This is a genomic window from Sphingobacterium sp. SGL-16, from assembly GCF_011043515.1.
Taxonomy (GTDB): domain Bacteria; phylum Bacteroidota; class Bacteroidia; order Sphingobacteriales; family Sphingobacteriaceae; genus Sphingobacterium; species Sphingobacterium litopenaei.
In genome coordinates, this window is record NZ_JAAKGQ010000030.1 from 1 (window position 1) to 47,745 (window position 47,745).

47 protein-coding genes and 5 tRNA genes are annotated in these 47,745 nt (G+C 36.9%); 33 read left to right on the forward strand and 19 right to left on the reverse strand.

The annotated features are described in order from the left end of the window. Nucleotides 1-308 precede the first annotated feature (308 nt). The 6 genes from G5B32_RS10895 (at nucleotide 309) to purE (ending at nucleotide 5,356) form a co-directional block, all read left to right on the forward strand. Nucleotides 309-995, forward strand: coding sequence for a zinc metallopeptidase (locus G5B32_RS10895; protein ID WP_165291571.1), 687 nt, complete (start codon nucleotides 309-311; stop codon nucleotides 993-995). 134 nt (nucleotides 996-1,129) lie between these two features. Next, on the forward strand, nucleotides 1,130-2,473 hold the full coding sequence (gene ffh / locus G5B32_RS10900) for a signal recognition particle protein (protein ID WP_165291572.1): 1,344 nt from the start codon (nucleotides 1,130-1,132) through the stop codon (nucleotides 2,471-2,473). 121 nt (nucleotides 2,474-2,594) lie between these two features. After that, entirely contained in the window at nucleotides 2,595-3,182 is a 588-nt protein-coding gene (locus G5B32_RS10905) for an NADH-quinone oxidoreductase subunit A (protein ID WP_165291573.1), read from the forward strand. Next, the gene (locus G5B32_RS10910) at nucleotides 3,179-3,685 is read left to right on the forward strand and encodes an NADH-quinone oxidoreductase subunit B (RefSeq protein ID WP_159634244.1); all 507 of its coding nucleotides are present in this window, start codon (nucleotides 3,179-3,181) and stop codon (nucleotides 3,683-3,685) included. Before G5B32_RS10905 ends, G5B32_RS10910 begins: the two co-directional genes overlap by 4 nt. A gap of 15 nt (nucleotides 3,686-3,700) precedes the next feature. After that, complete coding sequence (locus G5B32_RS10915; protein ID WP_165291574.1) at nucleotides 3,701-4,843, forward strand: 5-(carboxyamino)imidazole ribonucleotide synthase; 1,143 nt, start codon at nucleotides 3,701-3,703, stop codon at nucleotides 4,841-4,843. A gap of 6 nt (nucleotides 4,844-4,849) precedes the next feature. Further along, nucleotides 4,850-5,356: a 5-(carboxyamino)imidazole ribonucleotide mutase gene (gene purE, locus G5B32_RS10920; protein WP_165291575.1), complete on the forward strand. Its 507-nt coding sequence runs from the start codon at nucleotides 4,850-4,852 to the stop codon at nucleotides 5,354-5,356. 29 nt (nucleotides 5,357-5,385) lie between these two features. Here purE and G5B32_RS10925 read toward each other — a convergent pair whose 3' ends face one another. From G5B32_RS10925 to bshA, 5 genes are all read right to left on the reverse strand, one after another. After that, nucleotides 5,386-6,372: a sugar phosphate isomerase/epimerase family protein gene (locus tag G5B32_RS10925; RefSeq protein WP_165291576.1), complete on the reverse strand. Its 987-nt coding sequence runs from the start codon at nucleotides 6,370-6,372 to the stop codon at nucleotides 5,386-5,388. 19 nt (nucleotides 6,373-6,391) lie between these two features. Further along, nucleotides 6,392-6,907 (reverse strand): hypothetical protein, encoded by a 516-nt coding sequence (locus G5B32_RS10930; RefSeq protein WP_165291577.1) that lies wholly within the window; start codon nucleotides 6,905-6,907, stop codon nucleotides 6,392-6,394. Between the two features lie 101 nt (nucleotides 6,908-7,008). Then, nucleotides 7,009-7,572: a ribosome recycling factor gene (gene frr / locus G5B32_RS10935; protein ID WP_165291578.1), complete on the reverse strand. Its 564-nt coding sequence runs from the start codon at nucleotides 7,570-7,572 to the stop codon at nucleotides 7,009-7,011. Between the two features lie 19 nt (nucleotides 7,573-7,591). Next, a complete protein-coding gene (gene pyrH / locus G5B32_RS10940) occupies nucleotides 7,592-8,296 on the reverse strand; it encodes a UMP kinase (RefSeq protein WP_165291579.1) in 705 nt (234 codons plus the stop codon). A gap of 81 nt (nucleotides 8,297-8,377) precedes the next feature. Further along, on the reverse strand, nucleotides 8,378-9,511 hold the full coding sequence (gene bshA / locus G5B32_RS10945; RefSeq protein WP_165291580.1) for an N-acetyl-alpha-D-glucosaminyl L-malate synthase BshA: 1,134 nt from the start codon (nucleotides 9,509-9,511) through the stop codon (nucleotides 8,378-8,380). A gap of 83 nt (nucleotides 9,512-9,594) precedes the next feature. Here bshA and arfB point away from each other — a divergent pair, with 83 nt between their 5' ends. The 8 genes from arfB (at nucleotide 9,595) to G5B32_RS10980 (ending at nucleotide 16,286) form a co-directional block, all read left to right on the forward strand. Further along, a complete protein-coding gene (gene arfB / locus G5B32_RS10950) occupies nucleotides 9,595-10,002 on the forward strand; it encodes an alternative ribosome rescue aminoacyl-tRNA hydrolase ArfB (RefSeq protein WP_165291581.1) in 408 nt (135 codons plus the stop codon). A 248-nt stretch (nucleotides 10,003-10,250) separates the two neighbouring features. Then, entirely contained in the window at nucleotides 10,251-11,042 is a 792-nt protein-coding gene (locus G5B32_RS10955) for a family 2A encapsulin nanocompartment shell protein (RefSeq protein WP_223815416.1), read from the forward strand. Between the two features lie 60 nt (nucleotides 11,043-11,102). Continuing rightward, entirely contained in the window at nucleotides 11,103-11,666 is a 564-nt protein-coding gene (locus G5B32_RS10960) for a hypothetical protein (RefSeq protein WP_165291582.1), read from the forward strand. Nucleotides 11,667-11,702: 36 nt separating this feature from the next. Beyond that, a complete protein-coding gene (locus G5B32_RS17565) occupies nucleotides 11,703-12,458 on the forward strand; it encodes a cysteine desulfurase (RefSeq protein WP_317166109.1) in 756 nt (251 codons plus the stop codon). Then, nucleotides 12,455-12,919, forward strand: a complete 465-nt coding sequence (locus tag G5B32_RS17570; protein WP_317166110.1) for an aminotransferase class V-fold PLP-dependent enzyme — start codon at nucleotides 12,455-12,457, stop codon at nucleotides 12,917-12,919. The genes G5B32_RS17565 and G5B32_RS17570 overlap by 4 nt, the downstream gene beginning before the upstream one ends. A gap of 168 nt (nucleotides 12,920-13,087) precedes the next feature. Further along, nucleotides 13,088-13,456, forward strand: coding sequence for a BlaI/MecI/CopY family transcriptional regulator (locus G5B32_RS10970; protein WP_160068846.1), 369 nt, complete (start codon nucleotides 13,088-13,090; stop codon nucleotides 13,454-13,456). Between the two features lie 27 nt (nucleotides 13,457-13,483). Then, on the forward strand, nucleotides 13,484-15,442 hold the full coding sequence (locus G5B32_RS10975; RefSeq protein ID WP_165291583.1) for an energy transducer TonB: 1,959 nt from the start codon (nucleotides 13,484-13,486) through the stop codon (nucleotides 15,440-15,442). Between the two features lies 1 nt (nucleotide 15,443). Further along, on the forward strand, nucleotides 15,444-16,286 hold the full coding sequence (locus tag G5B32_RS10980) for a hypothetical protein (RefSeq protein WP_165291584.1): 843 nt from the start codon (nucleotides 15,444-15,446) through the stop codon (nucleotides 16,284-16,286). A gap of 55 nt (nucleotides 16,287-16,341) precedes the next feature. On the opposite strand, the gene G5B32_RS10985 is transcribed toward G5B32_RS10980, so the two are convergent. The 10 genes from G5B32_RS10985 to G5B32_RS11030 form a co-directional block, all read right to left on the reverse strand. Then, complete coding sequence (locus G5B32_RS10985; RefSeq protein ID WP_165291585.1) at nucleotides 16,342-17,928, reverse strand: M28 family peptidase; 1,587 nt, start codon at nucleotides 17,926-17,928, stop codon at nucleotides 16,342-16,344. Between the two features lie 20 nt (nucleotides 17,929-17,948). Next, nucleotides 17,949-18,380 carry a ribose 5-phosphate isomerase B gene (gene rpiB, locus G5B32_RS10990; protein WP_165291586.1) on the reverse strand — a complete coding sequence of 144 codons (432 nt, stop codon included), beginning with the start codon at nucleotides 18,378-18,380 and terminating at the stop codon, nucleotides 17,949-17,951. Between the two features lie 12 nt (nucleotides 18,381-18,392). After that, nucleotides 18,393-19,259, reverse strand: a complete 867-nt coding sequence (gene tatC / locus G5B32_RS10995) for a twin-arginine translocase subunit TatC (RefSeq protein WP_165291587.1) — start codon at nucleotides 19,257-19,259, stop codon at nucleotides 18,393-18,395. An 80-nt stretch (nucleotides 19,260-19,339) separates the two neighbouring features. Continuing rightward, entirely contained in the window at nucleotides 19,340-20,701 is a 1,362-nt protein-coding gene (gene accC, locus G5B32_RS11000; RefSeq protein WP_165291588.1) for an acetyl-CoA carboxylase biotin carboxylase subunit, read from the reverse strand. Between the two features lie 82 nt (nucleotides 20,702-20,783). Further along, nucleotides 20,784-21,266 (reverse strand): acetyl-CoA carboxylase biotin carboxyl carrier protein, encoded by a 483-nt coding sequence (gene accB, locus G5B32_RS11005; protein ID WP_165291589.1) that lies wholly within the window; start codon nucleotides 21,264-21,266, stop codon nucleotides 20,784-20,786. Between the two features lie 73 nt (nucleotides 21,267-21,339). Continuing rightward, a complete protein-coding gene (locus G5B32_RS11010) occupies nucleotides 21,340-22,329 on the reverse strand; it encodes a beta-ketoacyl-ACP synthase III (protein ID WP_165291590.1) in 990 nt (329 codons plus the stop codon). Between the two features lie 6 nt (nucleotides 22,330-22,335). Further along, nucleotides 22,336-23,274 (reverse strand): phosphate acyltransferase PlsX, encoded by a 939-nt coding sequence (plsX, locus tag G5B32_RS11015; RefSeq protein ID WP_165291591.1) that lies wholly within the window; start codon nucleotides 23,272-23,274, stop codon nucleotides 22,336-22,338. Nucleotides 23,275-23,376: 102 nt separating this feature from the next. Beyond that, a complete protein-coding gene (gene rpmF / locus G5B32_RS11020) occupies nucleotides 23,377-23,568 on the reverse strand; it encodes a 50S ribosomal protein L32 (protein WP_165291592.1) in 192 nt (63 codons plus the stop codon). Between the two features lie 15 nt (nucleotides 23,569-23,583). Continuing rightward, nucleotides 23,584-24,117, reverse strand: coding sequence for a YceD family protein (locus G5B32_RS11025; protein ID WP_165291593.1), 534 nt, complete (start codon nucleotides 24,115-24,117; stop codon nucleotides 23,584-23,586). A 66-nt stretch (nucleotides 24,118-24,183) separates the two neighbouring features. After that, the gene (locus G5B32_RS11030; RefSeq protein WP_165291594.1) at nucleotides 24,184-24,846 is read right to left on the reverse strand and encodes an epoxyqueuosine reductase QueH; all 663 of its coding nucleotides are present in this window, start codon (nucleotides 24,844-24,846) and stop codon (nucleotides 24,184-24,186) included. A 150-nt stretch (nucleotides 24,847-24,996) separates the two neighbouring features. Here G5B32_RS11030 and G5B32_RS11035 point away from each other — a divergent pair, with 150 nt between their 5' ends. After that, nucleotides 24,997-26,109 carry a hypothetical protein gene (locus G5B32_RS11035; RefSeq protein ID WP_165291595.1) on the forward strand — a complete coding sequence of 371 codons (1,113 nt, stop codon included), beginning with the start codon at nucleotides 24,997-24,999 and terminating at the stop codon, nucleotides 26,107-26,109. Here G5B32_RS11035 and G5B32_RS11040 read toward each other — a convergent pair. Then, nucleotides 26,106-26,948, reverse strand: coding sequence for a transglutaminase-like domain-containing protein (locus G5B32_RS11040; protein ID WP_165291596.1), 843 nt, complete (start codon nucleotides 26,946-26,948; stop codon nucleotides 26,106-26,108). The two genes, G5B32_RS11035 and G5B32_RS11040, sit on opposite strands and share 4 nt — an antisense overlap. An 81-nt stretch (nucleotides 26,949-27,029) precedes the next feature. Here G5B32_RS11040 and G5B32_RS17105 point away from each other — a divergent pair, with 81 nt between their 5' ends. Further along, nucleotides 27,030-27,455 (forward strand): hypothetical protein, encoded by a 426-nt coding sequence (locus tag G5B32_RS17105; protein ID WP_206366878.1) that lies wholly within the window; start codon nucleotides 27,030-27,032, stop codon nucleotides 27,453-27,455. Here G5B32_RS17105 and G5B32_RS11050 read toward each other — a convergent pair. Continuing rightward, nucleotides 27,452-28,594: a BamA/TamA family outer membrane protein gene (locus tag G5B32_RS11050; protein ID WP_165291597.1), complete on the reverse strand. Its 1,143-nt coding sequence runs from the start codon at nucleotides 28,592-28,594 to the stop codon at nucleotides 27,452-27,454. The genes G5B32_RS17105 and G5B32_RS11050 overlap by 4 nt on opposite strands. 353 nt (nucleotides 28,595-28,947) lie before the next feature. Between G5B32_RS11050 and G5B32_RS11055 the strand changes: the two genes are divergently transcribed. The 14 genes from G5B32_RS11055 to rpoC all read left to right on the forward strand — a co-directional run bounded on the left by G5B32_RS11055 (nucleotide 28,948) and on the right by rpoC (nucleotide 42,396). Continuing rightward, nucleotides 28,948-29,020 (forward strand) — tRNA-Thr (locus tag G5B32_RS11055). Nucleotides 29,021-29,044: 24 nt separating this feature from the next. Then, nucleotides 29,045-29,125 (forward strand) — tRNA-Tyr (locus G5B32_RS11060). 53 nt (nucleotides 29,126-29,178) lie between these two features. Further along, nucleotides 29,179-29,254: transfer RNA gene (locus G5B32_RS11065), tRNA-Gly, on the forward strand. Between the two features lie 86 nt (nucleotides 29,255-29,340). Then, nucleotides 29,341-29,412: transfer RNA gene (locus G5B32_RS11070), tRNA-Thr, on the forward strand. A 73-nt stretch (nucleotides 29,413-29,485) separates the two neighbouring features. Further along, nucleotides 29,486-30,673: an elongation factor Tu gene (gene tuf, locus G5B32_RS11075; protein WP_093365846.1), complete on the forward strand. Its 1,188-nt coding sequence runs from the start codon at nucleotides 29,486-29,488 to the stop codon at nucleotides 30,671-30,673. A 162-nt stretch (nucleotides 30,674-30,835) separates the two neighbouring features. After that, nucleotides 30,836-30,906, forward strand: a tRNA-Trp gene (locus G5B32_RS11080). Nucleotides 30,907-30,934: 28 nt separating this feature from the next. Then, on the forward strand, nucleotides 30,935-31,126 hold the full coding sequence (secE, locus tag G5B32_RS11085; protein WP_165291598.1) for a preprotein translocase subunit SecE: 192 nt from the start codon (nucleotides 30,935-30,937) through the stop codon (nucleotides 31,124-31,126). A 21-nt stretch (nucleotides 31,127-31,147) separates the two neighbouring features. Then, the gene (nusG, locus tag G5B32_RS11090) at nucleotides 31,148-31,693 is read left to right on the forward strand and encodes a transcription termination/antitermination protein NusG (RefSeq protein ID WP_165291599.1); all 546 of its coding nucleotides are present in this window, start codon (nucleotides 31,148-31,150) and stop codon (nucleotides 31,691-31,693) included. A gap of 240 nt (nucleotides 31,694-31,933) precedes the next feature. After that, a complete protein-coding gene (gene rplK / locus G5B32_RS11095; protein ID WP_149913097.1) occupies nucleotides 31,934-32,377 on the forward strand; it encodes a 50S ribosomal protein L11 in 444 nt (147 codons plus the stop codon). A 22-nt stretch (nucleotides 32,378-32,399) separates the two neighbouring features. Then, nucleotides 32,400-33,098 carry a 50S ribosomal protein L1 gene (gene rplA / locus G5B32_RS11100; protein WP_165291600.1) on the forward strand — a complete coding sequence of 233 codons (699 nt, stop codon included), beginning with the start codon at nucleotides 32,400-32,402 and terminating at the stop codon, nucleotides 33,096-33,098. A 2-nt stretch (nucleotides 33,099-33,100) separates the two neighbouring features. Beyond that, nucleotides 33,101-33,619: a 50S ribosomal protein L10 gene (gene rplJ / locus G5B32_RS11105; protein ID WP_165291601.1), complete on the forward strand. Its 519-nt coding sequence runs from the start codon at nucleotides 33,101-33,103 to the stop codon at nucleotides 33,617-33,619. Between the two features lie 80 nt (nucleotides 33,620-33,699). Then, nucleotides 33,700-34,077 (forward strand): 50S ribosomal protein L7/L12, encoded by a 378-nt coding sequence (gene rplL, locus G5B32_RS11110; protein WP_002992785.1) that lies wholly within the window; start codon nucleotides 33,700-33,702, stop codon nucleotides 34,075-34,077. 162 nt (nucleotides 34,078-34,239) lie between these two features. Beyond that, on the forward strand, nucleotides 34,240-38,049 hold the full coding sequence (rpoB, locus tag G5B32_RS11115) for a DNA-directed RNA polymerase subunit beta (protein WP_165291602.1): 3,810 nt from the start codon (nucleotides 34,240-34,242) through the stop codon (nucleotides 38,047-38,049). A gap of 72 nt (nucleotides 38,050-38,121) precedes the next feature. Further along, on the forward strand, nucleotides 38,122-42,396 hold the full coding sequence (gene rpoC / locus G5B32_RS11120; RefSeq protein ID WP_165291603.1) for a DNA-directed RNA polymerase subunit beta': 4,275 nt from the start codon (nucleotides 38,122-38,124) through the stop codon (nucleotides 42,394-42,396). A gap of 73 nt (nucleotides 42,397-42,469) precedes the next feature. Here the strand turns inward: rpoC and G5B32_RS11125 are convergent, their stop codons facing one another. Continuing rightward, the gene (locus tag G5B32_RS11125; RefSeq protein WP_165291604.1) at nucleotides 42,470-43,105 is read right to left on the reverse strand and encodes a bifunctional 4-hydroxy-2-oxoglutarate aldolase/2-dehydro-3-deoxy-phosphogluconate aldolase; all 636 of its coding nucleotides are present in this window, start codon (nucleotides 43,103-43,105) and stop codon (nucleotides 42,470-42,472) included. A gap of 4 nt (nucleotides 43,106-43,109) precedes the next feature. Beyond that, a complete protein-coding gene (locus tag G5B32_RS11130) occupies nucleotides 43,110-44,111 on the reverse strand; it encodes a sugar kinase (RefSeq protein ID WP_165291605.1) in 1,002 nt (333 codons plus the stop codon). Nucleotides 44,112-44,284: 173 nt separating this feature from the next. Here G5B32_RS11130 and G5B32_RS11135 point away from each other — a divergent pair, with 173 nt between their 5' ends. Genes G5B32_RS11135 through G5B32_RS11145 form a run of 3 tightly spaced genes read left to right on the forward strand, consistent with a single transcriptional unit; the run spans nucleotide 44,285 to nucleotide 47,690 of the window. After that, nucleotides 44,285-45,106: an SDR family oxidoreductase gene (locus G5B32_RS11135; RefSeq protein WP_165291606.1), complete on the forward strand. Its 822-nt coding sequence runs from the start codon at nucleotides 44,285-44,287 to the stop codon at nucleotides 45,104-45,106. Nucleotides 45,107-45,119: 13 nt separating this feature from the next. Beyond that, nucleotides 45,120-46,286 (forward strand): mannonate dehydratase, encoded by a 1,167-nt coding sequence (gene uxuA / locus G5B32_RS11140; RefSeq protein WP_165291607.1) that lies wholly within the window; start codon nucleotides 45,120-45,122, stop codon nucleotides 46,284-46,286. Nucleotides 46,287-46,328: 42 nt separating this feature from the next. Then, complete coding sequence (locus tag G5B32_RS11145; protein ID WP_206366879.1) at nucleotides 46,329-47,690, forward strand: MFS transporter; 1,362 nt, start codon at nucleotides 46,329-46,331, stop codon at nucleotides 47,688-47,690. Nucleotides 47,691-47,745: the final 55 nt, after the last annotated feature.

Genomic DNA, 47,745 nt, shown 5'->3' on the forward strand with positions numbered 1-47,745 from the left:
TTTGAAAGAAAATAAAAAACACGGAAACATAGAAGGACTACTATATCTTACCGATATAATAGTCCCAAAGACTGTTAATGTTTAATGAACCGCCGTATGGCGAACGGCACGTACGGTGGTGTGAGGGGTCAGGTAATCAAATAATGATTACCTTCCTACTCTATCGGAATATTTGGCTGAATTTGTTATATTTGGGATTGTTAGTTGTCATCTTGACAGTATAAAAGATGAATTTAGAGTTTGGAATTCATTTTGATATTGAATAGAAAAGAGTTAAAAAGAATAGAAATTAAATAAAGAATAACGATATGACGATTTGGTTTTTGCTTATAGGAATTGGTATCATTAGTATGATTGTCCAATCAAGATTCAAGAATAAATTTAAGAAGTATTCGGAAATGCCTTTGACTTCTGGTTTATCAGGAGCCGAGGTTGCACAAAAAATGCTTCACGATAATAATATATATGATGTGAAAATTATTTCTGTAGAAGGACAATTAACGGATCATTATAATCCAGCAGATCGCACGGTGAATTTAAGTCCAGAAGTATATCACGGACGTAGTGTGGCAGCTGCTGCGGTAGCTTCTCACGAATGTGGACACGCTGTGCAACACGCTACAGCCTATTCCTGGTTGCAATTCCGTTCGGCAATGGTGCCAATTGTGAATGTTGCTTCGCGTATCGTTCAGTTCACGTTGATGATTGGTGTGATGTTGGCTATTTTCTCTAAGGTGTTAATATTACTTCAAATAGGTGTTGCTGCCTTAGCCGTAACTACAGTATTTAGTTTTATTACGTTGCCTGTAGAGTTTGATGCTTCCAGAAGAGCTTTAGCTTGGTTGAATACTGCAAATATTACACATTCTACAGTAGAGCACGATGGTGCACAAGATGCATTGAAATGGGCTGCGATGACTTATGTAGTAGCTGCATTATCTGCATTAGTAACATTATTATACTATGCACAAATGTTATTAGGTAGAAGAGATTAGTAAATCGAAATATACTTTTATACAGGGGGTAAATTATTTATCCCCTTTTTTGTGGAATTGCGATTTGAATGGGCGTCCTTTCACTTCAATTTTGTAACTTTGTAGCTTAGCATAAGAATTTCAAAAGATTAACTATGTTTTCAAATCTTCAGGATAAATTAGATAGAGCCTTTAAAGTATTAAAGGGACAAGGAAATATTACAGAAATCAACGTCGCGGAGACGATGAAAGAAATTCGCAAGGCCTTATTGGATGCCGATGTGAATTATAAAACAGCCAAAAGCTTTACCGATGAAGTAAAACAAAAAGCTTTAGGCGAAAATGTATTGACAAGTATTTCACCAGGTCAGTTGTTGACAAAAATCATGAATGATGAGTTGACAGCATTGATGGGTGGTACGGTTACTGATTTAGATTTATCAAAAAATCCTACTGTTATCTTAATCGCTGGTTTAAACGGTGCGGGTAAAACTACTTTCACGGGTAAATTAGCTAACTTCTTAAAAGACAAAAAAGGTAAAAAACCTTTATTGGTTGCAGGTGACGTTTACCGTCCTGCGGCGATTGATCAATTGGAAGTATTAGGTGGTCAAGTAGGTGTTCCTGTATATACAGACCGTAATTCTACAGATCCTATTGCTATTGCAAAAGCTGGGGTAGAAGAAGGTAAAAGAAATGGCAATAATGTAATCATCATCGATACAGCAGGTCGTCTAGCAATTGATGAAGCGTTGATGAATGAGATTACAGCTGTTAAAGAAGCTACTCAACCTCACGAAATTCTTTTCGTAGTGGATTCAATGACTGGTCAGGATGCGGTGAATACGGCTAAAGCATTCAACGATCGTTTGGACTTCACCGGTGTGGTATTGACGAAATTGGATGGTGATACACGTGGTGGTGCGGCTTTATCTATCAAATCTGTCGTAAATAAACCAATCAAGTTTATTGGTACAGGTGAGAAAATGGAAGCATTGGATGTGTTCTATCCAGATCGTATGGCATCTCGTATTTTGGGTATGGGTGATGTCGTTTCCTTAGTAGAGCGTGCTCAACAACAATTTGACGAGAAACAAGCAGCTGAACTTCAAAAGAAAATTCGTAAAAATAAATTTGACTTCAACGACTTCCGTTCTCAAATCCAACAAATCAAAAAAATGGGTAACATGAAAGATTTGATTGGTATGATTCCCGGAGCTGGTAAAGCATTGAAAGATATTGAAATCGAAGACGATGCTTTCAAGCCTATCGAAGCTATTATCGATTCTATGACTCCATTTGAGCGTGAGAATCCTGATGCTATCGACCAACGTAGAAGAAATCGTATTGCAAAAGGTTCGGGTACGAATATCGATGAGGTGAATAAATTAATCAAACAATTCATGGATATGCGTAAGGTAATGAAGCAAATGTCAAATCCAGCGATGGCTGCGAAGATGATGCGTAATATGCCTAAAATGCCAGGCAAACCTTTTTAATAGAGAAATGTTAATCCAATAATATTCAGAACCAAGTCAATTTCTTGACTTGGTTTTGTTTTTATAAATGATTTTTGTTCCTTAATTTTAGAGCTAAGGAATTAATTGTTAATTTTGTAATATGGACGATCACCCCACACAGTTATCAGCATATGGATCTATTCTCTTAATAGGAGTAGTAGGAATCCTATTGGTGTGTGTGACGATGTTCATGGCTAAATTATTAGCACCTAATAAACCTAATCCCATTAAATTAAGTACTTACGAATGTGGCGAAGAAACCACAGGAAGTTCATGGGTACAGTTCAATCCTAGATTTTATGTCATTGCTTTAGTATTCCTTTTGTTTGATGTGGAATTAATTTTTGTATTTCCATGGGCTACAGTTTTCGGTCAATCCGAATTAATTGCTGCAGATAAACGTTGGGGATGGTTTACGATGGTCGAGATGGCTATTTTCTTAGGTATATTGATTTTAGGACTGGTTTATGTATGGGTGCGTGGTGATTTGAATTGGGTCAAACCTAAACATACTATTCCTTCCGTGGATACAGGCGTACCGTTAAGTGCTTATGAAGCGTTGAATAGCAAACAATATTCTATCAAAGATCATAAAGCAGTAGAAGTGGTCGCTGAGCAAAAGGAAAAAGTAGTTCAACCTAAAGCATCTGTAGGATTCAAACCAAGATTTAAAAAACCAAACGCATGACAAATCTAGAGCAACAACTTAAATCAGATGGTGTCGTCGTCGCTAAGATAGATGACTTATTGAATTGGGCTCGTTTATCATCGATGTGGCCTATGAGTTTTGGTATAGCTTGTTGTGCTATTGAGATGATGGGCGCTATGGCATCGACTTACGATTTGGATCGTTTCGGTGTATTTCCTCGTCCTTCTCCTAGACAATCCGATGTGATGATTATTGCAGGTACGGTTACGTTCAAAATGGCAGATCGTATCAAAAGATTGTATGAACAAATGCCCGAACCACGTTATGTAATTTCAATGGGCTCTTGTTCGAACTGTGGCGGTCCATATTGGCAACATGGTTATCATGTAGTTAAAGGAGTGGACAAAATTATACCTGTGGATGTGTATGTACAAGGATGTCCTCCACGTCCTGAAGCCTTGATTGGCGCATTTTTAGAATTACAAAAGAAAATAGAAAGCGAGCAAATCTTTCAAGATAAGTATTTTGAAGAGACTGTTTAATAGTTAAAATATAATATGGCAAAAGATTTTTATGGTGAGTTGCAGTTAGGCATTCTTGGTGGCGGTCAATTAGGGCGCATGTTTATCCAAGAGGCTATCAATTACAACGTGAATGTACATGTGTTGGATCCGGATAAAAATGCTCCGTGTCGTAAACTATGTCAACATTTCGAATGTGGCTCATTGAGTGATTATGATACAGTTTACAATTTTGGTAAGGACTTGGACATGATCACTATTGAAATCGAGAAAGTAAATGTGGATGCGTTAGAAGCTTTGGAAGAAGAAGGTGTAATTGTATATCCGCAATCTCGTGTGATTCGTTTGATTCAAGATAAAGGATTGCAAAAGCAATTCTTCAAACAAAATGATATTCCAACTTCTGCTTTTCAATTTATCTCCAATGTTGATTCCTTGAAAACAGCTAATTTATCTATTCCTTACGTTCAAAAATTACGTAAAGATGGATACGATGGTAAAGGTGTAAAAATGATCCGCACAGAGGATGATTTAGCGAATGCTTTCACAGAACCTTCAATTATCGAAGAAATTGTAGATTTCGAAAAAGAAATTGCAGTTATCGTCGCACGTAACGATAAAGGAGAAGTGAAAACTTTCCCAATGGTGGAAATGGAATTTAATCCAGAGGCTAACTTGGTAGAATTCTTGATTTCCCCTTCCACTTATAGCTTCGAGATTCAACAACAAGCGGAAGAATTGGCTAAGAAAATTGCTAATGATTTACAGATTGTAGGTCTTTTGGCCGTGGAAATGTTCTTAACAAAAACAGGAGAAATCTTGGTTAATGAATTAGCACCGCGTCCGCATAATTCGGGTCACCAAACTATTGAAGGTAACTTCACTTCGCAATTTGCGCAACATATGCGTGCTATCTTTAATCTTCCTTTGGGAGATACATCTGCACGTTCAAATGCTGTAATGATCAATCTTTTGGGAGAAGAAGGTTATGAAGGTTTGGCAAAATACGAAGGAGTGGAAGAGGTGTTGGCAATGGATGGCGTATATGTACATTTATACGGTAAAAAATATACAAAACCATTCCGTAAAATGGGACACGTATGTATTGTAAATGCAGACAGAGAATTGGCAATCAGTAATGCGCGCAAAGTTCAAGAAATATTAAAAGTTATTGCATAAAAATTTATGAGTTCACAATCCGTGCAAGTAGGCATTATAATGGGAAGTAAATCAGATCTTCCAGTAATGCAAGATGCTGTAGATGTTTTAAAAGAATTAGGTGTTAGTTTTGAAGTAACTATTGTTTCGGCGCACCGTACACCTCATCGTATGTTTGAGTATGCAGAGAAAGCTGCTGAACGTGGATTGAAAGTGATTATCGCTGGAGCAGGTGGTGCTGCGCACTTGCCAGGAATGGTAGCTTCGATAACACACTTACCAGTTATTGGTGTTCCTGTTAAATCGTCTAATTCTATCGATGGATGGGATTCTGTGTTGTCAATTCTACAAATGCCAAATGGTATTCCGGTAGCAACAGTAGCGTTGAATGCTGCTAAAAATGCAGGTATCTTAGCCGCACAAATCATCGGAACTAATGATGCACAAGTCGCTTCGAATCTTTTGACCTTTAAAAAAGGATTAAAAGAGAAAGTAGAAGAAACAGCGACGGAAGTAGAAAATATGAAATTTTAAATATCAAAAGGGACTCGAAAGTCCCTTTTTTATTTCGCTAAAAACTTCTGAACATAATCATAGCTTTTCTTTACGCTCTCAAATTTATTTGGCAAATAAATATCATCCTGCTCTACAAAAGCATGGACTAATCCTGACTTTTGAGCAGCCTGTATAATATTCACAAAATCTATTGTTCCACTTCCAACTTCTGTATATTTCACATCTTTGAAAATAGAATCCAACGGTGATTGGTCATATTCTTCGCCCACGACGGTTTTTGTGAACTGTTTGTCCATATCTTTTACATGCCACATTTCGAATCTTCCAGGATATTTTTCAAAGTAGGAGATAGGATTTAAACCTGCTTTTTCTATCCAGAACAAATCCATTTCGAAAGCTACTAAATCTTTTTCGGTAAAAGCTAACATAATATCCAAACCTCTCGTATTATTCGCGAATTGTCTGAATTCCCAGAAGTGATTGTGATAGCCAATCTTTAATCCCGCTTTTTTTGCGATTTCTCCAGCTTTATTCAATTGTTCGGCTGCATATTGGTAATCTTCTACTTTAAGATTATTTAGGTCATGCATCGGATTTACCGGTGCAATTACATATTGTTGTCCAAGTTCAGCAGCTATTTCCACATATTTTTCAACACTTTCTTTATCGTTGTTATTACGATCCAAATATTTTCCTAAATCATAATGACCGCTGAAAGTTGATAATCCGTTATCCGATAGAATTTTCTTTAGCTCAGGAACTTTCAGTCCCCAGAATGAATTATTAGCGACATCTACACCAAAGGTTTCGATGTGAGTATAGCCTATCTTAGCAACAGTTTCTAAAGTAAGTTTGGGATCTTGTGATAATAGATCACGTAATGAATAAATCTGAAGACCTATATTGTGGATAGGACCCTTGCCTGTGACTGTTTTAGTGGATGAAGTACAAGCAGAAAGTAATGATGAACCGAGATAAGCACTTACAGCCCCTATACCTGCTTGTTTTAAAAAATTTCTTCTCGAATTTTGCATGTTTATAGTTTGATTAGTATTAATCAAGAACAATTTTTCCTTCAAATCGTTTTGATTGCGTATATATATTAATGCCTAGAAATGACCATTTATATTCTCCCGATACATAATATTGGAAAAGGTTATTTTTTATGGGCGTTATATCTATTATTCGTTGGTTCCATTTTACACCCGCTGCTAAACCAGTAAAACTAGTTCCAATACTTAGTGGAACATTTTGTGCGTATGGAAATTCTTGATATTGAACATCAATGGATAATCGAGCAAATTCTTTATCGTCTATAATAATGTTTTTGAAATCGGGTATACCAGCTTTATCTGAAAAATGATTTAAGGTTATATCATTCGACTTCTTGGAGGTTTCGGAAGGTAAAGAACTGGATAATAATGAGAGGGCTCCAAAAAAGAAGATTATTGCAGGAATTATTCCTATTCTTTTATTTATCAACGAAGTGCATTTAAAGAAGTAATAAATTAGTAGTATAAAACTTACCACATTTAATACACAGAATGATAAATAAAAGAATGAATGCATATCCTAGAAATCTTGGTCTTATAAATATAATAATTTTAACTTTAAAACAAAGGGCTTCCATTTTTGAATGGAAGCCCTTTGTTTTTATAGAATAATACAACTTAGACCGTCATAATATCTTTTTCTTTTAATTCTGCTAATGTATCTACTTTAGCGATGTAAGTATCCGTCAATTTTTGAACTTCAGCTTCACCTACTTTTATTTCGTCTTCAGAAGCACCGTCGTTTTTCAATTTCTTGATAGACTCGTTTGCATCTTTACGGATGTTACGTACCGCTACACGACCTTTTTCAGCTTCTTCCTTCGCTTTTTTCACTAAATCACGTCTTCTTTCTTCTGTAAGAGGAGGTACTACTAAACGGATAACAACACCATCATTTTGAGGATTAAGACCAATGTTAGAATCAATGATAGCTTTTTCAATTGTTCCTAACATAGATTTTTCCCAAGGTTGGATCACGATAGTACGTGCATCTGTAGTATTTACATTGGCTACTTGAGAAAGTGGAGTAGAAGAACCATAATAATCCACATGGATACCATCCAACATACCTGGAGAAGCTTTACCCGCACGGATTTTTGTTAGTTCTGACTCGGTATGAGCAACTGCCTTAGTCATTTTCTCTTTGCAGTCGTCCAATTCAATAGAAATCAGTTCGTTCATATGTTTTAATATTTTATACTTAACTTACTACAGTACCGATATGCTCACCATTCGCTAATTTTTTCAAATTACCTGGCTTGTTCATATCAAATACAATGATTGGAAGGTTGTTTTCTTGACATAATGTGAATGCAGTCATATCCATTACATTCAAACCTTTTTGGTATACTTCGTTGAAAGAAATATGTTCAAATTTAGTTGCTGTAGGATCTTTCTCAGGATCAGCAGTGTAGATACCATCCACGCGAGTACCTTTTAGTACAGCATCTGCATTGATTTCGATAGCACGTAAGGAAGCGGCTGTATCTGTAGTGAAATATGGATTACCTGTACCTGCTCCGAAGATTACAATTCTTCCTTTTTCTAAATGTCTAACTGCACGGCGACGAATAAATGGTTCACAAATTTGTTCCATTTTGATCGCTGTTAACAATCTAGTTTTCAATCCTACTTTTTCCAAAGCATCTTGCAAAGCCATACTGTTGATTACGGTAGCTAACATGCCCATATAATCGGCTTGCACTCTATCCATACCCGCTTTTTCGGCACTCAGTCCACGGTAGATATTTCCACCTCCGATGACAATTGCAATTTCTAAACCTTGAGAATGAATTTCTTTGATATCGTTAGCGTATTGAGCGACGCGATTGATGTCGATACCGTAATTTTGCTCACCCATTAGGGCTTCGCCGCTAAGTTTTAGTAGGATACGTTTATATTTCATATAGTTTTTTTCTTTGGAAGATTTCCAAAAGACAAAGATATAACTTTTTTCCTGCTATCTAAGGCAATAGAAGCATTTGTTTTATTTTTTTGAATTCGTAATAGCTTGTTGATAATAATCTTCATAAAGTGGTAAAATTTGACTGATTTCAAATTTTTGTGCATGTTCGTAAGCCGCTTGTTTGAACTTTTCTAAACGATCACAATCTTCCAAAATATGAATAGCATTTTGCGCCATTTCCTCAATATTACCTACATCACTTAGAAATCCTGTTACACCTTGTACGTTTAGTTCAGGAAGACCACCAATATTTGATGAAATCACTGGTACGCGACATGCCATCGCTTCCAATGCCGCCAAACCAAAACTTTCGGAAGAAGATGGCATTAAAAATAGATCGGAAACCGATAAAATTTCTTCCACGGCATCTTGCTTACCCAAGAAACGAACGGATTGAGAAATACCTAATTGACGAGATAATTCCTCCGCATTGCTACGTTCAGGGCCATCACCAACCATTAATAATTTACTAGGGATAGTTTTGGAAACTTCATGAAAGATGCGAACTACATCTTGTGTGTTTTTTACTTTACGGAAGTTCGAAGTATGCACCATAATACGTTCATTCCCTGGAGCTATAGCTTTTTTGAAATGTTCACGATTTTTGTTCACAAAACGCGTTAGATCGATGAAGTTTGGTATAACTTGAATATCTCTTGTAATATCAAAAGATTCCAGAGTTTGGCTTTTCAGATTTTCAGAAACTGTAGTTACTCCATCGGATTCATTGATAGAGAAAGTCACTACAGGTTTGAAGGTTTTGTCTTTTCCGACTAAGGTAATATCTGTACCGTGTAATGTAGTCACTACAGGAATATTGATACCGTAGGTCTTTAAAATTTGTTTTGCTAAATAAGCAGCAGAGGCATGTGGAATAGCATAATGTACATGTAGTACATCCAATTTCTCAAAACGAACCACATCTACCAATTTGCTTGCTAAAGCAGATTCGTAAGGTGGGAAGTCAAATAAAGGATATTGGGAAATCGAAACTTCATGATAGTATAAGTTTTCTAAGAAGAAATCTAAACGAGCTGGCTTGTTGTACGTGATAAAATGTACTTCGTGTCCTTTAGAAGCTAAACCTTTTCCCAATTCTGTGGCTACCACGCCAGATCCACCGAATGTTGGATAACAAACAATACCAATTTTCATGAAGAATTATTTATAATTTTATAACAAGCAAAGGTAAGCAAGGTTTTACATTCGATTTGCAATAAATTCGTAATCTTTATGTTATGATTGTCTCTGTAGCAGAATTAAAAAAGGAAATAAAATACAAAACATCACGTTCTTCTGGTGCGGGTGGACAAAATGTGAATAAAGTAGAAACCAAAGCTTCTTTGTTGTGGGATTTTGAAAATTCCTCTTTGTTAAGTGATCAGCAAAAAGTGCTTATCCGTACGAAACTTTCTAACCGTATTCAGGGCGATGGAATGCTGCAAATTGATGCTTCGGAAAGTAGAAGTCAGTTAGCAAATAAGGTGATCGCCTTTGACAAACTTTCGGCACTCTTGGAAAGTACTTTTAAAGTTGTGAAAAAACGTATTGCTACCAAAATCCCTCGCTCAAAAATTTTGGCTCGATTAGATCGCAAAGCAAAACATGCAGAAAAGAAATCTAATCGCAGATGGAAATTTGATTAAGTTGTTTTAAGGTTAATAAAAATTATTTTAACTAAAATAATTCTGTTTTTAATTATTAATCTATATTTACTATTGATTTAGTAGATTAAATAATTTTTACATTAACTAGTTTTAAATAACGCGTGAGTACAAAAGAAAATCAAACTGCCTTAGGCGATGTTGCAGCGAGACATCTAGCCATTGCTACCCGGACAGCTCCTCAATTAGAAAGTATTACGCCGAGATGGATTACCCTATTATAACAATGGCTGCCTGTTGAATCTGGTGTATTTCGCTTAAATCGTGTTGTAGGTGAAGAAGGAATCCAAGTGGATTGTTCACGTCGTGATGAAAGTGTATTGCCGCATACTTTCGTTGATTACGATGAGAATCCGAGAGAATATAATTTGAGTGCGGTTAATACGTTGATCGACATTCACACACGCGTATCGGATTTGTATAGTAAGCCTTACAATCAGATTAGTGAACAATTACGTTTGGCAATTGAAAAAATCAAAGAACGCCAGGAAAGTGAATTAATCAATAATGCAGATTATGGATTGTTGAATAGTGTGGCAAAAAAGCAGGTTATCAAAATGCGATTGGGACCTCCAACTCCAGATGATTTGGATGAGTTATTAACCAAAGTATGGAAAAACCCAAGTTTCTTCTTGTTGCATCCACAGGCTATTGCTGCTTTTGGTAGAGAATGTACCCGTAAAGTTGTCCCACCTCCGACAGTATCTTTGTTTGGTTCACAATTCATTACTTGGAGAGGTATTCCATTGATTCCGTCGGATAAAGTGCCTATTGTGAAAGGAAAAACAAAAATCATTCTGGTAAGAACAGGAGAAAGTAAGCAAGGTGTTGTGGGATTATATCAACCAAATCTTCCGGGTGAGCAAACACCAGGGCTTTCGGTAAAGTTTACAGGCATTAATGACAAAGCCATTGCTTCGTATTTAATTTCTTTGTATTGTTCTTTAGTGGTGTTGGTAGATGATGCTTTAGCCGTTTTGGAAGATGTAGATGTGACAAATTATCACGAATACAAATACTAATTGCATCTAGCAGTTAGTCATGTGTGATAAAGTACATTTATTCATTTTAAAACTAATTACATGGCACAATATAATTCAATACCTTCTGATAAGGAATTGGCAGCAATTGCAAACCAACTGTTTGAGGGGTTGTACCATTTTAACAATTCTTCCAACAATGCTAATCATTCGGACTCAGGAGTTTATCAACGACAATCGCCAGCAGATTTTGAACATGTGAGCTCGCATTCGAAAGAATTTAATATTTCTGATCCTCAGACAAGTCTCAAAGATCCTTTATTAAGAGATGAAGGCAAGCATCCTTTAGCGCAAGCAGGGGATGGGAGTTCACCACATTTCAAGCAAGAAGTAAAGCCTACTTTTGATAATTATGTCAATAAAGGATCGAGTTATTCGGGATTGGAAGATATTTCAGATAGATTTTCGGATTCGTACGCTTATCAGTCTATTTTGGAATCACAAACCTCTAATTTAGATGATTTGATTCCAAAAGATATTTCTGCATTCAATAATCCTGTGTCTTACCAACCCGATTTATCAGCGGATATACCTTTTGCGAAGGAGACTTATTCAGCATTCAATGCTGCAATTAGCCCTTTAGGAAGTCCATATTCATTTGTATGAAATGATTTACTTCAAGATCACAGTTCCAATTTTGATGTGTATGCTATTCGCAAGGATTTTCCGATTCTTGGAGAATATGTGAATGGTCGTCCGTTAGTTTGGTTTGACAATGCAGCGACGACACAAAAGCCACAAGTAGTGATTGACCGTTTGGCTTATTTCTACCAACACGAAAATTCGAATATTCACCGTGCGGCACATGAGCTAGCGGCTCGGGCGACGGATGCTTATGAGGGGGCAAGGGAAACTATCAGGGCTTTTATCAATGCACAGTCATCTAACGAAATCATCTTTACACGTGGAACAACTGAATCCATTAATCTTATAGCCAATAGTTGGGGTGCAGAAAATCTCAAAGAAGGTGATGAAATTATTATTTCAAATTTAGAGCATCACGCGAATATCGTACCTTGGCAATTGTTGAGCAAAAAGAATGGTTTCAAGATCAAAGTTATTCCAGTGAATGATGATGGTGAGTTACTTATTGATGAGTACAAAAAATTATTCACGGATAAGACGAAACTGGTTTCATTTACGCATGTGAGTAATGCCTTAGGAACCGTCACACCTGCTAAACAAATTATTGAAATAGCGCATTCAGTTGGTGCTAAAGTGTTGCTAGATGGTGCACAATCTATTTCGCATATCAAAGTAGATGTTCAAGATTTGAATCCAGATTTCTTTGTTTTCTCTGGGCACAAAATTTTTGGACCTACTGGAATAGGTGCGGTTTATGGAAAAGAAGAATTGCTTAATCAAAAACGCAACCTTACCAAGGTGGTGGAAATATGATTCAGGATGTTACTTTCGAAAAGACAATTTTTCACCCTGCACCCAATCGTTTTGAAGCAGGAACTGGTAATATTGCGGATGCCGTAGGTTTAGCCACAGCGTTGGATTACGTACAAAAAATCGGTATAGGACGAATCGCCAGATATGAACATGAACTTTTGGATTATGCTACGAGTCTATTTAAGCAAATTCCAAAAGTAAAACTTATCGGAACAGCGAAAGATAAAGCGAGCGTTATGTCATTTACAATTGCTGGTTTCAGCAATGAGGAAGTAGGAAAGGTATTGAATGATCATGGTATCGCTGTGCGTACGGCACACCATTGTGCACAACCAATTTTGCGCCGATTAGGTTATGAAAATTCTGTACGACCTTCTTTTGCTTTTTACAACACCTTTGCAGAGATTGATTTATTAGCTGATGTGGTTCGAAAATTAGCGTGTAGTAAGTTTGTAGATTAAAACATTCTTTGTTACAAATAGGCTTAGGCTTTCATGCTCAATGTAGTATGGAAGCCTTTTTTTTATGAAAACTAAAAAAATAGTTGTAAAACTAAAAAATTAGTTTTAGATTAGTTTTAGTAATCGATTATAGGCAGACGTGCCAATTTAATTTTTATAAATAGAGTTATGGACGAAATCAAAGAACTTACAAAGGCGGAAGAGCAAATCATGCATGAATTGTGGGAGATGGGCGGAGGCTTCGTAAAAGAAGTGATCGAACGTCTACCTGAGCCAAAGCCTGCATATAATACTGTTTCTACAATAATTCGTATTCTCGAGACCAAGGGTTTTGTGAATCACGAGGCTTACGGTAAGAGTCATAAATATATTCCAACGATCAGCAAAGAAGACTACAAGAAAGTCGTAGCAGACAAATTGTTGAGTGGTTATTTTGAAAATTCACCCAAACAGATGCTTTCTTTCTTTTTGGAAGAGAACAAATTGGATGTCAAAGATCTGGACGATATTTTGAACATTATCAACAAGCACAAATAAAATTATAACTACTTATAAACTTACGTTATGGTAATTTATCTGCTATTAGTCAATATAGCTGTCATCATAAGTTATAGCTTATACTATTTCAGCTTTCGTAAATTAACTTTTTTCCAGTGGAACAGAGTTTATTTGCTCAGCACAGCATTTTTCGCATTACTGATTCCGATAGGACTATTCATAGATTTATCCACATTTTTTGAGGATGATATTATTATTCCTATGATCAATGTACACGAATTTATTGATATACCAATTGTCGTCTATGCACAGCAAAATTCTTCCTTGTATTTGGTGGATATGCTAAAATGGATTTATATTGTTGGTTTGATTACAAGTGTTTCAATCATGTTTTGGAGACTATGGCATGTGCGCAAAATGTTTCAAACTGACGCACTTTTTTTGGGTTTCTCCTTCTTCAATAAAATGTTTTTAGGTAAAGAAGTCAAATCCTATAAAAGTATTGAACGACACGAAGAAATTCATATCGAGCAAGGACACAGCTATGATATACTATTTATGGAGTTGTTCAAGGCATTGAATTGGTTTAATCCTGTGGTGTACCACCTGAGCAAGGAAATAAAATTCCAGCACGAATGTATAGCGGATGAATTGAGTTCGGAAGATAAAGTAGCTTATGCAGAGTTATTAGTGGCTCATGCCCTCAAAGTACCCCAAAATTTATTGGTGCATGAGTTTTCCAATCAATCGTTTTTAAAGAAAAGAATTATGATGTTATTTAAGAATAAATCATCAAAAAATAAACGCTTTTTATATTTAGGAATTATTCCAGCAGTATTAGTTGTTGGAATATCAACGGTAATATTTAATACCTCCAGAGCTAAAAGTGTCGTTGCAAAGGTTGAATCCAAGATGGAAGATGTGATGTTGCAAGCGCAAACAACTAAATTACAAAATATTGATTATACTAAAGATAGGGATCTTGCAGAACCAGAAATTGGTATTGATGCATTTACCACAAATATTTACAAGGAAATACAGAAAAAAATTAAGGAGTCCAATGAGCAATCTTTGCAAGTGTACATGAATGTAAAAATTCAAGTTTTAAAGAATGGAACAGTTGGAAATATTGATATTAGTAGTCAAAACAGTCAGGATTATCAAGATCTCGTTTCAGATATAGTTAAAAGAACGAAATGGCTCCCTGCTCAAAAAAATGGAGTTGCGGTAGATGCAGTACGTGAAGTGAGGTTAGGTACAGGAACTTTCGGAAAAAATAAGGACTTGCCTTATCAAGAGGGCGGTAATGAAATTTTTAGTGAGACAGAAATACTTCCAGAACCTCAAGGAGGAATGGATGAATTTCGAAAATGGATAGGAAATAATTATCAATATCCTCAAGCTGCTATTGATGCGGGTGTCAAAGGTACTATCAAAACACGTTTTATTATAGAAAAGGATGGCTCATTGTCGGATATTAAAATTGTAGAAGATCTAGGTCATGGAACAGGGGAAGCAGCTTTGGAGCTGCTTAAAAAATCACCAAAGTGGATTCCTGCAATTCAAAATGGCTATAAAGTACGCTATGATTTCATCTTGCCAATACGGTTAGATTTGACGGATATGGGAGAAGTTGAAGAGAGTTCACAAGCTAACATTCAGGGTAAACGTGGCGAAAATATATCAAAAAAAGTAGAGGGAAATGAAACATTTTCTGCAGTTGAAATCCAACCACAGCCGCCAGGTGGATTAAATGCTTATCGTCAATGGATTGGAGATAATTATAAATATTCACAAGCTGCAATTGATGCCGAAGTAAAGGGGACAATTCAAGTTACTTTTGTTGTTGAAAAAGATGGCTCACTTAGTGATTTAAAAGTGGTAAGAGATTTAGGACATGGTACAGGAAATGCAGCGATTGCTGTTTTAAAAACTTCCAAGAGATGGTCTCCTGGTATTCAAAATGGTAAAACTGTACGTGTAGCTTATTCTTTACCTATTCGTTTGGATTTGACGAAAAGTTAATATGAAATTAACCACTTTGTTGCTCTCATTTTTTGCCTTAATTTCCTGTTCTTCCCACAAATTCGCAAAGGAAAGTGTATTTGTGGATGATGTGGATGAATACTTTAATCCAGCATTGAAGGTAAATGTGTGGACATATATGAATTTCTATCCTTATCAAGATGGTGGAGAGACAGGAGTGAAGTTGAATGAGTTTTATGCTCAAGATATAGATGTACTAAAGAAAATTGGTCTAAAGAGTAGGGGAGCAAAAGTTCTTTTTTCTGCAATTCCAAACTCATCACCTCAGTACCATCTTTTGGCAGTTTTACATCAAAAGAAGTTACCGAAAACTGAGGGTTTTGAAAAGAAGGAAGTCGGTAAAGATCAACATTATCTGCAAAAGGACTTTGAACTGGGGAGATTAGACATACGTCAGGTATTGATTCCTTTTGAAAAGGGCAAAAAAATGTTGAGTTTGGTGTATTACATTAGCAGTGAAGAGCATTTGAATTGTAAATTTTGCAAATTGGACTATCTAGCTAAGATTAATGCAATAAACCTACAAGATACACAGCAAAAGATTTATAGAAACAATTGGAAAATCGCAGAGAATATTTCGGAAAAAGCGATGGATTCAGAAATTTCCGTCCCCTCAATCATCCAGGATGTAAAAGGAAAAGTTTATTTAAAACTCTTCGCGGAATATGAAACAGAAACTGGAATCAACTATTTCCATATTCTAGATTCAAAACATAAGGAAGAAAAGATAAAACTCAAGCTACTTCCAAACCGCTATTTCTTAGAATATCAAGATGAAAAATTTAAAACAATTCACCGTGATACGATACATATAAAATCATAAAAGAATAAAGCTAGGTTAATCACCTAGCTTTATTCTTTTGATTTATTATTTATGATTACCTTCCTGTACCTTGAGCATCAGCTAATGGCATATCCACTACAGGTTTTTTATCACGATTTGCAATTTCCCATGTTGTGTTGAAAATCAATTTCTCACGTTTTACCATCATTGGGAAATCAATTTTATCTACAGTGTCTTCTGGTGTATGGTAGTGTGGGTGCAATCCAGAGAAGAAAAATAACGATGGAATACCATTCTTCGCAAAATTGTAATGATCCGAACGATAGTATAAACGCATTGGCTCTTCTGGATGATCATAGTCGTAATCCAATTTCATTTTTGTCTCAGCGTTCGCTTTTTCTACGATTGGCTTTAAGTCCGAACTTAATTTATTCACACCAATTACGTGAATATAATTATGGTCACCATTCAAATGTTTATCATCTATACGACCAATCATATCAATATTAAGACAAGCTACTGTTTGCGTCAAAGGAATGATAGGATTTTCTACATAAAATTGCGAACCTAATAATCCTTTTTCTTCTGCAGCTAATGCAATAAACAAAATACTGCGACGAGGACCTTTTCCTTCTTTCTTAGCTTGTGCAAAAGCTTTAGCTAATTCAACAACAGCAACAGTACCCGAACCATTATCATCAGCTCCAGGGAAGTAAGTGCCGTCTGGCAAAATACCATCATGATCCCAGTGTCCACATACAACGATAACTTCATCTTTCAGATCAGTACCTTCTAGGTAACCAATTACATTTGGATCATTTAGCTTATCATTCTTAACACCCATAGAGGCTTGCACCGGCGATTTAATAACTGGAGGTTGTGCAGCTGCACTCGTAGTTTTAGCGGTAAAATTATTTACGCTGGTACCAATTTTTGAAAGTAATTGATCCGCTAATGAAGTTTTGATATGCACTACAGGGACAGATGTTCTTGTAGCTTGATTAACATTTCCTTTATCTAGGCCAACGCGTCCCATCATTCCACGGTTGTTCATGCGTTTGATCATTTCCTCATTTTGAGAACTTGTCGCCAGAATCAATTTTGGATTTAACTTTGTTAACTCTTGGATTCTTTTGAAGCGACTTGTGCTCCACATTGATTTCGAAGTGCTCCCCGAAATAATAGATTTTCCATCTGCGTCAACAGGTTCGCCTTCGTTTATGATTAAAACAACCTTTCCTGTAATATCAATGTTTTTTAATTCATTGTATTTTTCATCTTGAATACCGTAACCTAAGAAAATAATCTCATCAGATGAGAATGTACCGTCAGTATTATCTCCTTGCACATAAAAATCCTGACCGTATACTAAATTTTGGCCCGCAAGTGTGAAGTTCTGAACTTTATACGCTACTTGTAATAAAGAAACAGGTTGGTAATACGATCCATTTACAATGGGTTTTAAACCATACGATTGAAATTGATCAGCTACATACTTTACAGTTTTTTGACCACCTTCTTGACCTGTTCCTCTTCCCGCAAATTCTTTACTTGCCAGAATAGTCAAATGGTTTTTCGATGATTCTTCCGTAATGGTATTAGCATATTTTGAAGGTGATTGTGCCACCGAACAGCTATAAGCTAGAGGAAGAATAAAAAATATTGAAAGGATTTTTCTCATAGTCAGTTTATGATTATTGGTTAAGCACAAGCGATTTTATTTACACGTGTTGCGTGTCTTCCACCTTCGAATTCAGTAGTAATAAAAGTTTGTGCGATTTTTTTTGCTAATTCTAGATCGATGAAACGTGCAGGAATACATAATACATTCGCATTATTGTGTTGACGTGCTAAAGCAGCGATTTCATTTTGCCATGCAATAGCTGCGCGGATTCCTTGATGTTTATTTGCTGTAATTGCCACTCCATTCGCGCTACCACAAATTAAAACACCTAATTCATTTTCTTGATTTTCTACCGAAGAAGCTACAGGATGTGCGTAATCAGGATAATCTACTGAATCTCCAGTCGCAGGACCAAAATCTTGAACTTCATGTCCCAACTCTTTCAAATACGCTACCAAAGTCTCTTTGTAATCGTAACCTGCGTGATCGCTGCCTATTGCAATTTTCATAGTATTATATTTTTAATTAGTATAAAATTCTTTTTCTTTTAGTTGTTTCTTACGATGTACGTTTGCCGATACCGAAATACTCAATTCATATAAGATAAACATCGGTGCACTTACGGTAAGCAAAGTAATAACATCCGCTGTAGGTGTAATTATCGCTGCTATAATCAAGATGATAACAATCGCATAGCGTCTACTCGCACGCATAAATTGCGGTGTCATTAAGCCTAATTTTGATAGTATAAAAATCAAAATAGGTAATAAAAATATCACTCCACAGCCCAATGTCAACGTAGCAATGGTAGATAAATAAGAGTCAATGGTAATTTGGTTTGTAATCTCTGTACTTAAAGAAACGTTTGCCAAGAAATTGACTGAAAGAGGAACCACAATATAATATCCAAACAAAGCTCCTAGAGCAAAAAGGATAGAAGCATAAAACACAAATCCACTAGCTGATCTTCTTTCTACATCGGTCAACGCTGGTTTTACAAATAACCATACTTCAAACAATAAATACGGAAATCCTAAGGCAACAGCCATCAATAAACAAGAGTTAATCTGCAACATAAACTGTCCAGCCAATTCTGTATTGATAATGTTAAAAGGAATTTTTTCTACACAAAACCCATCCAAATTCAATAAGTCTCCCACTTTACACATCATACGGTAAGTCCAAAAATCTAAATTTTTAGGACCCATAATGATTTGATTGAACACAAAATCGTAAAATGTAAATGAAAGTATAGCAAATACAGCAACCGCTATTACAGCACGGATGATATGCCATCTCAAGACTTCTAGGTGCTCGAAGAATGACATCTCTGCTTCTAAGTTCTTTCCTTTATTCTTTATAGCGTCGATGAGTTTTTTATTTGACATAAGCAATTTTAAGTAACGAAAACAAAAATACCATTCTTTGGGATAAGAATGGTATTTAATTAAATATCAACACAAAATTTTTACGCTTCCTCTTCTTCTGGGTATTCAGAAAGATCAAAAGTTTCCATGAATTTTGTAGTAAAATTACCTGCTCTGAAATTTGGATCACGCATTAATCTCAAATGCAATGGAATAGTGGTCTTAATACCTTCGATTACAAATTCGCTTAATGCTCTTTCCATCGTAGCGATTGCTTCTTCACGCGTTTGAGCCACACAGATCAATTTCGCAATCATAGAGTCATAGTTTGGTGGAATAGTATATCCAGCATATACGTGCGTATCTACACGTACACCATGACCACCTGGAGAGTGGAAATTAGTAATGCGACCTGGTGAAGGACGGAAATTATTAAATGGATCTTCAGCATTGATACGACATTCTATGGCATGCATAGTAGGCTCGTAACTTTTTCCTGAAATAGGAATACCAGCAGCCACTTTAATTTGTTCTTTGATTAAATCAAAGTTGATTACTTCTTCCGTAACAGGGTGCTCAACTTGAATACGAGTATTCATTTCCATAAAGTAGAAGTTGCGGTGTTTGTCCACAAGGAACTCAATTGTACCAGCACCTTCATAATTTACAGCAGTAGCTCCTTTGATAGCTGCTTCACCCATTTTTGCACGCAATTCAGGTGTAATAAATGGAGAAGGAGCTTCTTCTACTAATTTTTGGTGACGACGTTGGATCGAACAGTCACGCTCAGACAAGTGACATACTTTACCGTATTGGTCACCAATTACCTGAATCTCGATGTGACGCGGTTCTTCAACGAATTTTTCTAAATAAATCCCATCATTACCGAAAGCTGCGCCAGCTTCTTGACGTGCGGAATCCCAGTTTGGTTCGAACTCTTCATCTTTCCAGATGATACGCATACCACGGCCACCACCACCTGCAGTAGCTTTGATAATAACAGGGTAGCCAATTTCATTAGCTAATTTGATACCTGTTTTTACGTCAGGTACAAGACCATCAGATCCAGGTACTGTAGGAACTCCAGCTTTTTTCATTGTATTTTTAGCTGAAGCTTTATCTCCCATCTTCTCAATTTGGTCTGCAGTAGCACCAATAAACTTGATACCATATTCAGCACAAATTGCTGAGAATTTAGCATTCTCAGATAAAAATCCGTATCCTGGGTGGATTGCATCTGCATTTGTTAATTCAGCAGCTGCAATGATATTTGGAATATTTAAATAAGAATCTTTACTTGCTGGAGGACCAATACAGACAGCTTCATCTGCAAAGCGTACGTGCAAACTATCTTTATCTGCTGTTGAATATACAGCGACACTCTTGATGCCCATCTCGCGACATGTGCGAATGATACGTAGAGCGATTTCCCCTCTATTTGCTATTAATATTTTTTTGAACATAAGGAATGACTTAATATACCAATTGTACTATGCTTGCATAGCATCTTATTAAACTCAAAAAGCTGCCTAGGGCAGCTAGAGATTATCTTGGATCAACTAAGAATAATGGTTGATCGTATTCAACTGGTTGCGCGTCGTTCACTAAAATTTTAACGATTTTACCAGAAACTTCCGATTCAATTTCGTTGAATAATTTCATTGCCTCGATAATGCATAACGGTTTTCCTGGTGCAATCTCATCACCTACATTGATAAAGGCTGGTTTATCAGGACCTGGAGAACGATAGAACGTACCAATCATCGGTGATTTAACTGTGATGTAGCTAGACTCATCAGATGCTGGAGCCGCTGGTGTAGCAGGGGTAGTCGCTGCAGGTGCTGCCGGAGCCGCTGGTACAGGAGCCGCAGCAGGGATAGCTGCTGGTACTGTCGCTGTTACATACGTTGGTTCTTGATTTGTCTTTATCGTGATTTTGAAATCTTTCTCTTCAATCGATACTTCATTCACACCTGATTTAGATACGAATTTAATCAAGTCTTGAATTTGTTTAATGTCCATACTCATGATAGTAGGTTTTGTCAAATTTGTTTATTAATTATTAAAAATTAGTCGATAAATATAGGAAAAATTGACTTAGCTAGTAAGCCCATTTTAAATAAACTGATCCCCAAGTGAATCCACCACCGAAAGCAGCTAATATTAAATTATCACCTTTTTTCAATTGGCTTTCCCATTCCCATAAACATAATGGGATAGTACCACTTGTGGTATTTCCGTACTTATGAATATTTACCATTACTTTTTCTTCTGGTAAACCTGCACGTTCAGCGGTAGCGTCGATAATTCTTTTGTTAGCTTGATGTGGCACTAACCATGCTACGTCATCAGCTGTCAAATTATTGCGTTGCATAATTTCATGTGCAACATCTGCCATGTTTGTAACAGCAAATTTGAAAACTGTACGACCTTCTTGGTAGGCATAGTGTAAACCTGCTTCTATAGTTTCGTGCGTTGCAGGGTTCAATGAACCTCCGCCTTTGATGTTTAAGAATTGACCGCCCGAGCCATCAGTTTTTAGAATAGTATCTTGTATGCCGTTACCTTCATCATTTGGTTCTAACAATACTGCTCCACATCCATCACCAAATAGAATACACGTATTGCGATCTTTGTAGTTTACTACAGAAGACATTTTGTCTGCGCCGACAACCAATACTTTCTTATGTTTTCCTGATTCAATAAATTGAGTTCCTGTTGTCAATCCGAATAAGAAACCAGAACAAGCTGCTTGTAGATCGTAACCCCAAGCATTTTTAGCTCCGATTTTGTCTGCTAAGATATTTGCTGTGGCTGGGAATAACATATCTGGAGTACTTGTACAGAAAATAATCAAATCGATTTCTTCTGCAGTAATACCTCTCTTTTCTAATAGACCTTTTACTGCGGGTACTGCAAGATCTGAGGTAGCTAATCCTTCTCCTTTTAAGATACGGCGTTCTTTAATACCAGTACGAGAGACAATCCATTCGTCATTCGTATCCACCATAGTTTCAAGTTCCTTGTTTGTCAATACATAATCAGGAACATATCCGTTTACCGCCGTGATAGCTGCGTGAATTTTAGACATATAATGTTAGTTAAAAGCAGTTTTAATCTTATCGATAAATTTCGATTCGATCATACCTTTAGATAGTAATACCATATTTTTTATAGCAGTAGGAGAGGAGATTCCATGTCCAATTAATACAGGAGCATTCACACCTAGAATTGGACTTCCACCATATTGCTCATAGTTGAACCTATCAAAGAAATCATCTTTAAAACCTTTTTTCAAAGTAACAACATAAAATGATTCGGCTAATTTAAGTACCACGTTTCCTGTATAACCATCACATACGTATACATCCGCATGATCCGAAAATAAGTCGCGGCCTTCGGCATTGCCTATGAAATTAATTTTAGGGTTTGATTTGAGTAAAGGATAGGTTGAGATTGTTAGGGCATTACCTTTTTCTTCTTCTTCGCCAATGTTTAATAAACCTACTTTAGGATTTTGGATGTTGTACACATATTCTGCATACAAACTGCCTAATAAAGCGAATTGGTTTAACATTTCAGGTTTACAATCTGCGTTAGCTCCCACATCCAAAAGAATTCCAAAGCCTTCTTTTAATTTGGGTACATTCGTTGCGATTGCTGGTCGCATTACTCCTGGAATAGTTTTAACGCTGAACATAGCTCCCACAAGCATGGCGCCTGTGTTGCCGGCAGAAGAGAAGGAGTCTATCTCGCCATTTTTTAGTAATTCAAAACCTTTAGCGATGCTTGAATTAGGCTTCTGTGTGATAGCTTTGGTAGGATGCTCATGCATAGAGATAGCATCTGGTGCATGTACGTAATCAAATAATGATGGGTCTGCGCCTGCTTCTTCTATGGCTTTTCTTGTGTCTTCCTCAGGACCAATCAACACTATGCGTTGATCATCAGAAAGACTTTTTTGTGCTTCAATAGCACCTAGTATGTTTGATTTTGGGGCAAAATCCCCACCTAGAACGTCTAATCCTATCTTCATCCGTTATTATTTTTCTCCTTCAATAATACGCAAAAACATCCCAAAGTAAAGCAAAAAAATCTATTTTTTACTCAATTTGGGATGTTTTCTCTAAAGATATTTTTAGACAGCTGCTGCTCTCTCAACGATTAATTTACCGTTGTAATATAAGTTGCCATCAACTTCGTACGCTTTGTGAGGTACGTGTACAGCACCAGTTTCTTTACAAACTGTCAATGTAGGTTTTTCAGCCTTATAGTGCGTTCTTCTTTTGTCTCTTCTTGATTTCGAAGTTTTACGTTTTGGATGTGCCATCTCGTATTATGTTTTTTAATTGTTTTTAATATTCTTTAATGCGGCCCAACGCGGGTCAATGTTTTCTTCCTCTATGTCCGATCCTTCTTCTTCTGAACTGATTTTAGCGAGCATCTCTGGATCACACGTAATATTTACACCTTGCTCAGTACATTTTGTATAATACGGAACTTGTACATTAATGTATTCGTACAACAGGTTTGCTATATCAAGCTCATGATCTGTTTTATTGAGAATAATTACTTCATCAGTTTCGTTGTCCCACTCTTCATTGATGAATTTTACTATAATTCTTTCTTGAAAAGATACAGGAGCATCGAATTCGGCTAAGCATACATCACAATTCAATTTTATCGTACCCTGAATGTCAAAATTGACAATCAGCATGGCTTCCTGTTTTTGTAGGGAGACGTTAGCGGTAAGATTACCTTTCTTTACTAATGAATGCTCGTAGCAGTCAAAGAACTTATCGTTTATCTCAAACTCAAAATCGTGCTTTCCTGCTGCTAATCCCGAAAATGGAATTCTATATTGTTTTAGATACTTCACAATCTTGTATTTGAGCCTGCAAAATTAATGTTTTATATTTTAGGATGCAATTATTTTGTGAAATAATTATTCATCATCACCATAATATTTTACACCTAATTCTATTTTTTCACGTCCATTCGCCATACGCCATTTATTCGTGTCACGTAGCGAATATGCACAGCCACAGTACTCTTGCATGTAGAATTTCTCACGTTTGCTAATTTCTAACATACGAGCGGAGCCACCTTTTTTTCGCCAGTTGAATGTCCAATAATCCATATTAGGCCATCTCGATACTGCACGCAAGCCACAGTCGTTGATCTGCTCCATATTCTTCCAGCGAGAAATGCCTAAGGAGCTGGATATTACGTCAAATCCATTTGCGGCAGCGTATTCTGCTGTTTTTTCGAATCGCATATCGAAACACATGGTGCATCTTTCGCCTCTTTCAGGAGCATGCTCCATGCCTTTGGCTAATTCAAACCAATGGTCAACGTCATAATCCGCATCGATGAAGGGGATATTGTGTTTCTCAGCAAAACGAATATTCTCTTCTTTACGAATGTCGTATTCTTTGCGTGGATGAATATTTGGATTGTAGAAATAGATAGTGAATTCTATATCAGATGCAATCAAAGCCTCCATGACTTCGCCGGCACAAGGAGCACAGCAGGAGTGCAGAAGTAATTTTTTGCCCTGATTAGGTAATTCAAGTTTCTCTCTTATCAATTCTTTTTTAGTTTCCATAGCCTCAAAGGTATTCGACTACAATTTTACGGAAATCTGCTGGCTTTTAAAAGTAATTTCAATTTTGTAACGTTCAGAATGCTATTTTCGTTTAAATACTTACTAACAAAAATTTATACATTTGTAAACGAAGTAATCGATTCGAATTATATGCGCAAATTATTATTTTTATATTTAATACCGACACTATTAATAGGAGCTATTTCATGTCAACGTGACGATGATGAACCACCAGCAAGAGAGATAAAAGCTATTTCAAGATTATACGTTTCTACTTCAGATTATCAGGCTGGAGCGTCGACTAATTTAGAAAATATCTGGATTGTGGATCCCGCTGATGGCGATACTTTTCCCGCAGAATCAGATGTGAAAGGTTATGTGTCCGCAGCAAAAGGAGGTAGAACTATTCATTATTCTCCGTTGAGCAATGGTATGATATTTCAATCGGGGATAAATTCACCTGGTTTAAATGATACTTCCATTCAAGTATTATCTGTGAATGTTTTGGGAGTGCCTTCGAGCCGCGCAAAGTTACCGAACAGAAGGTTAGACAATGTAAGGGGGATGCATTACACCGTTGTAAATAACGCCACAGGTACTTTAGCTCAAGAGTTTCTATTAGCTATTCAAAAATCGGATACTGTTGCTACACCTTATTTATTTGCTTTTTATAAGCCTATTAATTCAGGTTTCTATGCTAAACCTCGTTTTCAAATGGTATTAGATTTTATTCCTTGGGGTATAACGATGGATGAAAAGGATGTATATATTGTTCGTACAGGAGATGCGAGTATTGAAGGGGCGGTTGTATCTTATAAAGGATTTGCTCAAAATCTCATCGAGAAATCGGATACTACGTTAACAAATATTTCTCCAACCTATACCTTAACAATTGAAGGTGCTAGAAATTTAAGAGGGATTTCTTATTCTAAATCAAAAGATATATTATTATTGACTGATTATTCGGTAGTTGGTAACGAAGTTAGAGATGGTCGAATTTTAGTGTTTGAAAACTTTTCTTCGCATAGTACTACACAAAAAATTACGCCTACGCGTATTATAACTGGCGCTGCTACAAAACTCAAACAGCCAATGGATGTGGCGATTGACTCTCGTGCAGACGGTAAATATATCTATGTCGCTGATTCTGGAGCTAAAAGAGTTTTTCGTTATTTGATTGAAGATAACGGGAATGTTGCTCCTAATGCAGAATTAAACTTAAGAGGTAGAACACCCGAAAGTATTTCGTTGGATGCGCGTTAATCTTCGATAATTTTTAAAAGGATGTCAATTTCCTCTCTTTTCTGAGGATTCCCAATATTTTCATAAGCCGTTATTAAATTGCGTAATACGCGTTTAATAATGGCTTTGTTCGTACAGGGCATGGTGTATTCTTCACTTGAAGGAAGGTTCAATTGCTTCAAGAAGGAATGTATATCGTTTTGATGCATGATTTGGCCTCTATTGAACGCGTTGATGTAAAACAAGGGAGGTTGTTCCATATCTTCCATGTACGCTACTATAAAGTGTTTTGGAAGATTTATGCCATAAATCGGGATATCCAATTGTTGGGCGATGATGCTATATATACACGATAAGGAAATAGGATTTCCACGTTTTGTTTCTAATACTTTATGAATAAAGGAGTTTTGCGGATCGTGATAATTTGTGGTATTGCCTGAAAGTCCAAATTCGCGGAAGATTATATTGTTAAGCAGTTTTACTTTCTCCAGCGGACTCATATCGTACATTAATTGAAACCACGCGTTTCGCTTCAGTTCCGAGATGGTCAACAATACATTATTTTCATCCAAATTAGGGTATTGGTATCGATTTATAATTAATAGACCTTCTAGTAAGTCATCATTGTTTTTTAAATCCCAAAATTGAAGATCATATTTTATCTGGTCAAATTGGATTTTGTGAATTATATTTTCAATTCTAGACTGAGATAATGGATCAAACGAAGATTCCCAATTTTCTTCCAGTAGTGGAATTACTTCTGGGCCAAATGTCACAAGACGTTGCTCCAACTGATTGAAAATTTCTGTATCTGGATCGTCTAATAAAGATATTATCGCTTTTACCTCTCTCTCATTCATATATTAAATTTAGTAAAATTGATTCATTTATTAAGAATTCAGCTTTCAAAAATTGTTAATCAATATGTGTATTTTTGCGCTATGATTTATCTTCTGAAAAAAATCAAGCATTTTATCACGTCAAATAGCCGTCATGGTACGCACTCCCCATTTGTATATGCTTTGACTGATGAATTGATTTATAATAAGAACATCACGCGAAGTAAATCGTTGATAGAGGATATTATAGATTATTATAATGTAAAAGGGGTGGAGAGTTCTTCTTTTTTAATTACCGATTTTCATCAGCATTCTTTAGACGATCTATTGGCTTTACAAGATTCGTATTTTATGATTTTCGTCAAAAACATACATCAAAAGGCAACTCATAGAAGAATCTGGAAATCCATGCAGGAACATACAGATTTTGTGGTATTGATTGATTTATTTGAATTTGGAATAATCTGTAAAAGAAAAGAGCAACCCAAGGAATCCTTTAAGTTGCGCTTTCCGTATTGGTTCTATTAAAACGCTTCGCTTAAGCTGAGGTAAAAACCTGTTTGCCTTTCTTCTCCAGTTCTTTTTTCCCCGAAAGCATAATCAAAACGTATACTGCTGCTATGTTCTATACTAAAGAAATAGCGCATACCAGCACCATAACTAGGTATAAAGCGAGCTTTGTGTTCTGGAGAAAAAGTAGTACCAGTGCCGCCAAAAGCTAGTATTCCGAATCGAGGGTGGAAACGATAGCGTAATTCCGCTTGCGTAGCTAAATAGTTTTTGTCTTTATAGCGTCCTAAATAATATCCGCGCATAGTCATGTCTCCTCCTAAATCACGTAAACTATAAAAAGGAATATTTTCTCCATACGTGCCACGATATAAAATCTGCCCAGCAACGTTAACCTTTTTTGATAATGGGTGAAACCCGCGTACATCAGCTTCTAAAAGTGAACCGTTAAAGTCTGTTTCCTTGAATAATTGAGGGACAAAAGCATATTTGAAACGGCTGTAAAAACCTTTGTTTGTATAAGTGGTGACATCGCGTGTGTCATATAATGCAGATAATCCAATACTTGCATATTGTCCTCCTGTTTTTCCTGAAATGCTGGGATCTCTGTCGAAAATCCCTCCATTTTCTTTGTCTTCAAATTTGAAATGATCATAACTTGTATTGACTCCAAGATATAATTTAGGAGCTATTCTTTTTTCTACATCTGCTTTAATGCGATAGAGTGTTTGATCTAAATAATCTTCGTCTGCTTTCCAAGTATTATTCCCTATGCCATAAAAGTTGAATGGCCAATCTCGCGCTCTGAGTTCTAGTAGGATATGGTAATCATTATTTTTTGTCCAAAGATCAGCGTTTATATTAATTTTTTTTTGCTTTTCCGTTGTGATAGTACTTATCAAAGAGATGTTAGAAGTGCGGCTTGTTACATTTTCTTTATCCAAATAGAAGTTGTAAGTAGCTGCGATTCCAAATTCTGCGCCAGTTTCTTGAGCGTATGCAAAGGCTGGTAAGATGAAAAAGCTTCCTTTTCGTGTGGTGTCACCCTGTGATGAAAAAGTGTTTTTGATAATTCTTTTGATAAAATTTGTGAAATCTTGAGCGTGTATAGATCCAGAAATGAGCAGCAATAAAAAAATAGTTAAGTGTTTTTTCATACAACATATGTTGAAAATTGTCGTTTCAAATATAACCCAAAACATTTGTAAAGGTTTGTTTAAATTTTTTAATGAAAAATTATTGAGCTGCATATCAGCTTAATGACGTTTTTGAATATCTTTTTTTGATTAAAAATTTTTGAAATGTGAATCCTGTGTCTATCTTTGCAACATCAAAAACGAACACAGGCGATGAATTGAGGACGTATTTTGATAGTGTTCTTTAAGAAATAAATAATAAAAAGTTTTTGATAAATTCTCTTGCAAATTTGAAATGAATTTTTCTATCTTTGCACCAGCTGCTCGGAAGAGTAGATGTTCTTCGAGAGTTTGATAAGACAATAAAAATAAAAGCCTCCTTAGCTCAGCTGGTAGAGCAACTGACTTGTAATCAGTAGGTCATTGGTTCGATTCCGATAGGAGGCTCTAAATGTGAGAAATCACAGGTCTGGAGGGGTTCCAGAGCGGTCAAATGGGACGGACTGTAAATCCGTTGCTTCGGCTTCGAAGGTTCGAATCCTTCTCCCTCCACACTAATATTGTTAGTTTACAATTTAAATCAATATTAGAGGTTGTAAACAAAAGCGGAAGTAGCTCAGTTGGTAGAGCGATAGCCTTCCAAGCTATAGGTCGCGAGTTCGAACCTCGTCTTCCGCTCCAAATTTTCAAGGTTTTTCAGTCTCTATCTTTCATGGTTCAAATGTGTAAGGTGGAGGCATAATTCCGTAAATAAGCTTTTATAAAAAGCCGAAGTAGCTCAGGGGTAGAGCACTTCCTTGGTAAGGAAGAGGTCGTGGGTTCAAATCCCATCTTTGGCTCGATACAATAAGTTTATTATTTTTGTAACAGAATTTAATAAGAAATATTTAATAATTACTAATTCGCATAAACATGGCAAAAGAGAAATTTGACCGTAGTAAACCGCACTTAAACATAGGTACAATCGGTCACGTTGACCACGGTAAAACTACTACAACTGCAGCTATCACTAAAGTATTAGCTGATAAAGGTTTATCAGAAGCTCGTTCATTTGATTCAATTGACTCTGCTCCTGAAGAAAAAGAACGTGGTATCACTATTAACACAGCGCACGTTGAGTATTCAACAGCTAACCGTCACTATGCACACGTTGACTGTCCAGGTCACGCCGATTACGTGAAAAACATGGTTACTGGTGCTGCTCAAATGGACGGTGCTATCATCGTAGTTGCTGCTACTGATGGTCCTATGCCTCAAACTCGTGAGCACATCTTATTGGCTCGCCAAGTAGGTGTTCCTGCGTTAGTAGTTTTCATGAACAAAACTGACTTAGTTGATGATCCAGAATTATTAGACTTAGTTGAAATGGAAGTTCGTGAATTATTATCATTCTACGAATTCCCAGGTGATGATATTCCAGTAATCAAAGGTTCAGCTTTAGGTGCATTGAATGGTGAGCCTGAGTGGGTTGAAAAAATTATGGAATTAATGGATGCTGTAGATAACTACATTCCAATTCCTCCACGTTTGACTGACTTACCTTTCTTGATGCCAATCGAGGACGTATTCTCAATCACTGGTCGTGGTACAGTTGCTACAGGTCGTATCGAAAGAGGTGTAATCAACTCTGGTGATCCAGTTGAGATCTTAGGTATGGGTGCTGAGAACTTGAAATCTACAGTAACAGGTGTTGAGATGTTCCGTAAAATCTTAGATTACGGTGAAGCTGGTGATAACGTAGGTTTATTGTTACGTGGTATTGAGAAAACTGATATCAAACGTGGTATGGTTATCTGTAAACCAGGTTCAGTAACTCCTCACACAGATTTCAAAGCTGAGGTTTACGTATTATCAAAAGCTGAAGGTGGTCGTCACACTCCATTCTTCAACAAATACCGTCCTCAATTCTACTTCCGTACAACTGACGTAACAGGTGAAATTTCTTTACCAGAAGGTACTGAGATGGTTATGCCAGGTGATAACGTTACAATCACTGTTAAGTTGATCAACGCTATCGCTATGGAAAAAGGTCTACGTTTCGCTATCCGTGAAGGTGGTCGTACAGTAGGTGCTGGTCAGGTAACTGAAATCTTAGCGTAATCTTATAGATTATCTATAAAATATTAAATAAGCTAATTAGCTGATGCTGATTAGCTTATTTTTTTCAATGTAAATATTGTTCTTTAAATAGTAAAAAAAAGCAAAAAACATTTGGTCTAATGCTAATAGAACACTATATTTGCATCACAAAATAAGAAATACACGGGCATAGTTTAAAGGTAGAACGAAGGTCTCCAAAACCTTTGGTCTGGGTTCGAGTCCTGGTGCCCGTGCTAAATAACTTAAATAAATAATCAAACAATGGCTAAAGTACTTGATTTTTTTAAAGAGTCTTATCAAGAGGTAACTGAGAAGGTTACTTGGCCTACTTGGTCTCAATTGCAAAACCATGCAGTGGTAGTACTTGTAGCTTCGTTGATCATAGCTTTAGTAGTATTGGTAATGGATAAGGCTTCAAGTAATGTATTGGAGTTATTATACGGTACTAAATAAAGTTCTATCTAGAAGAATAATATGGCTGATCAAAGTTTAAAGTGGTACGTTGTACGTGCTGTAAGTGGTAAAGAGAAGAAAGTAAAACAATACATAGAGGCGGAAGTTAATAGATTAGGTATTCAACACGTAGTACCTCAAGTGTTAATTCCGATGGAGAAGTATTACCAAATGCGCGACGGAAAAAAAGTAGCGAAAGAGCGTAACTACTATCCAGGATATGTATTAATAGAGGCTGCTTTAAATGGTGAAATCGAACACGCAATCAAAAATTTGAATAGTGTTATCGGTTTCTTAGGTGATAAAGCTGGTGTAGCAATTCCATTGCGTCAAGCTGAGGTGAATAGAATCTTAGGTAAAGTGGATGAAATGGCGGAGCAAGGTGAATCTATCAATGTAGCATACTTCGTAGGTGAGTCAGTGAAAGTGACAGATGGTCCTTTCAACGGATTTACGGGTGAGATTGAAGAGGTTCATGAGGATAAGAAAAAATTAACTGTAATGGTTAAAGTATTCGGTCGTAAGACACCACTTGAATTAAACTACATGCAAGTAGAAAAAGAATAATATTATTTATAATAAATTAAGCCTTCCTATTATACGTGGGAAGGCTTTTTTATGCTTAAATAAATTTTAGTAAGGTTAGTATTAAATATTTTCAGTATTCTTTTGTATTTAAAATATTCTTATTATCTTTGCACCTCGTTTAGTTGTGAAAACTATTGTTTAACGGTAAACGAAAAGTAAATGTTACGTTATTGCTTCCAACTTACTAACAAACATTTAACAAATTAAATTCAAAACAAAATGGCAAAAGAAGTCAGTGCGTTAGTAAAATTACAAGTTAAGGGCGGTGCAGCAAATCCATCTCCTCCAGTAGGACCTGCTTTAGGTGCTAAAGGTGTGAACATTATGGATTTCTGTAAACAGTTCAATGCTCGTACGCAAGACAAACCAGGTCAAGTATTACCAGTAGTAATTACTGTTTATGCTGACAAGTCATTTGATTTTATCATCAAAACTCCACCAGTAGCAGTTCAGTTAAAAGATGCTGCTAAATTGAAAAGTGGATCAGGTGAGCCAAATCGTAAAAAAGTTGCTTCTATTACTTGGGAGCAAGTTGAAACGATTGCAAAAGACAAAATGACTGACTTAAATGCTTTCACTGTAGAATCTGCAATGAGCATGGTAGCTGGTACAGCGCGTAGTATGGGTATCACTGTTTCAGGTGACGCTCCTTGGAAAAATTAATTAACGAAATCAGTTTAAGAAAGTGGCTAGATTAACAAAAAATCAAAAAGCGGCACTATCCAAAATTGAAGCTGGTAAAGCGTATACTTTGGCTGAAGCTTCTGCTTTAGTGAAAGAGATTACTACAACAAAATTTGATGCTTCTGTGGATATCGACGTACGTTTAGGCGTAGATCCACGCAAAGCGAATCAAATGGTTCGTGGTATTGCGACATTACCTCACGGGACTGGTAAGACTGTTCGTGTTTTAGCATTAGTAACTCCTGATAAGGAAGAAGAAGCTAAAGCTGCAGGTGCAGACTTCGTAGGTTTAGATGAGTACATCAGCAAAATTGAAGGTGGTTGGACTGACGTTGACATTATCATCACTATGCCTTCGGTAATGGCTAAAGTAGGTAAATTGGGTCGTATTTTAGGTCCAAGAAACTTAATGCCTAACCCTAAGACTGGTACAGTAACTACAGAGGTAGGTAAAGCTGTAACAGACGTAAAAGGCGGTAAGATCGATTTTAAAGTTGACAAAACAGGTATCATCCATACTTCGGTAGGAAAAGTGTCTTTCCCAGCAGAGAAGATTTACGAAAACGCTTTAGAAGTATTGCAAGTAATCGCTAAATTAAAACCTTCAGCAGCTAAGGGAACATACTTCAAGAGTATCCACATCTCATCAACTATGAGTCCGGGTATTCATGTAGAAACTAAATCAGTAGCAGGTATTTAATCATGAGAAAAGAAGAAAAACAAGAAATTGTTCAAGCTTTAGCAGAACAGATTAAATCTTACGGTAACTTCTATATTACTGATACTGCTGATTTAACTGTTGAAAAAATCAACGGAATTCGCCGTAAATGTTTCGATGCAGGTATCGTGATGCAAGTGGCTAAAAACACTTTGATCGAGAAAGCATTAATCGAAGCAGGTATCGAGTCTCCTGAGTTAGTAGGTGTATTGAAAGGTGCTTCTACATTATTATTCTCTGAGACAGGTAATGCTCCAGCGAAATTGATTAAAGAATTGCGTAAAGCAGGTGACAAACCAGTATTAAAAGCAGCATACATTCAAGAAACTGCTTTCGTAGGTGATGATCAATTAAATGCTTTAGTAACTCTAAAATCGAAAGAAGAGCTTATCGCAGACGTTATCGCGGCACTTCAATCTCCAGCGAAAAATGTTATCTCTGCTCTTTCATCGGGTGGAAATACAATCTCTGGCGTATTAAAAGCTTTAGAACAAAGAGGTTAACGAGCACCTTATACAATTAAAAAAGTTCGTAGTTTAATTAACAATATTTTTTAAAAGAACATTCAAAAAATCAAAATAAAATGGCAGATTTAAAACAACTTGCTGAACAGTTAGTTAACTTAACAGTAAAAGAAGTTAAAGAATTAGCTGATATCTTAAAAGACGAGTACGGTATCGAGCCTGCTGCTGCTGCTGTTGCAGTTGCTGCTGCTCCAGCTGAAGGTGGCGCTGCTGCTGCTGAAGAGAAAACTTCATTCGACGTTATCTTGAAAGAAGCTGGTGGTCAAAAATTAGCTGTAGTTAAATTAGTAAAAGACTTAGCTGGTTTAGGATTGAAAGAAGCTAAAGATTTAGTTGACGGTGCTCCTAAAGAATTAAAAGCTGGTGTTTCTAAAGACGAAGCTGAAGCTTTGAAAAAACAATTAGAAGAAGCTGGTGCTGTTGTTGAGATTAAATAATTTCAAATAACACCAAAACGAGATTAGACTCTGATAATTTATCAGAGTCTATTCCCGTTTTAATATATAATAAGTCTTTTCGTGTGTATGCTGTCGCATGATCTAAAGACTCAAAACAGCAAAACATTAATTTCAGTTTTTTTAAACTAAAATCTTATTCCCTTGGCAAACAATAATATTCAAAACGAAAGAGTAAATTTTGCTACAAGTAAAAAGGTAATCGATTATCCTGATTTCTTGGATGTGCAATTGGAGTCTTTCAGGGAGTTTTTTCAATTAGAAACTACTTCTGATAACCGCCATCAGGAAGGGTTGTACAAGGTTTTCGCGGAAAACTTCCCTATTTCTGATTCAAGAAACATATTCGTGCTAGAGTTTTTGGATTACTTCATTGATCCTCCTCGCTATGATATTCAAGAGTGTATTGAGCGTGGCTTGACTTATAGCGTGCCTTTGAAAGCAAAATTGAAGTTGTCTTGTAATGACGAAGAACACGAAGATTTCGAAACTATCGTACAAGATGTATACTTAGGTACAATTCCATACATGACACCAAAGGGCACTTTCGTTGTCAATGGTGCGGAGCGTGTAATTGTATCTCAGCTACACCGTTCTCCTGGTGTTTTCTTTGGTCAGAGTAGACACACAAATGGTACAAAACTTTATTCTGCAAGGGTAATTCCTTTTAAAGGATCTTGGATTGAGTTCGCTACAGACGTTAACAACGTGATGTATGCGTATATTGATCGTAAGAAAAAATTCCCAGTTACTACTTTATTACGTGCAATCGGTTATGATTCAGATAAAGATATCTTAGAATTATTCGATTTAGCTGATGAAATTAAAGTTAGTAAATCTGGATTAAAGAAATACGTTGGTCGTCGTTTAGCGGCAAGGGTATTGAATAAATGGACGGAAGATTTCGTAGATGAGGATACTGGTGAGGTAGTATCTATCGATCGTAACGAAATTATCCTTGAACGTGAAACTGTATTAGAAGAAGATCACATTGACTTGATCATCGACGCTGGCGTTAAGTCTATTATCTTAGCGAAAGAAGATGAAGCAAACAATGCGGACTATTCTATCATATATAACACTTTACAAAAGGATACATCTAACTCAGAGAAAGAAGCGGTGGAGCATATCTATCGTCAATTACGTAACGCTGAACCACCTGATGAGGAAACTGCTCGTGGTATCATCGATCGTTTATTCTTCTCAGACAAACGTTATGATTTAGGTGATGTAGGTCGTTACCGCATTAATCGTAAGTTGAAGTTGGATACTGATCCTGAAACTAAAGTGTTGACTCGTCAAGATATCATCGCTATCGTGAAGTACTTGATCAACTTGATCAACTCTAAAGCTGAGGTGGATGATATTGACCACTTGTCAAATCGTCGTGTACGTACTGTTGGTGAGCAGTTGTATGCACAATTCGGTGTAGGTTTGGCTCGTATGGCACGTACTATTCGTGAGCGTATGAACATTCGTGACAACGAAGTATTTACACCTACTGATTTGATTAATGCTCGTACATTGTCATCAGTAATCAATTCGTTCTTCGGAACGAACCAACTTTCTCAGTTCATGGACCAAACTAACCCATTGGCTGAGATCACGCACAAACGTCGTTTGTCAGCGTTAGGTCCTGGTGGTCTATCACGTGAGCGTGCTGGTTTTGAGGTTCGTGACGTTCACTACACGCACTACGGTCGTTTGTGTACTATCGAAACTCCTGAGGGTCCAAACATCGGTTTGATTTCATCTTTATCTGTTCACGCTAAGATTAACAACTTAGGATTTATCGAAACTCCTTACCGTAAAGTAAGAGACGGTAAAGTAGTCGTAGATGAGCCTGTAGTTTACTTATCGGCTGAGGATGAAGACGGCAAAACAATCGCGCAAGCGAATGCTTACTACGATGATAAAGGTAACTTCGTAGATCCAAAAGTAAAAGCTAGATACGAGGGTGACTTCCCTATTATTGAGCCAGAGAAATTGGATTATATGGACGTTGCTCCAAACCAAATTACTTCAATCGCGGCTTCATTGATTCCATTCTTGGAGCATGATGATGCCAACCGTGCATTGATGGGATCAAACATGCAGCGCCAAGCGGTGCCATTGTTACGCCCTCAAGCACCTATCGTAGGTACTGGTTTGGAAGGTCGTGTGGCTTCTGACTCTCGTACATTGATCAATGCTGAAGGTAATGGTGTTGTAGAGTATGTTGATGCTGAAGAAATCAAAATCCGTTACGAACGTAATGAAGATGAGCGTTTAGTATCATTTGACGATGATATCAAAACATATAAATTAATTAAGTTCAAGAAAACCAACCAAAATACTTGTATCAACTTGAAACCTATCGTTAAGAAAGGTCAGAAAGTGACTAAAGGTCAAGTATTATGTGAAGGTTATGCAACTGAAAATGGCGAATTAGCATTAGGTCGTAACTTGAAAGTAGCGTTCATGCCTTGGCAAGGATACAACTTTGAGGATGCGATTGTAATCTCTGAGCGTGTAGTATCTCAAGATATTTTCACTTCACTTCACATTGAAGAGTTTGAATTGGAAGTACGTGATACAAAACGTGGGGAAGAGGAATTAACTGCTGATATCCCTAACGTATCGGAAGAAGCTACTAAAGACTTAGATGAAAACGGTATTATCCGTGTAGGTGCTGAGGTAGGTGAAGGTGATATCTTAATTGGTAAGATTACGCCTAAAGGTGAATCAGATCCTTCTCCAGAAGAGAAATTATTACGTGCGATCTTTGGTGACAAAGCGGGTGACGTAAAAGATGCTTCTTTGAAAACTCCTCCTTCAATCAAAGGTGTAGTTATCGATACTAAATTATTTTCTCGTGCTAAGAAAATGTCTAAAGAAGTTGAAAGAAAAGCTTTAGAAAAATTAGAAGTAGCACACGAGAAAAACTTAAGAGTATTAAAAGAGCGTTTGGTAGAGAAATTATTCACTATCGTGAATGGCAAAACTAGCCAAGGTGTCTATAATGTATACAAAGAGTTGTTAGTAGCTAAAGGTGCTAAATTCACTCAAAAAATCTTAACTGACTTAGACTATGCAAACATTAATCCGTTTGGATGGACTACTGATGAAGACAAAAATGAGTTAATTAAATTAGCGCTTCACCACTACAATATTAAATTGAACGAAGAATTAGGAGCTTTCAAACGTGATAAATTCGCAGTTTCTGTGGGTGATGAGCTTCCTTCTGGTATCGTTCAGATGGCTAAAGTTTACGTAGCTAAGAAACGTAAATTGAAAGTGGGTGATAAGATGGCGGGTCGTCACGGTAACAAAGGTATCGTAGCACGTATCGTACGTGATGAGGATATGCCATTCTTAGAAGACGGTACTCCAGTAGATATCGTATTGAACCCTCTAGGTGTACCTTCTCGTATGAACTTAGGTCAGATTTATGAAACAGTTCTTGGATGGGCTGGTCAAAAATTAGGCGTTAAGTTTGCTACTCCAATCTTCGATGGTGCTGAAATGGACCAAGTAGAAGAGTGGGTAGAGAAGGCAGGATTACCTAAATCAGGTCGTACATATTTACACAATGGTTTGACAGGTGAGCGTTTTGACCAACCAACTACTGTAGGTGTTATCTACATGTTGAAATTAGGTCACATGGTGGATGACAAAATGCACGCTCGTTCTATCGGTCCTTACTCATTGATTACACAACAGCCATTGGGTGGTAAAGCTCAGTTCGGTGGTCAACGTTTCGGTGAGATGGAGGTTTGGGCGCTTGAGGCATTCGGTGCATCTAACATCTTACAAGAGATCTTAACTGTGAAATCAGATGACGTTGTAGGTCGTGCTAAAACTTACGAAGCTATCGTAAAAGGTAACAACTTACCAACACCATCTGTTCCTGAATCATTCAACGTATTAGTACACGAATTGCGTGGTTTAGGTTTAGATATCACATTAGATTAATCAAGTAATATTCAAGCATAGGAGGCGATGAGCCTCTTATGCTCTAACATACATCTTTAAGTTATACAACGTATGTCTTACAAAAAAGATAATAAAATTAAAAGTAACTTTACTTCAATCACGATTAGCTTAGCTTCTCCAGAAACTATTTTGGAGCGTTCAAGCGGTGAGGTTACTAAACCAGAAACGATCAACTATCGTACCTACAAACCAGAACGTGACGGTTTATTCTGTGAGCGTATCTTCGGTCCTGTAAAGGATTACGAATGTCACTGTGGTAAATACAAACGTATCCGTTATAAAGGTATCGTATGTGACCGTTGTGGTGTTGAAGTTACGGAGAAAAAAGTACGTCGTGAGCGTATGGGACACATTGCTTTGGTAGTTCCTGTTGCACACATTTGGTACTTCCGTTCTCTTCCTAATAAAATTGGTTACTTATTAGGTCTTCCTACTAAGAAATTAGATATGATCATCTACTACGAGAGATACGTAGTTATCCAAGCGGGTATCAAAGAAGATGATGGTATTTCTTACATGGATTTCTTGACAGAAGAAGAGTATTTAGATATTTTAGATACTTTACCAAAAGAAAACCAATACTTAGACGATAACGATCCTCAAAAATTCGTTGCTAAAATGGGTGCTGAGGCGTTAGAAGAATTATTGAAACGTCTTGATTTAGATCAGTTATCATACGATTTACGTCACCAAGCTGCTAACGAAACTTCTCAACAACGTAAAAACGAAGCGTTAAAACGTCTTCATGTTGTAGAAGCTTTCCGTGGAGCTAACGAGCGTATCGAAAACAGACCAGAATGGATGATCGTGAAGATCGTTCCTATTATTCCACCTGAGTTACGTCCTTTAGTGCCTTTGGATGGTGGTCGTTTCGCGACTTCGGATTTGAATGACTTATACCGTCGTGTAATCATCCGTAACAACCGTTTGAAACGTTTGATCGAAATCAAAGCTCCAGAAGTAATCTTACGTAACGAAAAACGTATGCTTCAAGAGGCTGTTGACTCGTTATTTGATAATTCACGTAAAGTTAACGCTGTGAAAACAGAAGGTAACCGTGCGTTGAAATCATTATCTGATATTTTGAAAGGTAAACAAGGTCGTTTCCGTCAAAACTTATTAGGTAAACGTGTTGACTACTCTGCTCGTTCTGTAATCGTCGTAGGTCCTCACTTGAAACTACACGAGTGTGGTCTTCCTAAAGATATGGCTGCAGAGCTTTACAAACCATTCATCATCCGTAAGATGATAGAGCGTGGTGTTGTAAAAACTGTAAAATCGGCTAAGAAAATCGTAGATCGCAAAGATCCTATCGTATGGGATATCCTGGAGAATGTATTAAAAGGACACCCAGTATTACTTAACCGTGCTCCTACGCTTCACCGTTTGGGTATCCAAGCTTTCCAACCTACATTAGTAGAAGGTAAAGCGATTCAATTACACCCATTAGTGTGTACAGCGTTCAACGCCGATTTCGACGGTGACCAGATGGCGGTTCACTTACCATTAGGTAATGCTGCAATTTTGGAAGCTCAGATCTTAATGTTGGCGGCACACAATATCCTTAACCCGGCTAACGGTTCTCCAGTTACAGTACCATCTCAAGACATGGTATTGGGTCTTTACTATATTACTAAAGGCCGTAAATCGGATGAAAATCGTAAGATGAAAGGGGAGGGAAGTACTTTCTATTCTCCAGAAGAGGTAATTATTGCCTTGAACGAGAAACAAGTAGATCTTCACTCTTGGATCAAAGTACGAACTAAAGACTTGAATGAAAACGGTGAGTTGGTTCAAAAAATTATCGAGACTACAGTAGGTCGTGTAATTTTTAACCAAATCGTTCCAGAAGAAGTTGGTTATATCAATGAAATCTTAACGAAAAAATCATTACGTAATGTAATTGGTGAGATCGTTAAGACTACAGGTATGGCGCGCGCTGCTCAGTTCTTGGATGATATGAAGGAATTAGGTTTCCAAACAGCATTCAAAGGAGGTCTTTCATTCAACTTACAAGATGTTCAAATTCCTGCAGCTAAAACGGATTTGATTGCTCAAGCTACTGCTGAAGTTGAAGAAGTAATGAATAACTATAACATGGGTTTCATTACAAACAACGAGCGTTACAACCAAATCATCGATATCTGGACACGTATCAACAATAAGTTGACGTCACACGTGATGGAAATTCTTTCGAATGATAACCAAGGTTTCAACTCTGTATATATGATGTTGGATTCTGGTGCCCGTGGTTCGAAAGAGCAGATTCGTCAGTTAGCAGGTATGCGTGGTTTGATGGCTAAGCCTCAAAAATCAGGATCTTCTGGTGGTGAAATTATCGAAAACCCGATCTTATCAAACTTCAAAGAAGGTCTATCCGTATTAGAGTACTTTATCTCTACCCACGGTGCGCGTAAAGGTCTTGCCGATACAGCCTTGAAAACAGCCGATGCTGGTTACTTGACTCGTCGTTTACATGACGTAGCACAAGACATGATCGTTGTTGATTTCGACTGTGGAGGTTTAAGAGGTATTTATACAACTGCATTAAAAGATAACGATGATATCGTTGAACCATTATACGATCGTATCTTAGGTCGTACACCATTAAATGATGTGTACCACCCTGAGACTAACGAATTAATCGTAGCGGCTAACGAAGATATCACTGAAGAAGTGGCACAAGCTATTGACGAAGCAGGTATCGAAGGTTTAGAAATTCGTTCGGTATTGACTTGTGAGTCTAAACGTGGTGTATGTGCTTGTTGTTACGGTCGTAACTTAGCTTCTGGTAAACGCGTTCAGTTGGGTGAAGCTGTCGGTGTAATCGCAGCACAATCAATTGGTGAGCCAGGTACACAGTTGACACTTCGTACGTTCCACGTCGGTGGTACGGCTTCTAACATTGCTTCTGATTCATCTATCATCGCAAAATACGAAGGTACTATCGAATTCGAAAACGTTCGTACAGTAGAAAAAGAAGGTGAAGAAGGTCCTTACCAAATTGTATTAGGTCGTTCAGGTGAGATCAAAATCGTTAACAACGGTAAAGTTCTTTACCAACAAATCATTCCTTACGGATCGAACTTATACGTGAAAGAAGGTGAGAAAGTTGAAAAAGGTACTAAACTTGTTGACTGGGATCCATATAATGCGGTAATCATCTCTGAATTTGCGGGTAAAGTAGAATTCGATGCCATCATCGAAGGTGTTACTTTCCGTGAAGAATCTGATGAGCAAACAGGTCACAAGGAGAAAGTTATTATCGAAACTCGTGATAAAACGAAAAACCCTACTATCAAAGTCCTTGACAACAAAGGTGAGGTAATTCGTTCATACAACATTCCAGTAGGAGCTCACGTTGCAGTTTCAGATGGTCAAAAATTGAAAGAAGGTGCTATCCTTGTTAAGATCCCTCGTTCTACAGGTAAGACACGAGATATCACAGGTGGTCTTCCTCGTGTAACGGAGTTATTCGAGGCTCGTAACCCTTCAAATCCAGCTGTTGTAACTGAAATCGATGGTGTTGTAACTTTAGGTGGTGTGAAACGTGGTAACCGTGAGATCTCAATCGAGTCTCGTGACGGTCAAGTTAAAAAATACTTGGTTCCACTTTCGAAACACATCTTGGTACAAGATAACGACTTCGTAAAAGCAGGTATGCCATTATCGGATGGTCAGATTGCTCCTGGCGATATCTTGAATATCAAAGGTCCAGCTGCAGTACAAGAATATATCGTTAATGGTATTCAAGAGGTTTACCGTCTTCAAGGTGTGAAAATCAACGATAAACACTTTGAGACAATCGTACACCAAATGATGCAAAAAGTTCACATCGAAGATCCAGGAGATACTCGTTTCTTAGAAAAAGAAGCAGTAAACAAATGGGACTTCATGGAAGAAAACGATTCGTTATTTGATAAAAAAGTAGTAGTAGATGCTGGTGATTCAAATACATTGCGTCCAGGTCAGATCGTTACTTTGCGTAGATTGCGTGAGGAAAACTCTAACTTGAAACGTCAGGATTTGAAATTGGTTCAAGTACGCGATGCTGTTCCAGCTACATCAAGCCCTATGCTACAAGGTATCACACGTGCTTCATTAGGTACTAAATCATTCATCTCGGCGGCTTCTTTCCAAGAAACTACTAAAGTATTGAATGAGGCAGCGATCGCTGGTAAACGTGATAACTTATTAGGTTTGAAAGAAAACGTAATCGTAGGTCACTTGATTCCTTCAGGTACAGGTTTACGTTCTTACAGCAATATTATCGTAGGTTCTCGCGAAGAATACGATCAATTATTGGCTTCGAAAGAAGAAGATTAATCTTCTTCTTCCTTATAAGAAGTAAAGGCTTTCCAATTTTGGAAAGCCTTTACTTCTTATATCTAAATTGTAATTATTTAGCCCATTCTAATAATTGTGTACATCTTTCAGCTAACCAATTTTCATTGGAGGCTTCGTTTGGAGCAGCAAATAATTTTGAACCCAATCCTACAGAGAATACACCTGCTTGTCGCCAAGATTTAATACTTTCTTTAGTAGTATCCACTCCACCTGTTGGCATAAACTTCAATGTAGGAAATAATGGTTTAATGGCTTTTAGGAAGTTAGGTCCTAAAGTATCACCTGGAAATAATTTAACCAATTTAGCTTCTAATTCTTCAGCTAAAGCTATTTCAGTTGGGGTCATACAACCAGGAATCCAATCCAAATTATATTCTTTTGCAACGACAGCTATTTCTGCTTTGACAATTGGACTGACTAAAAATTCAGTTCCTGCTTCTGCAAACTCTCTAGCTTGCTCTGCTGTTTTAATTGTACCAATGCCCAATTTTAAATCAGGGAGATTTTCGTTTTTGTATTCCAGTAAGATTTTGAAATTTTCTAAAGCTTTGGCTCCACGATTTACAAATTCAAATACCCGAATTCCACCAGAATAACATTGTTTAACCACTTCAATACATTTTTCAGCATCGTCATTATAATATACTGGTATTACGGGATAGGCTTGTATAGTTTCTCGTATATTCATTATGTTAGATTTTACCATTTCCTAAATCACCTTTCACAAAAAGTTTTTCGAAACCAGCGGCTGTTGCTGTATCAATAATTTCTTGTGCGGGCAATTCGTTTATTAATGCGTAGATCAATCCGCCCATAAAAGCGTCTCCACTACCAATACGATCTATGACTTCAAAAGTTTCACGTGTATCAGAAAATACATTTGTTTCGCGTGTGTGGTAGGTTCCATAAAATAGGTTGTGCTTAGGATTATCCATGAAACGATAGGTGTTAGCAACTTGACTAACTTTTGGGAATTTTTCCATCATTTCGTACGCTACTTGGTTTGCAAAATTTACATATTCTTCTTTTGAGGTACTTCTATCCAAATGCTCTTGAATACTGGTTCCCAACATTTTATTAGAAGCCCAAATATTACCCATAACAACATCCGCATATCGAATTAAGTTCGGCATTATCTCTATAGGATCTTTTCCATATTGCCATAATTTACTTCGGTAGTTCAGGTCTACAGATATCGTAATATTTCTTTTTATAGCTTCTTCTAAAGCTACTTCTGTTAGATAAGCTAGACTTTCATTCAGTGCTGGCGTGATGGCTGTAAAGTGAAACCAATCAATTCCGTCATAAAGTTTGTCCCAATTTATATTTTCCACTTTCAAATCACTGAAAGCAGAGTACTTGCGATCATAGATTACTTCGCCGCTTGTCAAACCATTTGCCGAGAGCAAAAAGTAAGAACCTATACGATCGCCTTGATGCAAAATTTTCGAAGTATCTACCTGTTTTGATTCAAGTATACTTTCAATTTCTTTAGATATTGCGTTTTTCGGAACGGCCGTGAAATAGCTTGTAGCAATACCTAACTGTCCAAGTGTCACAGCTACATTTGCTTCTGATCCACCAGCATAAATTTTAAGTGTATTTTGTTGATTGCCGAAAAATGAATCTGCAGTAGATTGGAGGCGAACAAGTAGTTCTCCAAAACACAATACTCTTTTATTAGGTTTATTCATTTTAGATTTCAATAATCACCCAAATTACAAATACTTTACAAAATACTCGAAGCAGACCATTTATAATTTTGCGAAATCGTTACCGTAAATAATCGTTGTATTTTTTTTAATTGTAGCCTGATATTAGCACCTTTATAATAGTTATAAACCTTATTTTAAGACAGTATCATATCATGGGTATATTGGATCAATTTTCCTTAAAAGGGAAAGTTATCATTATTACAGGAGGAACAGGAATACTCGGAGAATCATTTGTAAAAGCATTGGCCGAAGCGGGTGCCAAAGTTGCTATTTTAGGCCGAAATCTAGAGAAGGCTATAGAACGTGTTCAATTGGTAGAATCCTTAGGTAGCGAAGGGCTTGCTATCCAAGCAGACGTACTGAAGGAAGAACAAGTTATACATGCCAAAGAGCTGATTTTAGCAAAATGGGGTACGATAGATGGATTGGTTAATGCAGCTGGAGGCAATATGCCAAATGCTACTATCGGACCAGATAAAAATCTATTTGAGGTAGCAGTCACTGATACCTTAGCAGCTATTGAATTAAATTTAAATGGTACCATCATTCCTACACATATATTTGGCCAGGTCATAGCTGAGAAAGGTAAAGGTTCAATTATTAACATTGCTTCTCTGTCTTCGCATCAGGCTATTACGCGTGTTTTAGGCTACACGGTAGCGAAAACAGGAATTGTAGGCTATACAAAATGGATGGCTACAGAATTGTCTCTTCGTTATGGAGATGGTGTGCGCGTGAACGCTATTGCTCCAGGAGTTTTCTTAACTGAACAAAATAGAGCTCTGGTTACTAATCCTGATGGATCATATACCGAGAGAGGCCAGAAATTTATAAACAATACACCTTTTTCACGGCTAGGAAATCCTTCGGAATTAGAAGGAGCATTAGTATTTCTATTGAGTGATGCCGCAAGTTTCGTGAATGGCGAAGTATTATATGTTGATGGTGGTTTTACAGCTTGGACTGGAGTATAAACGTTAAATATAAATGAGCAAACAAAAATTAGAACAAACTTGGAGATGGTATGGGCCGAATGATTCGGTGAGTTTGTCAGACGTGAAACAAGCAGGTGCAACAGGAATCGTATCAGCTTTACATTATATAGCACATGGCGAGATATGGCCAGTTGAAGATATTCTGGAAAGAAAAAATATTATTGAATCGGCAGGTTTAACTTGGTCTGTCGTTGAATCTGTTCCCGTACATGAAGCAATTAAAACAAAATCTGCGGATGCAGGTAAATATATTGAAAATTATAAGCAAACACTTCGAAATTTAGCTTCGTGCGGAATCAAAACAGTATGTTACAATTTTATGCCGGTATTGGATTGGACACGTACAGATTTGGAATATGAGATGAAAGACGGCTCGAAGGCGTTATATTTTAACTGGTCGGATTTGGCTTTGTTTGATATCCATATTTTAAAACGAGAAGGTGCGGAGAAAGATTATAATGCAGAAATTTTAGCACAGGTAGAAGAGAAGCTAACTTCACTTACTGACGCGGATTTGAAACTTTTGACGCAAAATATTTTGATGGGCATTCCTACAGAAAAGGAAATTCTATTAGAAGATTTGACTGCTAGCATTAATATTTATAAAAATATTGGAACTGAAGGGCTAAAGGATAATCTGCTTTGGTTCTTGAGTGAGATAGCAGATACGTGTCAAGAAACTGGTGTAAAGATGACTATTCATCCAGATGATCCGCCATTTCCTATTTTAGGATTGCCACGTGTGGTTTCTAACTACGATAATTATAAAGCTATTTTGGAAGGAGTTAACCAACCTTTCAATGGATTTTGTTTCTGTACAGGATCTTTAGGGGCTAATCCAAATAATGATTTATTGTCCATTTTTGATCTTATCAAAGATAGAGTGTACTTCACGCATTTGCGGAACGTACAAATTGATGAATTAGGCAATTTTTATGAGGCAGACCATTTAGAGGGTAATGTGGATATGTACAAAATAATGAAATCTATTGTTGCTGAAAATCAAAAACGAGATACAGCAATTCCTTTCCGTCCTGATCATGGTCATCAAATGTTGGATGATTTGAATAAAGTGACAAATCCTGGTTATTCCGCTATAGGTAGATTAAGAGGTTTGGCAGAATTGCGAGGTTTGGAATTAGGTATCTTAGGAAGTTAATTCAAGATAATATACGATAACAGAATTATATAAAATAAGATTATGGGGAATATTGGGAAATATAGGTGGACTATATGCGCCTTGCTTTTTTTTGCAACTACGATTAATTATCTAGATAGACAGGTTTTAAGTTTATTACATCCAACTTTAGAAGAAGAGTTTGGATGGACTAAAACAGATTACGCTAATATTACAGCAGCTTTTCAGTTTTCTTATGCCATAGCTATGCTGTTTGCTGGCCGATTTATCGATAAGTTGGGAACTAAAAAAGGATTTGCTTGGGCCATTGTTATTTGGTCATTGGCAGCTATTTTACATGCTTATGCTGTTGAAGTTGGTGAATTTTCAGCTACTATTCTAGGGGTATTAGGAATTACAGGATTATCCGTTTCTGTAATAGGTTTTATGGTATCTCGTGTATTATTAGGTTTTGGGGAGTCTGGAAACTTTCCAGCAGCCATCAAAACTACGGCAGAATATTTCCCTAAAAAAGAACGTGCCTTAGCGACAGGTATTTTCAATTCTGGTTCTAATATTGGTGCTATTTTAGCACCATTGACTGTGCCTTGGATGGCCGTAACCTGGGGCTGGCAATCGGCTTTCTGGGTTGTGGGTATTGTTGGATTCTTATGGTTGATTTTCTGGTTTATATTCTATGAAAAACCATCTAAGCAAAAACGTCTTTCTGCGGCTGAGTTAGAATATATTAATAGTGATACTTTATTACCGACAGAAGATGCTTCCGGTAATGAAATTAAATACAATATTCCTTGGTACAAATTGTTGAGCTTCAAACAGACTTGGGCCTTTGCTATTGGTAAGTTTATGACTGATGGAGTATGGTGGTTTTTCTTATTCTGGTTGCCTTCTTTCTTAAAAGATCAATATGCGATGACAGGAACGCAAATCATGCTTCCTTTGGCTGTATTGTATAGTATGACAATGGTTGGAAGTATAGGTGGAGGTTGGTTTCCAATGTACTTTATCAATAAAGGTTATAATGCTTACGATGGGCGTATGAAAGCCATGTTAATTATAGCATTATTCCCATTAGTAGTATTATTGGCTCAGCCATTCGGTGATATTTCTTATTGGGTTCCTGTTTTATTGATAGGAGTAGGTGCTTCTGCACATCAAGCATGGTCTGCAAATATCTTTTCTACAGTATCGGATATGTTCCCAAAAACTACGGTTGCATCTGTTACAGGAATTGGCGGTATGGCTGGAGGTATCGGAGGTGTGGTGATGTCAAAATTAGGTGGATTTCTTTTTGATAAATATGACGCTTTGGGTAATATTGACACAGGATACACTATTATGTTTAGTATTTGTGCCGTAGCCTATATAGTGGCATGGTTCATTATGAAATCTTTAGTTCCTAAAATGAAACTTGTAGAAGTTTAACAAATCAATAATAAGATAAAAGTAAAAAGCTCGTTTTTTAAAACGAGCTTTTTAC

What these genes read in the sequence shown, in the direction of transcription:
- G5B32_RS10895 (WP_165291571.1), top strand. Translation starts at nt 309, where the DNA reads ATGACGATTTGGTTTTTGCTTATAGGAATTGGTATCATTAGTATGATT.
- ffh (WP_165291572.1), top strand. Translation starts at nt 1,130, where the DNA reads ATGTTTTCAAATCTTCAGGATAAATTAGATAGAGCCTTTAAAGTATTA.
- G5B32_RS10905 (WP_165291573.1), top strand. Translation starts at nt 2,595, where the DNA reads ATGGACGATCACCCCACACAGTTATCAGCATATGGATCTATTCTCTTA.
- G5B32_RS10910 (WP_159634244.1), top strand. Translation starts at nt 3,179, where the DNA reads ATGACAAATCTAGAGCAACAACTTAAATCAGATGGTGTCGTCGTCGCT.
- G5B32_RS10915 (WP_165291574.1), top strand. Translation starts at nt 3,701, where the DNA reads ATGGCAAAAGATTTTTATGGTGAGTTGCAGTTAGGCATTCTTGGTGGC.
- purE (WP_165291575.1), top strand. Translation starts at nt 4,850, where the DNA reads ATGAGTTCACAATCCGTGCAAGTAGGCATTATAATGGGAAGTAAATCA.
- G5B32_RS10925 (WP_165291576.1), bottom strand. Translation starts at nt 6,372, where the DNA reads ATGCAAAATTCGAGAAGAAATTTTTTAAAACAAGCAGGTATAGGGGCT.
- G5B32_RS10930 (WP_165291577.1), bottom strand. Translation starts at nt 6,907, where the DNA reads ATGCATTCATTCTTTTATTTATCATTCTGTGTATTAAATGTGGTAAGT.
- frr (WP_165291578.1), bottom strand. Translation starts at nt 7,572, where the DNA reads ATGAACGAACTGATTTCTATTGAATTGGACGACTGCAAAGAGAAAATG.
- pyrH (WP_165291579.1), bottom strand. Translation starts at nt 8,296, where the DNA reads ATGAAATATAAACGTATCCTACTAAAACTTAGCGGCGAAGCCCTAATG.
- bshA (WP_165291580.1), bottom strand. Translation starts at nt 9,511, where the DNA reads ATGAAAATTGGTATTGTTTGTTATCCAACATTCGGTGGATCTGGCGTG.
- arfB (WP_165291581.1), top strand. Translation starts at nt 9,595, where the DNA reads ATGATTGTCTCTGTAGCAGAATTAAAAAAGGAAATAAAATACAAAACA.
- G5B32_RS10960 (WP_165291582.1), top strand. Translation starts at nt 11,103, where the DNA reads ATGGCACAATATAATTCAATACCTTCTGATAAGGAATTGGCAGCAATT.
- G5B32_RS17570 (WP_317166110.1), top strand. Translation starts at nt 12,455, where the DNA reads ATGATTCAGGATGTTACTTTCGAAAAGACAATTTTTCACCCTGCACCC.
- G5B32_RS10970 (WP_160068846.1), top strand. Translation starts at nt 13,088, where the DNA reads ATGGACGAAATCAAAGAACTTACAAAGGCGGAAGAGCAAATCATGCAT.
- G5B32_RS10975 (WP_165291583.1), top strand. Translation starts at nt 13,484, where the DNA reads ATGGTAATTTATCTGCTATTAGTCAATATAGCTGTCATCATAAGTTAT.
- G5B32_RS10980 (WP_165291584.1), top strand. Translation starts at nt 15,444, where the DNA reads ATGAAATTAACCACTTTGTTGCTCTCATTTTTTGCCTTAATTTCCTGT.
- G5B32_RS10985 (WP_165291585.1), bottom strand. Translation starts at nt 17,928, where the DNA reads ATGAGAAAAATCCTTTCAATATTTTTTATTCTTCCTCTAGCTTATAGC.
- rpiB (WP_165291586.1), bottom strand. Translation starts at nt 18,380, where the DNA reads ATGAAAATTGCAATAGGCAGCGATCACGCAGGTTACGATTACAAAGAG.
- tatC (WP_165291587.1), bottom strand. Translation starts at nt 19,259, where the DNA reads ATGTCAAATAAAAAACTCATCGACGCTATAAAGAATAAAGGAAAGAAC.
- accC (WP_165291588.1), bottom strand. Translation starts at nt 20,701, where the DNA reads ATGTTCAAAAAAATATTAATAGCAAATAGAGGGGAAATCGCTCTACGT.
- accB (WP_165291589.1), bottom strand. Translation starts at nt 21,266, where the DNA reads ATGAGTATGGACATTAAACAAATTCAAGACTTGATTAAATTCGTATCT.
- G5B32_RS11010 (WP_165291590.1), bottom strand. Translation starts at nt 22,329, where the DNA reads ATGTCTAAAATTCACGCAGCTATCACGGCGGTAAACGGATATGTTCCT.
- plsX (WP_165291591.1), bottom strand. Translation starts at nt 23,274, where the DNA reads ATGAAGATAGGATTAGACGTTCTAGGTGGGGATTTTGCCCCAAAATCA.
- rpmF (WP_165291592.1), bottom strand. Translation starts at nt 23,568, where the DNA reads ATGGCACATCCAAAACGTAAAACTTCGAAATCAAGAAGAGACAAAAGA.
- G5B32_RS11030 (WP_165291594.1), bottom strand. Translation starts at nt 24,846, where the DNA reads ATGGAAACTAAAAAAGAATTGATAAGAGAGAAACTTGAATTACCTAAT.
- G5B32_RS11035 (WP_165291595.1), top strand. Translation starts at nt 24,997, where the DNA reads ATGCGCAAATTATTATTTTTATATTTAATACCGACACTATTAATAGGA.
- G5B32_RS11040 (WP_165291596.1), bottom strand. Translation starts at nt 26,948, where the DNA reads ATGAATGAGAGAGAGGTAAAAGCGATAATATCTTTATTAGACGATCCA.
- G5B32_RS17105 (WP_206366878.1), top strand. Translation starts at nt 27,030, where the DNA reads ATGATTTATCTTCTGAAAAAAATCAAGCATTTTATCACGTCAAATAGC.
- G5B32_RS11050 (WP_165291597.1), bottom strand. Translation starts at nt 28,594, where the DNA reads ATGAAAAAACACTTAACTATTTTTTTATTGCTGCTCATTTCTGGATCT.
- tuf (WP_093365846.1), top strand. Translation starts at nt 29,486, where the DNA reads ATGGCAAAAGAGAAATTTGACCGTAGTAAACCGCACTTAAACATAGGT.
- secE (WP_165291598.1), top strand. Translation starts at nt 30,935, where the DNA reads ATGGCTAAAGTACTTGATTTTTTTAAAGAGTCTTATCAAGAGGTAACT.
- nusG (WP_165291599.1), top strand. Translation starts at nt 31,148, where the DNA reads ATGGCTGATCAAAGTTTAAAGTGGTACGTTGTACGTGCTGTAAGTGGT.
- rplK (WP_149913097.1), top strand. Translation starts at nt 31,934, where the DNA reads ATGGCAAAAGAAGTCAGTGCGTTAGTAAAATTACAAGTTAAGGGCGGT.
- rplJ (WP_165291601.1), top strand. Translation starts at nt 33,101, where the DNA reads ATGAGAAAAGAAGAAAAACAAGAAATTGTTCAAGCTTTAGCAGAACAG.
- rplL (WP_002992785.1), top strand. Translation starts at nt 33,700, where the DNA reads ATGGCAGATTTAAAACAACTTGCTGAACAGTTAGTTAACTTAACAGTA.
- rpoC (WP_165291603.1), top strand. Translation starts at nt 38,122, where the DNA reads ATGTCTTACAAAAAAGATAATAAAATTAAAAGTAACTTTACTTCAATC.
- G5B32_RS11125 (WP_165291604.1), bottom strand. Translation starts at nt 43,105, where the DNA reads ATGAATATACGAGAAACTATACAAGCCTATCCCGTAATACCAGTATAT.
- G5B32_RS11130 (WP_165291605.1), bottom strand. Translation starts at nt 44,111, where the DNA reads ATGAATAAACCTAATAAAAGAGTATTGTGTTTTGGAGAACTACTTGTT.
- G5B32_RS11135 (WP_165291606.1), top strand. Translation starts at nt 44,285, where the DNA reads ATGGGTATATTGGATCAATTTTCCTTAAAAGGGAAAGTTATCATTATT.
- uxuA (WP_165291607.1), top strand. Translation starts at nt 45,120, where the DNA reads ATGAGCAAACAAAAATTAGAACAAACTTGGAGATGGTATGGGCCGAAT.
- G5B32_RS11145 (WP_206366879.1), top strand. Translation starts at nt 46,329, where the DNA reads ATGGGGAATATTGGGAAATATAGGTGGACTATATGCGCCTTGCTTTTT.